Annotated in this window: 57 protein-coding genes (2 of these 57 only partly in view); 36 read left to right on the top strand and 21 right to left on the bottom strand. The window is 70.2% G+C overall.

The features are described from left to right. Together ACWD1Z_RS01905 and ACWD1Z_RS01900 are read left to right on the top strand one after the other, a co-directional pair. A protein-coding gene (locus ACWD1Z_RS01905) for an ATP-binding protein (RefSeq protein WP_451114707.1) crosses the window boundary here: on the top strand, positions 1-398 show its 3' portion. 16 nt of this gene lie to the left of the window's left edge; only the last 398 of its 414 coding nucleotides appear in the window; its start codon lies beyond the left edge, outside the window; its stop codon occupies positions 396-398. A 45-nt stretch (positions 399-443) separates the two neighbouring features. Further along, on the top strand, positions 444-1,763 hold the full coding sequence (locus ACWD1Z_RS01900) for an Nramp family divalent metal transporter (protein WP_451114705.1): 1,320 nt from the start codon (positions 444-446) through the stop codon (positions 1,761-1,763). A gap of 35 nt (positions 1,764-1,798) precedes the next feature. Here the strand turns inward: ACWD1Z_RS01900 and ACWD1Z_RS01895 are convergent, their stop codons facing one another. After that, entirely contained in the window at positions 1,799-3,484 is a 1,686-nt protein-coding gene (locus tag ACWD1Z_RS01895) for a chitinase (RefSeq protein WP_451114704.1), read from the bottom strand. A 222-nt stretch (positions 3,485-3,706) separates the two neighbouring features. Here ACWD1Z_RS01895 and ACWD1Z_RS01890 point away from each other — a divergent pair, with 222 nt between their 5' ends. From ACWD1Z_RS01890 to ACWD1Z_RS01815, 16 genes are all read left to right on the top strand, one after another. Then, positions 3,707-4,564 carry a hypothetical protein gene (locus ACWD1Z_RS01890; protein ID WP_451115432.1) on the top strand — a complete coding sequence of 286 codons (858 nt, stop codon included), beginning with the start codon at positions 3,707-3,709 and terminating at the stop codon, positions 4,562-4,564. A gap of 62 nt (positions 4,565-4,626) precedes the next feature. Then, entirely contained in the window at positions 4,627-5,334 is a 708-nt protein-coding gene (gene cpaB, locus ACWD1Z_RS01885; protein ID WP_451114702.1) for a Flp pilus assembly protein CpaB, read from the top strand. A gap of 9 nt (positions 5,335-5,343) precedes the next feature. Next, a complete protein-coding gene (locus ACWD1Z_RS01880) occupies positions 5,344-6,582 on the top strand; it encodes an AAA family ATPase (protein WP_451114700.1) in 1,239 nt (412 codons plus the stop codon). A gap of 2 nt (positions 6,583-6,584) precedes the next feature. Beyond that, a complete protein-coding gene (locus ACWD1Z_RS01875) occupies positions 6,585-6,971 on the top strand; it encodes a TadE/TadG family type IV pilus assembly protein (RefSeq protein ID WP_451114698.1) in 387 nt (128 codons plus the stop codon). Position 6,972: 1 nt separating this feature from the next. Continuing rightward, on the top strand, positions 6,973-7,383 hold the full coding sequence (locus ACWD1Z_RS01870; protein ID WP_451114696.1) for a TadE/TadG family type IV pilus assembly protein: 411 nt from the start codon (positions 6,973-6,975) through the stop codon (positions 7,381-7,383). A gap of 14 nt (positions 7,384-7,397) precedes the next feature. Continuing rightward, positions 7,398-8,735, top strand: coding sequence for a CpaF family protein (locus tag ACWD1Z_RS01865; protein WP_451114694.1), 1,338 nt, complete (start codon positions 7,398-7,400; stop codon positions 8,733-8,735). A gap of 15 nt (positions 8,736-8,750) precedes the next feature. Beyond that, entirely contained in the window at positions 8,751-9,695 is a 945-nt protein-coding gene (locus ACWD1Z_RS01860) for a type II secretion system F family protein (RefSeq protein ID WP_389415175.1), read from the top strand. A gap of 15 nt (positions 9,696-9,710) precedes the next feature. After that, positions 9,711-10,601, top strand: a complete 891-nt coding sequence (locus ACWD1Z_RS01855) for a DUF5936 domain-containing protein (protein ID WP_451114692.1) — start codon at positions 9,711-9,713, stop codon at positions 10,599-10,601. A 249-nt stretch (positions 10,602-10,850) separates the two neighbouring features. Then, positions 10,851-12,026 carry a sensor histidine kinase gene (locus ACWD1Z_RS01850; protein ID WP_451115430.1) on the top strand — a complete coding sequence of 392 codons (1,176 nt, stop codon included), beginning with the start codon at positions 10,851-10,853 and terminating at the stop codon, positions 12,024-12,026. Between the two features lie 4 nt (positions 12,027-12,030). Further along, entirely contained in the window at positions 12,031-12,774 is a 744-nt protein-coding gene (locus tag ACWD1Z_RS01845) for a response regulator (RefSeq protein WP_451114690.1), read from the top strand. A gap of 104 nt (positions 12,775-12,878) precedes the next feature. Continuing rightward, positions 12,879-13,040 (top strand): Flp family type IVb pilin, encoded by a 162-nt coding sequence (locus tag ACWD1Z_RS01840; RefSeq protein ID WP_250077404.1) that lies wholly within the window; start codon positions 12,879-12,881, stop codon positions 13,038-13,040. After that, positions 13,037-13,636 carry a pilus assembly protein TadG-related protein gene (locus tag ACWD1Z_RS01835; protein WP_451114688.1) on the top strand — a complete coding sequence of 200 codons (600 nt, stop codon included), beginning with the start codon at positions 13,037-13,039 and terminating at the stop codon, positions 13,634-13,636. The genes ACWD1Z_RS01840 and ACWD1Z_RS01835 overlap by 4 nt, the downstream gene beginning before the upstream one ends. A gap of 34 nt (positions 13,637-13,670) precedes the next feature. After that, the gene (locus ACWD1Z_RS01830; RefSeq protein ID WP_451114687.1) at positions 13,671-14,249 is read left to right on the top strand and encodes a hypothetical protein; all 579 of its coding nucleotides are present in this window, start codon (positions 13,671-13,673) and stop codon (positions 14,247-14,249) included. A 9-nt stretch (positions 14,250-14,258) separates the two neighbouring features. After that, on the top strand, positions 14,259-14,885 hold the full coding sequence (locus ACWD1Z_RS01825; protein ID WP_451114685.1) for an OmpA family protein: 627 nt from the start codon (positions 14,259-14,261) through the stop codon (positions 14,883-14,885). 27 nt (positions 14,886-14,912) lie between these two features. Next, positions 14,913-17,003 (top strand): CdiA C-terminal domain-containing protein, encoded by a 2,091-nt coding sequence (locus tag ACWD1Z_RS01820; RefSeq protein ID WP_451114683.1) that lies wholly within the window; start codon positions 14,913-14,915, stop codon positions 17,001-17,003. Positions 17,004-17,021: 18 nt separating this feature from the next. Continuing rightward, the gene (locus ACWD1Z_RS01815) at positions 17,022-17,396 is read left to right on the top strand and encodes a hypothetical protein (RefSeq protein WP_451114681.1); all 375 of its coding nucleotides are present in this window, start codon (positions 17,022-17,024) and stop codon (positions 17,394-17,396) included. Positions 17,397-17,452: 56 nt separating this feature from the next. Here the strand turns inward: ACWD1Z_RS01815 and ACWD1Z_RS01810 are convergent, their stop codons facing one another. Then, positions 17,453-17,851 carry a DUF192 domain-containing protein gene (locus ACWD1Z_RS01810; RefSeq protein WP_451115428.1) on the bottom strand — a complete coding sequence of 133 codons (399 nt, stop codon included), beginning with the start codon at positions 17,849-17,851 and terminating at the stop codon, positions 17,453-17,455. A gap of 41 nt (positions 17,852-17,892) precedes the next feature. After that, a complete protein-coding gene (locus ACWD1Z_RS01805) occupies positions 17,893-19,014 on the bottom strand; it encodes an amidinotransferase (protein ID WP_451114680.1) in 1,122 nt (373 codons plus the stop codon). 312 nt (positions 19,015-19,326) lie between these two features. Between ACWD1Z_RS01805 and ACWD1Z_RS01800 the strand changes: the two genes are divergently transcribed. From ACWD1Z_RS01800 to ACWD1Z_RS01770, 7 genes are all read left to right on the top strand, one after another. Beyond that, positions 19,327-19,986, top strand: a complete 660-nt coding sequence (locus ACWD1Z_RS01800; RefSeq protein WP_451114678.1) for a hypothetical protein — start codon at positions 19,327-19,329, stop codon at positions 19,984-19,986. Beyond that, positions 19,974-20,996 carry a hypothetical protein gene (locus ACWD1Z_RS01795; protein WP_451114677.1) on the top strand — a complete coding sequence of 341 codons (1,023 nt, stop codon included), beginning with the start codon at positions 19,974-19,976 and terminating at the stop codon, positions 20,994-20,996. Before ACWD1Z_RS01800 ends, ACWD1Z_RS01795 begins: the two co-directional genes overlap by 13 nt. A 132-nt stretch (positions 20,997-21,128) precedes the next feature. Further along, on the top strand, positions 21,129-21,440 hold the full coding sequence (locus tag ACWD1Z_RS01790) for a hypothetical protein (RefSeq protein WP_451114676.1): 312 nt from the start codon (positions 21,129-21,131) through the stop codon (positions 21,438-21,440). After that, positions 21,437-22,672 carry a hypothetical protein gene (locus tag ACWD1Z_RS01785; RefSeq protein WP_451114674.1) on the top strand — a complete coding sequence of 412 codons (1,236 nt, stop codon included), beginning with the start codon at positions 21,437-21,439 and terminating at the stop codon, positions 22,670-22,672. The genes ACWD1Z_RS01790 and ACWD1Z_RS01785 overlap by 4 nt, the downstream gene beginning before the upstream one ends. Before the next feature lie 91 nt (positions 22,673-22,763). After that, positions 22,764-23,402 carry a hypothetical protein gene (locus ACWD1Z_RS01780; RefSeq protein WP_451114672.1) on the top strand — a complete coding sequence of 213 codons (639 nt, stop codon included), beginning with the start codon at positions 22,764-22,766 and terminating at the stop codon, positions 23,400-23,402. Continuing rightward, positions 23,399-24,091: a hypothetical protein gene (locus tag ACWD1Z_RS01775; RefSeq protein ID WP_451114671.1), complete on the top strand. Its 693-nt coding sequence runs from the start codon at positions 23,399-23,401 to the stop codon at positions 24,089-24,091. The genes ACWD1Z_RS01780 and ACWD1Z_RS01775 overlap by 4 nt, the downstream gene beginning before the upstream one ends. Continuing rightward, entirely contained in the window at positions 24,088-24,960 is an 873-nt protein-coding gene (locus tag ACWD1Z_RS01770; RefSeq protein WP_451114669.1) for an LLM class flavin-dependent oxidoreductase, read from the top strand. The genes ACWD1Z_RS01775 and ACWD1Z_RS01770 overlap by 4 nt, the downstream gene beginning before the upstream one ends. Before the next feature lie 4 nt (positions 24,961-24,964). Here ACWD1Z_RS01770 and ACWD1Z_RS01765 read toward each other — a convergent pair whose 3' ends face one another. Further along, positions 24,965-25,492, bottom strand: a complete 528-nt coding sequence (locus ACWD1Z_RS01765; protein WP_451114667.1) for a DinB family protein — start codon at positions 25,490-25,492, stop codon at positions 24,965-24,967. Positions 25,493-25,543: 51 nt separating this feature from the next. Between ACWD1Z_RS01765 and ACWD1Z_RS01760 the strand changes: the two genes are divergently transcribed. Then, a complete protein-coding gene (locus ACWD1Z_RS01760; protein ID WP_451114665.1) occupies positions 25,544-26,359 on the top strand; it encodes a methyltransferase domain-containing protein in 816 nt (271 codons plus the stop codon). Between the two features lies 1 nt (position 26,360). Here ACWD1Z_RS01760 and ACWD1Z_RS01755 read toward each other — a convergent pair whose 3' ends face one another. Both ACWD1Z_RS01755 and ACWD1Z_RS01750 read right to left on the bottom strand, forming a co-directional pair. Further along, complete coding sequence (locus ACWD1Z_RS01755) at positions 26,361-27,320, bottom strand: DNA glycosylase AlkZ-like family protein (protein WP_451114664.1); 960 nt, start codon at positions 27,318-27,320, stop codon at positions 26,361-26,363. Next, positions 27,317-27,541 (bottom strand): hypothetical protein, encoded by a 225-nt coding sequence (locus tag ACWD1Z_RS01750; protein ID WP_451114662.1) that lies wholly within the window; start codon positions 27,539-27,541, stop codon positions 27,317-27,319. The genes ACWD1Z_RS01755 and ACWD1Z_RS01750 overlap by 4 nt, the downstream gene beginning before the upstream one ends. A gap of 775 nt (positions 27,542-28,316) precedes the next feature. Between ACWD1Z_RS01750 and ACWD1Z_RS01745 the strand changes: the two genes are divergently transcribed. The 4 genes from ACWD1Z_RS01745 to ACWD1Z_RS01730 all read left to right on the top strand — a co-directional run bounded on the left by ACWD1Z_RS01745 (position 28,317) and on the right by ACWD1Z_RS01730 (position 33,285). Then, positions 28,317-29,090 (top strand): isoprenyl transferase, encoded by a 774-nt coding sequence (locus tag ACWD1Z_RS01745; protein ID WP_451114660.1) that lies wholly within the window; start codon positions 28,317-28,319, stop codon positions 29,088-29,090. 312 nt (positions 29,091-29,402) lie between these two features. Then, a complete protein-coding gene (locus ACWD1Z_RS01740) occupies positions 29,403-30,728 on the top strand; it encodes a PhoH family protein (protein WP_451114659.1) in 1,326 nt (441 codons plus the stop codon). A gap of 429 nt (positions 30,729-31,157) precedes the next feature. After that, positions 31,158-31,859 carry an aggregation-promoting factor C-terminal-like domain-containing protein gene (locus ACWD1Z_RS01735; RefSeq protein WP_451114657.1) on the top strand — a complete coding sequence of 234 codons (702 nt, stop codon included), beginning with the start codon at positions 31,158-31,160 and terminating at the stop codon, positions 31,857-31,859. Positions 31,860-31,983: 124 nt separating this feature from the next. Further along, on the top strand, positions 31,984-33,285 hold the full coding sequence (locus ACWD1Z_RS01730; protein WP_451114655.1) for an AI-2E family transporter: 1,302 nt from the start codon (positions 31,984-31,986) through the stop codon (positions 33,283-33,285). 6 nt (positions 33,286-33,291) lie between these two features. On the opposite strand, the gene ACWD1Z_RS01725 is transcribed toward ACWD1Z_RS01730, so the two are convergent. After that, a complete protein-coding gene (locus tag ACWD1Z_RS01725) occupies positions 33,292-33,825 on the bottom strand; it encodes an alkyl hydroperoxide reductase (protein WP_451114653.1) in 534 nt (177 codons plus the stop codon). A 6-nt stretch (positions 33,826-33,831) separates the two neighbouring features. Next, the gene (locus ACWD1Z_RS01720) at positions 33,832-34,386 is read right to left on the bottom strand and encodes a peroxiredoxin (RefSeq protein WP_451114651.1); all 555 of its coding nucleotides are present in this window, start codon (positions 34,384-34,386) and stop codon (positions 33,832-33,834) included. A gap of 133 nt (positions 34,387-34,519) precedes the next feature. On the opposite strand from ACWD1Z_RS01720, the gene ACWD1Z_RS01715 reads away from it, so the two are divergent. After that, positions 34,520-35,482, top strand: a complete 963-nt coding sequence (locus tag ACWD1Z_RS01715) for a hydrogen peroxide-inducible genes activator (RefSeq protein WP_451114650.1) — start codon at positions 34,520-34,522, stop codon at positions 35,480-35,482. Between the two features lie 511 nt (positions 35,483-35,993). Here the strand turns inward: ACWD1Z_RS01715 and ACWD1Z_RS01710 are convergent. The 5 genes from ACWD1Z_RS01710 to ACWD1Z_RS01690 all read right to left on the bottom strand — a co-directional run bounded on the left by ACWD1Z_RS01710 (position 35,994) and on the right by ACWD1Z_RS01690 (position 40,796). Beyond that, on the bottom strand, positions 35,994-38,324 hold the full coding sequence (locus ACWD1Z_RS01710; RefSeq protein WP_451114648.1) for an ABC transporter permease: 2,331 nt from the start codon (positions 38,322-38,324) through the stop codon (positions 35,994-35,996). Next, positions 38,321-39,010 carry an ABC transporter ATP-binding protein gene (locus ACWD1Z_RS01705; protein ID WP_451114646.1) on the bottom strand — a complete coding sequence of 230 codons (690 nt, stop codon included), beginning with the start codon at positions 39,008-39,010 and terminating at the stop codon, positions 38,321-38,323. Before ACWD1Z_RS01705 ends, ACWD1Z_RS01710 begins: the two co-directional genes overlap by 4 nt. Beyond that, positions 39,007-39,531 (bottom strand): PadR family transcriptional regulator, encoded by a 525-nt coding sequence (locus ACWD1Z_RS01700; RefSeq protein WP_250077429.1) that lies wholly within the window; start codon positions 39,529-39,531, stop codon positions 39,007-39,009. The genes ACWD1Z_RS01705 and ACWD1Z_RS01700 overlap by 4 nt, the downstream gene beginning before the upstream one ends. A gap of 105 nt (positions 39,532-39,636) precedes the next feature. Continuing rightward, entirely contained in the window at positions 39,637-39,864 is a 228-nt protein-coding gene (locus ACWD1Z_RS01695) for a hypothetical protein (RefSeq protein ID WP_451114644.1), read from the bottom strand. Continuing rightward, positions 39,861-40,796, bottom strand: coding sequence for an SPFH domain-containing protein (locus tag ACWD1Z_RS01690; RefSeq protein WP_451114642.1), 936 nt, complete (start codon positions 40,794-40,796; stop codon positions 39,861-39,863). Before ACWD1Z_RS01690 ends, ACWD1Z_RS01695 begins: the two co-directional genes overlap by 4 nt. Positions 40,797-41,057: 261 nt before the next feature. Here ACWD1Z_RS01690 and ACWD1Z_RS01685 point away from each other — a divergent pair, with 261 nt between their 5' ends. Then, positions 41,058-43,355 carry a transglycosylase domain-containing protein gene (locus tag ACWD1Z_RS01685; RefSeq protein WP_451114640.1) on the top strand — a complete coding sequence of 766 codons (2,298 nt, stop codon included), beginning with the start codon at positions 41,058-41,060 and terminating at the stop codon, positions 43,353-43,355. 97 nt (positions 43,356-43,452) lie between these two features. Here the strand turns inward: ACWD1Z_RS01685 and ACWD1Z_RS01680 are convergent, their stop codons facing one another. The 3 genes from ACWD1Z_RS01680 to ACWD1Z_RS01670 form a co-directional block, all read right to left on the bottom strand. Next, positions 43,453-45,522 carry a SpoIIE family protein phosphatase gene (locus ACWD1Z_RS01680; RefSeq protein WP_451114639.1) on the bottom strand — a complete coding sequence of 690 codons (2,070 nt, stop codon included), beginning with the start codon at positions 45,520-45,522 and terminating at the stop codon, positions 43,453-43,455. A 283-nt stretch (positions 45,523-45,805) separates the two neighbouring features. Continuing rightward, on the bottom strand, positions 45,806-46,570 hold the full coding sequence (gene fomD, locus ACWD1Z_RS01675; RefSeq protein ID WP_451114637.1) for a cytidylyl-2-hydroxypropylphosphonate hydrolase: 765 nt from the start codon (positions 46,568-46,570) through the stop codon (positions 45,806-45,808). 72 nt (positions 46,571-46,642) lie between these two features. After that, the gene (locus tag ACWD1Z_RS01670) at positions 46,643-48,040 is read right to left on the bottom strand and encodes a class II fumarate hydratase (protein WP_451114635.1); all 1,398 of its coding nucleotides are present in this window, start codon (positions 48,038-48,040) and stop codon (positions 46,643-46,645) included. 155 nt (positions 48,041-48,195) lie between these two features. Here ACWD1Z_RS01670 and ACWD1Z_RS01665 point away from each other — a divergent pair, with 155 nt between their 5' ends. Beyond that, positions 48,196-48,669 (top strand): allene oxide cyclase barrel-like domain-containing protein, encoded by a 474-nt coding sequence (locus ACWD1Z_RS01665; RefSeq protein ID WP_451114633.1) that lies wholly within the window; start codon positions 48,196-48,198, stop codon positions 48,667-48,669. Positions 48,670-48,744: 75 nt separating this feature from the next. Here ACWD1Z_RS01665 and ACWD1Z_RS01660 read toward each other — a convergent pair whose 3' ends face one another. Further along, positions 48,745-50,412, bottom strand: coding sequence for a fumarate hydratase (locus tag ACWD1Z_RS01660; protein WP_351979888.1), 1,668 nt, complete (start codon positions 50,410-50,412; stop codon positions 48,745-48,747). A 157-nt stretch (positions 50,413-50,569) separates the two neighbouring features. On the opposite strand from ACWD1Z_RS01660, the gene ACWD1Z_RS01655 reads away from it, so the two are divergent. Both ACWD1Z_RS01655 and ACWD1Z_RS01650 read left to right on the top strand, forming a co-directional pair. After that, positions 50,570-51,247 (top strand): DUF1707 SHOCT-like domain-containing protein, encoded by a 678-nt coding sequence (locus ACWD1Z_RS01655; protein ID WP_451114631.1) that lies wholly within the window; start codon positions 50,570-50,572, stop codon positions 51,245-51,247. Between the two features lie 163 nt (positions 51,248-51,410). Beyond that, positions 51,411-51,788, top strand: coding sequence for a WhiB family transcriptional regulator (locus ACWD1Z_RS01650; RefSeq protein WP_451114629.1), 378 nt, complete (start codon positions 51,411-51,413; stop codon positions 51,786-51,788). A 104-nt stretch (positions 51,789-51,892) separates the two neighbouring features. On the opposite strand, the gene glpX is transcribed toward ACWD1Z_RS01650, so the two are convergent. After that, positions 51,893-52,927: a class II fructose-bisphosphatase gene (gene glpX, locus ACWD1Z_RS01645; RefSeq protein WP_250077439.1), complete on the bottom strand. Its 1,035-nt coding sequence runs from the start codon at positions 52,925-52,927 to the stop codon at positions 51,893-51,895. Positions 52,928-53,053: 126 nt separating this feature from the next. Between glpX and ACWD1Z_RS01640 the strand changes: the two genes are divergently transcribed. Further along, positions 53,054-53,578, top strand: a complete 525-nt coding sequence (locus tag ACWD1Z_RS01640) for a DUF4245 domain-containing protein (RefSeq protein ID WP_451114627.1) — start codon at positions 53,054-53,056, stop codon at positions 53,576-53,578. Between the two features lie 80 nt (positions 53,579-53,658). On the opposite strand, the gene ACWD1Z_RS01635 is transcribed toward ACWD1Z_RS01640, so the two are convergent. The 3 genes from ACWD1Z_RS01635 to xseA form a co-directional block, all read right to left on the bottom strand. Then, on the bottom strand, positions 53,659-54,249 hold the full coding sequence (locus ACWD1Z_RS01635; RefSeq protein ID WP_451114625.1) for a malonic semialdehyde reductase: 591 nt from the start codon (positions 54,247-54,249) through the stop codon (positions 53,659-53,661). A gap of 186 nt (positions 54,250-54,435) precedes the next feature. Beyond that, a complete protein-coding gene (locus ACWD1Z_RS01630; RefSeq protein ID WP_389415136.1) occupies positions 54,436-54,660 on the bottom strand; it encodes an exodeoxyribonuclease VII small subunit in 225 nt (74 codons plus the stop codon). Positions 54,661-54,669: 9 nt separating this feature from the next. Next, on the bottom strand, positions 54,670-55,620 hold the 3' portion of the coding sequence (gene xseA / locus ACWD1Z_RS01625) for an exodeoxyribonuclease VII large subunit (RefSeq protein WP_451114624.1). 258 nt of this gene lie beyond the right edge of the window; the window shows 951 of its 1,209 coding nt (coding positions 259-1,209); the start codon falls outside the window, past its right edge — the gene reads right to left on this strand; the stop codon is at positions 54,670-54,672.

The raw sequence follows: 55,620 nt of genomic DNA, 5'->3' as shown, positions 1-55,620 counted from the left end.
ACGGCTCCCACCGTCGACCGCCCGTCGGAGCCGGTCATCTCACCATGGAGTACGACCCCCGCCCCGCCGCGGTCCGCGAGGCCCGCAAGGAGGTGCGCAGGCAGCTGGAGACCTGGGGGCTCGCGGGCCAGGACGAGGTGCTGGACACCGCGGAACTGCTGGTCAGCGAGTTGGCGACCAATGCGCTGCTGCACTCGGCGAGCCGCTTTCGGGTGACGCTGTCCGCCGCGCAGGGCGTGCTGCGCTGCGAGGTGCAGGACGCCGGCCGGCGCACCCCGCAGGTGCTGGAGGCGGGCAGTTCGGAGAGCGGGCGGGGGATGTTCCTGGTGGACGCGCTGGCCCGCAGATGGGGCTGTCATCAGGACGGGCAGCGCAAGACGGTGTGGTTCGAACTCTGACGCGCCCTCTTGTCGGCCCGGCCCCACTGCGGTTTCTTGATCTGCATGGCGGACAGCTCGGGAAACTCTCAGGCACCACAGGCCCACGCAATCGACTCCTCTCCCCGCAAGTCCAGTTGGAAATACATCGGCCCCGGCATCGTCGTCGCCGCGACCGGGGTGGGCGCCGGCGACCTGGTGGCCACGCTGATCGCCGGCAGCAGCTTCGGGTACACGCTGCTGTGGGCCGCGATCATCGGCTGCCTGGTGAAGATCTCCCTCGCCGAGGCGGCGGGCCGCTGGCATCTGTCCACCGGACGCACCCTCTTCGACGGCTGGGCGAGCCTCGGCCGCTGGACGACCTGGTTCTTCGTCGGCTACGTCGTGATCTGGGGCTTCGTCTACGGCGCCGCGGCGATGTCGTCGAGCGCCCTGCCCCTGCAGGCCCTCTTCCCCGACGTGATGGACCTGGAGTGGTGGGGGATCGCCTGCGGCCTGGTGGGCCTGGTCTTCGTCTGGTTCAACAAGTACGCCGTCTTCGAGAAGGTCATGACGGTCCTGGTGGGCGTCATGTTCGTGGTGACGGTCTACCTGGCGATCCGGGTCACCCCGAACCTCGGCGACGCCTTCGCGGGCCTGCTGCCGGTGCTGCCCGACGCGGACGACTCCGTCCTGAACACCCTCGGCCTGATCGGCGGGGTCGGCGGCACCATCACGCTGGCCGCGTACGGCTACTGGGTCAACGCCAAGGGCTGGACCAACACCGGCTGGATGAAGGTGATGCGCCTGGACAACCGGGTCGCCTACGCCACCACCGGCATCTTCGTCGTCGCGATGCTCTTCGTCGGGGCGGAGCTGCTGCACTCGGCGAACATCGCGCTCGCGAGCGGGGACAAGGGGCTGCTCCAGCTGAGCGACATCCTGGAGGAGGAGTACGGCACGGCGACCGCCAAGTTCTTCCTGATCGGCTTCTTCGCCACCTCGTTCACCTCGCTGATCGGCGTCTGGCACGGCGTGAGCCTGATGTTCGCGGACTTCGTCGAGCGCTACCGCAGGGGTGACGCGACCCGCGGCGAGGACATCGCCACCGGCCGCCGCGAACGCAGCCTGCCCTTCCGCCTCTACCTGCTGTGGCTGACCTTCCCGCCGATGGTCCTGCTCTTCCAGGGCCAGCCCTTCCGCCTGATCATCATCTACGGCGTCCTGGGCGCGGCGTTCCTGCCGTTCCTGGCCGGCACCCTGCTCTGGCTCCTCAACTCCTCCCGCACACCGCGGGAATGGCGCAACGGCGCACTGAGCAACTCCATGCTGGCCATCGCGGGCCTGCTGTTCCTGGTGCTGTGCGTGAAGCAGATCTGGGACCAGCCGTGGTCGGAGTTCTTCTGACGGACTCCGGCCACGGCCGGCGGGGGTGGCGGTGCCTACGGCAGCGCGTGCACGTGCGGGCCCACCGCGTTGGACCACGCGTTGCCCGCCGTGGCGTCCCAGTTGGTCGACCAGGTCATCGCGCCGCGCAGGTCGGGATAGGTCCTGGACGGCTTGAAGGAACCGCAGTTGGTGCCCTTCGCCAGACAGTCGAGCGCGTTGTTCACCACGGCCGGTGACACATACCCGCTGCCCGCGCCCCGGGTCGAGGCCGGCAGGCCCAGGCCCACCTGGGACGGGGCGAGGCCGCCCTCCAGCTGGATGCAGGCGAGGGCGGTCAGGAAGTCGACCGAGCCCTGGCCGTAGACCTTGCCGTCGCAGCCGAGCATGGAACCGCTGTTGTAGTACTGCATGTTGACGACCGTGAGGATGTCCTTCACGTTCAGGGCCGTCTGGAAGTAGGAGTTCGACGTCGACTGCATGTCGATGGTCTGCGGAGCCACGGTGAGGATCATCGACGGTCCCGCCTTGGCCGACAGCGCCCTGAGCGCCTGGGTCATGTAGGTCGCGTTGAGCCCGTTCTCCAGGTCGATGTCGACGCCGTCGAAGCCGTACTCCTGCATCAGCGCGTACACCGAGTTGGCGAAGTTCGTCGCGGACGCGGAGTCGTTGACCGACACCGTGCCCCGCTCGCCGCCGACCGAGATGATGACCTTCTTCCCGGCCGCCTGCTTCGCCCGGACGTCCGCCTTGAACTGGTCGACGGTGTACCCGCCGAGCCCGGCCGAGTCGAGGGTGAAGGTCACCGCGCCCGGTGTCCCGGTGGCGTCGGCGAAGGCGACCGCGATGATGTCGTACTGCGCCTGGACGTCCGACAGCTTCTGCACGGCCGCGCCGTTGTTGAAATTCTGCCAGTACCCGGTCACCGCGTGCTTGGGCAGCGCGGGATTCGCCGGTGTCGCCGTGGTCGTCCCCGTCACCGTCGCCGACTTCGGCGACTCACCGGCCGAGTTCACCGCCGTGACCTGGAAGGAGTACGAGGTGGAGGCCGCGAGCCCGGTCACCGTGGCCGATGTGCCGCTGACCGCCGTGACCTTGGTGCCGCCCCGGTAGACGTGGTAGCCGGTCGCGCCCGGCACCGTGTTCCAGGCCAGGGAGATCGACGACGAGCTGCGTCCGGACACCGTCACCCCGCCCGGCGCGCCCGGGACCGTCGGCTCCGGGTCCCCGCCTCCGCCCCCGTCGGGCCCGAACACCGACAGGTCGTCGGCGTAGTAGGCGGCCTGGCCGTACCAGCCGTGCGTGTACACCGTCACCGACCGGGTCGCGGAGCCGGTGGTGAAGGTGGTGGTCAGCTGCTTCCAGCCGGCGGAGTCCGGCGTCCACGTCGACACGTCCGTGGTGCCGGTGCCGGTGACGCCCAGATAGGCGTACCCGCCCCGCACCCACGCGCTGAGCGTGTACGTCGCGTTCGGCTGGACCGCCACGGCCTGGGTGCAGCGGGCGTTGTCCTGCCCGGCCGGGGTCGCCTTCAGCGCGGCCGAGCCGCCGTGCACCGGGGAGGAGACGGCCGTACCGCTGCCCGCGGAGCAGGTCCAGTTGGTCAGGCCGGACTCGAAGCCGGCGTTCCTGGCGTTGTTGACATCGGCGGCGGAGGCCTGGCCGGTGCCCGCGAGGGAGAGGGCGAGCGCCAGGGTGACGGCACCCGTCCAGAGACGTGTCGATCGTCTGCGTATGGACATGTCAAAACACGTTGGTCCAGACCAATCCTCTTGTCAAGAGCAGGCGCCGAGATGCTCAACGTGCCCCGGTTTGGCGCAACTTGTGAAACGCCAGTTCCTTCATAGCTACAGAAACGCTGTTCTCCGGTCATGAACCCGTGGATACAGTGCTCACGTAGTCACGCAGTGAAGTCGGCTGTGTGTCCTGGGTGTACCGGAGTGACGCCGGTCGGGCCGGCGGGCATGGGGAGTGGGGAGCTGCGCGTGCCAACTGCCATCGCCGTGACCAGTGCCGACCTGGCGCTGCCGCCACAGGACGAACGGACCGTCCCCGCCGTCGTGCTCCAGGGCCTGGACCGGCAGCCGCTCGACCGCTCCCTGACCGCCCTGCAAGCGGTCGTCGAGCAGCACGGCCACCTCATCGTCGTCTGCTCCGAGGCCCTCGACCCCGCCGTGGAACGCCGGCTGCGCACCCTGCGCGCCCTCATGGAGAGCGACCGGATCGCCCTCTTCCGCCCCGAACTGCCGCCGCTCGGACTCGCCGTCCTGGTCCGCCAGTTGCGTCAGCTCGCCTCCTGCGACCTCAGCCCCGGCGTCCTTGCCTCGGCGGGCCGTCTGCTCACCCACTACATCCACGCCGGGGCGCTCCTCGGCTCCGTCGCCAGGCTCGACCGCGTCCCCGTCGGGCTCAAGTCCCACACCAGGTCATGGGTCCCGGGCAGCCAGTTCGGCGTCCTCGCCCACCCCGAACCGCAGCTGGTCCGGATCGGCCCCGAAGCCGCGCTGACCGGGCCGGAGTTCGGCACCCGGATGCTGGTCGCCAAGGGCCAGCTCCAGTCCGACTGGGTCACCGACACCCTGGCCAGGTCCTGGAGCGTCCAGGGCCTGCGCGAGGTGCCGCTGCCCGCCGAGTCGGAGCGGTGGTGGGGGACCGGACGGCTGATCGAGTTCTGCGCCTACCTCTCCGACCTGTCCGTGCTGTACCAGCTGGTCACCTCGGTGCGCCGGAGCGCCTGCCACTGGTGCGGCATCGACGTCATCGGCGACCGCTGTGTGTTCTGCTCCGCCACCCCGCCCGTACCCGAGACCCGCGCAGGCTGACCGAACCCGGAAGCCGCAGCAGACCGATCCCGACCGATTCCCCCAATGAGGTTGCACGGTTCATGAACTCCCGTCAGCGCCGCGGCGTGATACTCCTGATCCTGTCGGTCGTCTGCGCCCTCGGCGCCTTCGCCGGCGTGCTGTCCGTCATCGACGACGCCGAGTCCAAGGTCGGCCCCGAGGTCACCGCCTACCGGCTCAAGGCGGACGTCGAACCGTACAAGCCCCTCGACGCGGCCCAGTTCGAGAAGATCTCGATGCCCGAGCGGTGGCTGTCCGACAACGCGGTCACCGATCTCCGCGAGATCGAGGGCAGGATCGCGGTCACCACCCTCAAGCAGGGCTCCCTGCTCCAGAGCGACATGATCGTCGCCCAGCCGGCCCTGAAACCCGGGCAGCAGGAGGTCGCCATCATGATCGACGCGGCGACCGGGGTGGCCGGCAAGATCACCCCGAACTCCACCGTGAACGTCTACGCCACCTTCGAGGGCGAGCGGGAGGGTGCCCCCGCCCAGTCCAAGATCATCGTGACCAACGCCAAGGTCCTAGACGTGGGCGACCTGACCCCGCTGAAACCCGACGCCGACGACCGCGACCGGCAGCCCACCGACGCCGTCCCGATCACCTTCGCGCTGTCCACCCTCGACGCCCAGCGCCTCACGTACGCCGAGTCGTTCGCCCAGCGGGTCCGCCTCGCGCTGGTGGCGCCCGGAGGCGGCGGCACGGTCCCCGAGTCGGACCGGACGTACGAACTCGCGAAGGACAAGTGAGAGGCCCGCATGCCCACGAGGATCCTCCCGGCGGTCGGTGACGCGGACGCGGTCCGGTCGGTCACGACCCTGCTCAGCCAGCTCCCGGACGCCGAGCCGGTCGCCCCGGTGGTCGACTCCACCCAGCTCATCGACACCCTCGCCCGGCTGGCCGCCGAGTCCGTCGACGAACTGCCCGAGGTCGTGGTCGTCCATGAGCGCATCGGCCCGGTCCCCGCCCTGGAGCTGATCCGCGAAGTCGCCCTGCGCTTCCCGGCGGTCGGCGTCATCCTCGTCACCTCGGACGCGAGCCCCGGCCTGTTCCAGGCGGCGATGGACTACGGCGCCCGCGGCCTCGTCGCCCTGCCCCTGCACTACGAGGAACTCGCCACCCGGGTCCAGGCCGTCGCCCAGTGGTCGGCGGGCGTACGGCGCCATCTGGGCGGCGCCATCGAGGTGTTCACCGGCGTCGGCGGCACCGTCGTCACCGTGAGCGGCGCCAAGGGCGGGGTCGGCACCACCCTCGTCGCCATCCAGCTCGCCCTCGCCGCCCAGGCCTCCGGCCGCCCCACCGCCGTGCTCGACATGGACCTCCAGACCGGTGACCTCGCCTCCTACCTGGACGTCCAGTTCCGCCGCTCGGTCGTCGACCTCGCCGGCATCTCCGACATCTCCCCGCGCGTCCTGGCCGACGCCGTCTTCCGCCACGACAGCGGGCTCGCCCTGCTGCTCGCGCCCGGCGAGGGCGAACGCGGCGAGGAGGTCACCGACCGCGCAGCCCGGCAGATCGTCAGCGCCCTGCGCGCCCGCTACGAGGTCGTGATCGTCGACTGCGGCGCCCAGCTCAGCGGCGCCGGAGCGGCCATCGTGGAGATGGCCGACACCTCCCTGCTGGTCACCACCCCGGACGTGATCGCCGTCCGCGGCGCCAAACGCGCCGTCCGCATGTGGGACCGCCTGCAGATCCGCAAGGCGGAGGAGACCATGGTCGTCGTCAACCGCCACACCCGCGGCACCGAGATCCAGCCCTCCCTGATCCGGCAGATCACCGGCACCGCGCTCGCCGCCACCACGATCCCCGCCCACTTCAAGGAGCTGCAGAGCGTGGTGGACGCCGGCCGCCTGCACGAACTCGACGCCAAGAGCACCGTCAAGCAGGCCCTGTGGACCCTCGCGGGCGAACTCGGCCTGGTCAAGGCCGCGGCGGTCGACCGCCGCGGCGGACGGGGCTCGGTGAGCTTCCGCCGCCGCAAGGAGACTGGAGGGTAGTCATGCGCGCACTCCGCCGCGGAGACGACCGGGGCCAGGTCACCATCGAGTTCCTCGGCATGACCCCGCTGATCATCCTGACGCTCGTGCTGATGTGGCAGTGCGCGCTGCTCGGCTACACCTTCACGCTCGCCGGCAACGCCGCCGACGAGGCCGTACGGGCCGGCACGGCCGCCGACCCCGGCGCCAGACAGGGCGCCTGCCAGGCGGCGGGCCTCGACAAGCTGCCCGGCGCGTGGGAGGGCGGCGCGCAGGTGAGCTGCGCGACCGGCGGGGGGTTTGTGACCGCCGAGGTCCGGCTGGAGGTCCCGGTGCTGTTCCCCGGGTCGATCGGCTTCCCGTTCACGGTGGAGGGGCAGGCGGGGGCGGTAGAGGAGGCGACGGACTGAGATGCCGTACGAACGCATTCGCCGTGACCGTGGCCGTCTGCGGGCGCGTGCTCGTGACCGGCTGCGTGCGCGCGCCCGTGACCGTGGCCAGGTGGCCCTGGAGTACCTGGGCTTCATCCCCGTACTGATCCTGATCGCCATGGCGGCCATTCAGATCGGGCTCATCGCCTACACCGCCCAGCAGGCGGGCACCGCCGCCCGGGCCGGGGCGCGCAGTGCCTCGCTGGAGGGGCCCTTCGCGCAGGACTGCCAGGCCGCGGTGAGCGGCTGGCTGGCCGACGGGACCGCGTGCGCGAGCGCCGGGCTCGGCGACGAGGTACGGGTCACCGCGACCGTCGACATCCCGTCCATCGTGCCCGGCTGGGACTTCGGCGCCGCCACCAAGTCCGCCACCATGCCGCTCGACCACTGAGGAGCACGAGAGCCATGAGCCTGCGGGCCCGCATCAACACCCCCGAGGAGAACGGCAGCAAGGGCGAGGACGGCCATCTGGTCGCCTCCTACCGGGCCAAGCTGCTGGAGGAGATCGACCTCGCGGAGATGAGTTCGCTGGCCGCGGCCGAACGCCGGGCCCGGCTGGAACGCGTCCTCGGCCACATCATCAGCCGCGACGGCCCCGTGCTGTCCACGGTCGAGCGCTCGCAGCTGATCCGCAGGGTGGTCGACGAGGCGCTGGGCCTGGGCATCCTGGAGCCGCTGCTGGAGGACGCGTCGATCACCGAGATCATGGTGAACGGCCCCGACGCGATCTTCGTCGAACGAGCGGGCCGGGTGGAGCAACTGCCCCTGCGCTTCCCCTCCCACGACCAGCTGATGCAGACCATCGAGCGGATCGTCTCCACGGTGAACCGGCGCGTCGACGAGTCGAACCCGATGGTGGACGCGCGACTGCCCTCGGGCGAGCGGGTGAACGTGATCATCCCGCCGCTCTCCCTGACCGGCGCGACCCTCACCATCCGCCGCTTCCCGCGCTCCTTCACCCTGCACGAGATGGTGGGCCTGGGCTCGCTGGACGAGCAGATGGTGTATCTGCTCGCGGGCCTGGTGCAGGCGAAGTTCAACATCATCGTCTCGGGCGCGACGGGCACCGGGAAGACGACGCTGCTCAACGCCCTGTCCGGGCTGATCCCCGAGGTCGAGCGCATCATCACGATCGAGGACTCGGCGGAGCTGCAACTCCAGCAGGGCCATGTGATCCGCCTGGAGTCCCGCCCGCCGAACGTGGAGGGCCAGGGCCGGGTCACCATCCGCGACCTGGTCCGCAACTCCCTGCGGATGCGCCCCGACCGCATCGTCGTCGGCGAGGTCCGCGGCGGCGAGTCCCTGGACATGCTCCAGGCGATGTCCACCGGTCACGACGGCTCCCTCGCCACCGTGCACGCCAACAGCACGGAGGACGCGTTGATGCGGCTGAAGACGCTGGCCTCCATGTCCGACGTGGAGGTCCCCTTCGAGGCGCTGCACGACCAGATCAACAGCGCCGTCGACGTCATCATCCAGCTGACCCGGTTCGCCGACGGCGCCCGCCGCATCACCGAGATCGCCGTCCTCGACAGCCACGGCGGCGAACCGTACCGACTGGCCACGGTCGCCCGCTTCAACGCCCAGCCGATGGCGGCGGACGGCCGGGTCTACGGCGTCTTCGAGTACTACCCGCTCCCGCGCCGCACCGCGGACCGCCTCTACATGGCGAACCAGCCGGTGCCGCAGGCGTTCGGGGTGGCACGGACCGTGGAGCAGTTGGCCATCCGAGCGGCCAGGTAGGGAGGAGAGGAACCGATGGAATTCCAGACGCTGATCACGCTGACCACCGGCATCACCCTGCTGACCTGCGCCCTGGCGGTGGCGGGCCTGCACGCCTGGGCGGCCGGCCGGGCCCAGCGCCAGGCACTGGTGGAGCGCCTCTCGGCGACCGGCCAGATCACGGCCGGGGGCCGCCGGCGCCGCTTCGGCGACCTGGACCGCAGACTGCGCCGTACGAAACCGGGCCGGAAGCTGGAACTGCGGCTGGCGGCGACGGGCCTCGACGTGACGCCGGGCGAGTTCTTCGTCTACATGCTGGCCGCGGTGGCGGGCCTGTGGCTGGTCGGCCAGGCGACGCTGGCGCCGTTCTTCGGCCCGATAGCGGGGCTGCTGGGGGTGTGGGCGGCCGTCCAGTTCCTGAACTGGCAACGGCAGAAGCGCATCGAGAAGTTCATCAACCAACTCCCCGAGCTGGCCCGCATCCTGGCCAACGCCACCCAGGCCGGCCTCGCGCTGCGCACGGCGATCGGCATGGCGGCGGACGAGCTGGAGGCCCCGGCGGGCGAGGAACTGTCCAAGGTGGCCAACCAGTTGGCGATCGGCGCCTCGATGGACGACGCGCTGGGCGAGCTGGCGGACCGGCTGCCCTCGCGGGAGCTGGTGGTGCTGGTGACCACGCTCGTCCTGTCGAACCGGGCGGGCGGCCAGGTGGTCAGCGCCCTGCGCAACCTGACGGAGACGCTGGAGGAGCGGAAGGAGACCCGCCGGGAGATCCGCACCCAGCTCTCCCAGGTGAGCATGACCTCGTACGCCGTCCCGGCGCTCGGCATCGGCTCCCTGTTCCTGATGAACGGCGTCAAGGACGGCGCGCTGGACCGTATGACCGGCTCACCGGCCGGCCAGGTGGCGGTGATCGTGGCGTTCGGGCTGTACGTCATCGGCTTCGTGATGATCCGCCGTCTGTCGCGGATCGACGTCTAGGGGGGAGGGCGGACCATGACGGCTTTGCTGCTCGCCCTGCTGATGGGACTGAGCGTATGGGGTGCCTTCGCCGGCATCCGCATGTACCGGGCGGACGCGAAGCTCCCCGGTGACCTGCAGCTGGCGCTGGAGGTGGGCGCCACGCGCACCGGCGCCGTGGACTCCGTGATCGACCGCATGGGCATGCGGTACGCGCCGGCGGTCCTGCGCCTGATGGGCCCGAAGCAGGTGGCCAGGTACCGCCGCAAGATCGACCTGGCGGGCAATCCGGGCGGCCTCACGATCGACCGCTACGCGGCCCGGCGGGCGGTGTACGGCTTCCTGGGCGCGGTGGGCGGACTGGTGTTCCTGATGCGGGGCCAGTACCTGGTGACCCTGCTGCTCTTCGCCTTCGGCGCCTTCTGGACCGAGGTCGGCATCTGGTCGGCGATCCGGATCCGCAAGGACGTGATCGAACGGACCCTGCCGGACTTCCTCGACGTACTCGCGGTGGTGGTGAGCGCGGGCCTGGGCTTCCGGCAGGCACTGGACCGCGTGGCGTCCCGCTACGAGGGGCCCTGGGCGGACGAACTCCGCATCACGCTCCGCCAGATGGACCTGGGCATGAGCCGCCGCCAGGCGTTCGCGGAACTCCGCCGCCGGAACGACTCGGAACAGGTCGCGATGTTCGTGACCGCCCTCCAGCAGGGCGAGGAACTGGGGGCGCCGATCGTGGACACGCTGGTGGCGCTGGCGAAGGACATGCGCAGGACGGACGCGCAGAACGCCCGGCGGAAGGCGGCGAGGGCCGTGCCCAAGGCCACGATGATGATCACGACGTTCATGGTTCCGGCCACGATGATCCTGCTGGGAGCGGGGCTGCTGCTGGGCTCGGGGACGGACTTCGGCTCCATCACGGGGGAGTAGGTGACGGTCATGGGGTTGAGAGTGTCCCTGACGACACCGCGGGGGCTGAACGAACCGCAGGGGTTGTACGGGGGGGTGGTGGGGGGAGGCGGGGCTGGTGCCGTGGGCGCGGTGGACGCTGTGGGCGGCGGTGCCGTAGGGGACGGGGAGGCCGTCGTCGCTGAACCGGCGCAGGAGTCACCCACCCCCACGCGCCCCCAGGACCCCACCATCGCCCTCCAGATAAACGCCCTCCAGGCAACCACCCGTATGGTCTTCGGCTTCCGTCTGGCCATGCTCGCCCTCTCCGCCCCCGCGGCCCTGCTGAACGCCGCCCCCGGACTCGGCACCCGCCTGGTGGGCGCGGCCGTGGTGGTCACCTTCATCACCAGCTACGCCCTCTTCAGGGACTGGGAACGCTTCGGCCCCCTGCTCCTGCGCCACCCGACCCTGCTGGCCCTGGACACCCTCTTCGGCGCCCTGCTCCTGGTCTCGGCGGGCCCGGACACCCCCCTGGCCTACGTCAGCGTCTGCACCCCCCTCCTCGCCGGCATCGCCTACGGCTACCGAGCCGCGGCCGTCTTCGCCAGCCTCCAGTCGCTGATCCTCCTGCTCGTCTACGCCACCACGGCGGAAGCCGACACAAGCCTCGCGGAGAAGCTGCTCCTGCCCGGGTTCTGTGTGATCACCGGCGCGGGCGGCTCCGCCCTGCGCAACCTCGTCCTCCGCTTCGGCGCGGCGACCCAGGCCCTGGCCGAAACCCGGGCCCGCCTGGCGGCCACCGAGGCCGTGGCCGCCGAACGGGCGCGTCTGGCACGGGAGATGCACGACTCGGTGGCCAAGACCCTGCACGGCGTGGCCCTGGCGGCCGACGGTCTGGCAGCGACAGCGGCCACCACCCCGCAGAACCCCGCCCTGATCACCCAACAGGCGGAACTGGTAGCCCGAGCCAGCCGCAGAGCGGCCACGGAATCCCGAGAACTCCTGGTGGACCTGCGCCGCCACGAGCCCTTGACAACGACGGACGTCCTCGCGGAACTGGCAGCACGGACGGCCGACTTCACCACCCGTACCGGCGTCCCCACCACCTACCACCCCACCAGCCCCGCCACTCCCACCCCGCCCCTGCCCCCCGCGGTGACCCGCCAACTCCTCTCCATCGCCGCGGAGGCCATGGAGAACGCCCACCGCCACGCGACCCCGACCAGCGTGGACGTACGGGCGGGCGTGCAGGGCGATCTGCTGCGCATCAGCGTGTACGACGACGGCCGCGGCCTCCCGCCGGGAACCACCCTCGAACAACTGCGCAGAGCGGGCCACTTCGGCCTGATCGGCATGGTGGAACGGGCCGCGTCCGTGGGCGCCCGGATCCGGATGGGCCGCGGCGACCACCCGAAAGGCACGGAAGTCCTCCTGGAACTCCCCCTGGCGCCACGAAGGACATGACGGCATGACACACCCCCACTTCCCCCGACCCGCCCCGGCGCGCCCGCTCCGCGTAGTGGTGGCCGACGACAACCCGGTGGTCCGGGCCGGCCTGACGGCCCTGCTGACGGGCCGCAGCGACATCACGGTCGTAGCCGAAGCGGCGGACGGCCAGGAGGCGTACGAAGCGGCCCTCCAGCACCGCCCCGACGTCGTCCTCCTGGACGTCCAGATGCCCGGGGTCGACGGCCTCGCGGCACTCCCGTACCTGGTGGCCATCGCACCGGTGATGATGCTGACCTACAGCAGGGAGTCGGAGACGGTGGAGGAGGCGCTGCGCAGGGGCGCGAACGGCTATCTGGTCCATGGCGAGTTCACGGCTGCGCAGCTGGTGGACGCGGTGCGGGACGTCAGACAGGGCAAACCCCACTTCACGCCGACGGCGGCGGACGCACTCCTGAGCCAGCTCCGTAGGGGTGCGGATTCGCAGCCGCATACGGAATCCAACGCTCCACCGACCGAATTCCGCGAACCTCTTTCGCAAGTGCAACCGAATGTGGGAGAGTCTTCGGGCAGGGCGAGGTTCCAACTCAGCGCGAGGGAGGCGGAGATCATGAACCTGATCGCCACGGGCATGACGAACCAGCAGATCGCCGCCACCTGCTTCATCAGCGAGAAGACGGTCAAGAACCACATCAACCGCATCTTCGCCAAGCTCCACAGCACCACCCGGGCACAGGCCGCCGCCAAGTGGCTGGGGGTGAACTGAGATGCCCCGCATCTGGGCCCACCTTTGGGCCCACGGACCCTCGTCACCCCACCCCCGGCCGCCCTACGGTTCCGGCACCACAGCCGCAACCGAAGGGACACCCCATGAACAACCGCTTCAACATGAACGACAAGGGCCAGACGGCGGTGGAGTACCTGGGGATCATTGCGGTAGTCGTTGCAATCGTGTTGGCGATCACGGGGACGGACATCGGTCAGACGATTTACGACGCCATCGTGGACAAGGTCGACGAGGTAACCGGTTGATCAAAGTTCGCAGGTACGGCGATTCAGGGCAGGCGTTCCCCATCTACATCACCGTGGTGGGGGCCCTGCTCTTTCTCGCGTTCGCATACCTCGCGGTCGGCCAGGCCGCAGCGAACCGGAACGGTGCCCAGACGGCAGCCGATGCGGCTGCGCTCGCGGCAGCGCAGGACACCCGGGACCAGCTTGCGGGCAAGTGGGTGGAGGACGTACTCGACCCGACCCAGTGGCAGGACATCTTTGACGGCCTTGTGCCTGGACTTGAGCCGTCGTGCTGGCGGGCGGACGAACTCGCCGCGCAGAACGACGCCCATGTCGAGGCGTGTGATCACACCGGTCCACTGGAGTACACGGTCGAGGTCCAGACGGACAAGTCCGTCGGTGACTCCATCGTCCCGGGCACTGAGGGCAAGTACTCGCGGGCGTCAGCCAAGGCGGTGATCGAGTCCCGTTGTGGATTCGATCTCCCGGGCGAGGGCGCCGGGGACGAAGAGCTGCCCGTACTCACCTGTGAGGACGAGGACTGGGAGCTGGATCCAGAGGACCTCGCCGATCTCCCGGGCCCGGAAGACCTCTTCGACGTCCACCTGGCTGACTGACAACCGAACGACGAGGGATGAAGGAAACAGAGGCATGAGCATTCGGTTCACTACGAAGGCCCGCAGGGGGATGGTCGCATTGACCGTTGCGGCCGGTCTGGCCGTCGGTGTGGCCGGCTGCGGAGGTGGGGGTGACGACGACAAGAAACCGGAGTCGTCGGCATCAGCCTCAAAGGACAGTGGATCCGCCCCGGACGCTCAAGAGGGAACGGACGAACCACTGGCCGAACTGAGGGGGGAGGAAGGACTTGTCCTCAGGCTCACTTCTGCCCAAAGGGACTCAGGGGGATTCGTCACGGTCAGCGGAGAACTGAAGAACGACGGCGATGAGCCCGCTCGCGTGTCGGTCAGAACCTCGGGTGACGAGACCGAGATCCTCAGGCACGGATCGTCGCTGGGCGGAGCAACGCTGGTCGACTCTGCGAGCAAGAAGCGCTACTACGTGCTGCGTGACACTGACGGCCGACCGCTGACGACGACCGACATGCCCAGGATCAAAGCAGGAGACTCCATCCCCGTCTTCATGCAGTTCCCGGCGCCCCCCACAGACACCACCGAAGTCAGCTTCCAACTCCCCACATTCGCCGCGGCCACCATCCAGATCTCCGGCTGAGGCACCGCTATGACGACCAAGAACCTCACCTCAGCCATGGCCGCAGCCACCGTCATGCTCGCCACGACCCTCTACGGCGTCACGACGGCCCACGCCGACGACAACCCCAGCGTCCCCCCAGGCACCGAAGCAACAGCGACCGCCCCCGTCGAAGTCGACCCCAACGACCCGGACCTGAAGCTCCCCGAGGGCGCGACGCTCGCCGAAGCGAAGGTGCTGGACATCAAGCAGGTCGTCGAGGACCAGAGCGGAGACGAACGCCGCGAGGACACCAACGCCGACGTGAAGTTCGCGCTCCAGGCGGAAGTCCTGTTCCCGAAGGACAGCGCGAAACTGAACGGCGAGGCGAAGGCCCGCATCGCAGCGATCGCGGAAGAGATCAAAACCCAGCAGGCAACAAAGATCCGAGTCTTCGGCTTCACGGACAACCTCGGCTCCTCGGCCCACGGCGACGTCCTCTCCAAGCAACGCGCCAACGCCGTGGAGGACATCCTGAAGGGCGAACTGAACAACCCGAACATCACCTACGAGGTCCGCGGCTACGGCGAGCAATACCCCATCGCATCCAACGACTCGGAATCCAGCCGCAAGAAAAACCGAAGGGTAGAGGTCTCCTTCCCCCGCACGGACAACTGACGCGACGCCACCACGGGGGCAACGGACATGGCCGTACTCATGGTGGCCGCGGCACTGTACGGAGTCGTCCAGCTCTGCGCACTCTCCTGGCCGACACGTTCCGTACGCCTCTCCACCGTGCTGCTGGCCGTTCTCGCAGGCGTCTACGCCTGCGGAACAGCGGCCGCGGTCTTGGAATTCACGTACACACGGCTGGTCGCCGCCCACACGGACCAGTCCCTGAGCGAGGTGGTGAACACCACCGCCTACACCACGGCCCCGTGGACGGAGGAGGTGCTGAAGGCCGCGCCCCTCCTCCTGGCAGGCATGTATCCAAAGGTCCGCCGCCAGTGGGGCCTGGCCGACTTCACGGTCCTGGGCGCGGCCCTGGGCGCAGGTTTCGGCCTTCTGGAAGCACTGCTGCGCTACTCCCTGGACGCCGACCGAGCGCTGTCCCGACACGGCGGCTGGATCGTCCCGGACAGTCTGTCGGCGCCGTACATCCCGGGTCCCGGGGAGGTGTTCACGTCCTGGCTCCCCGCCCCGGCCGCCGCCCTGCATCTGGGTCGTACGGGCGAGGTCCTGGTTCCCACGTTCGCGCATCTCGCGTGGACGGCGCTGGCAGGGCTGGCAGTCGGCATCCTGTGGCGCGCACCGAGCCGGCTCAAGCCCCTCGCACTGATCCCTTTCAGCGCGGCGGTGACACACCACACCCTGAACAACTACGTGTCCGGGCGCCCAGCCGGTGACGCCCGCGACTGGCTGGAACACCTGGACGCCAAGCTGTGGGCCGCGCCGCTGCTGGCCCTGCTCCTGGCAACGGCGGCGGACATGGCCTGTCTGCACCGAGGCAAGCGGCACCTCCCCGGCATACTGCTGGCCCCGGAACGAGCGGACGGCGACACCGCAGCCGCACTGATCCGGTACGCCTTCCGGCGATTCCCGTGGACCCCGCTGATAGCCCTGCGGTTCGTTCTCCTGCGGCGAGCGCTCTGCTACTGCCTGGGGGCTCCCGCGGCTACACCGGAAACTCTCGAGTCCTTACGCCGCTCTGTCGCGGACATCGCCACCCGAATCGATGCAACCGACAACGCCTGGGCCTGGCGGGACGCGTCTGCGATCCGACGCCACATGCGGGCAAGCCTGAACGCCCAGGCTTCCGGGTCCCGTCGCAGGTGGCTCCTTACGCTGGTCCCCTGCATTCTCGCTCTCCCGGCGGTCATCTTCCTCGGTGTGGGTTCGTTCAAGTCGACGGCCGAATTGCAGGATCACTTCAGGACAGGCGTCGGCCCCAAAATACTTCTGGCCTTCGCTGTGGCGGCGCTGGCATGGATCGGCTGGCAGTTGGTCACCCTGATCCGCACCTGGCAGGCGGCGACCGCCCACCCGTTGGCCGAGCAACTCGCCCGCCACCGCTTCCGCATCGGAACGGCATCGGGCTCCGCCGCGGCCGGAGGCATTCTCCTCTGGCGGGGCCTGGGCGAGGCGGGGGCCGACGGAACAGCGATACCGGCTGCCCATCTCCTCGAAGCACTCGATCGATTCCTCGTCTACCTCGGCTTCGCCCTGCTGCTCCTCTCCCTCTTGGCACTCTTTCCGCCAGGCGCGGCCTTCGCGTTCGCCGGTGCCACGGTAACGAGTGAGGCCGCGGTGGCGGCTGCCCTTGCGGCACGTCTGGGCTTGGCGGGTGTCGCCTTGATGGCAGTCGGCGCGGAGGGCGGAAGAGGCGGATCGGGGGAGAGCGGTGGCGCGAACCCGGGAAAGGGCTCCATTGATGAGTCGGAAAAGTCGTTCAGCCCCAAGGAACGCCGGATCGCCGAGACATTGCAGACCGAGGGCAGGAGCGTACGAGCGCTCAAGGAGTCCCAGGTTGATGGCAGAAGAACTCCCGATGCCACCGTGAACGGCGTCCCGACCGAGTTCAAGACTCTGGACCCCGGAGCGGCTTCCAACTCCGTCAAGAACACCCTGAACACGGCCAAGAAGCAGGCGCGGGACGCTGTGGTGGACGCACGAGGGAGCGGCCTCGGTGAGGCACAGGCGCGAGAGGGCCTGGAGAAGTTCCTGCGGAACAATCCACCGGGTCGAATGAACTCGATTCGAATAATTGGTGATGACTACAATGTTCTGTGGCCTTGACGATCTCCGAGGTGTTGCGTGAGCGAGTATCACCATGTCTTCATTCATCCTGGGTCTCCCCGCCCGCAGCTCGTTCATGACATCGCGGCAGCATGCGACCTCGATCTGAAGCCGACGGATGCCGAGTTCATCGATTACTCGGCCGACCTCGGGCACACCGCGGTCGAGCTGGAATTCACCCACGACTACGAGAACGACCATGGCATTCCGTTCGAGCGGTACGACTCGTTGATCACAGTCCGGGACTTCGACTCGGACTTGCAACGCCAAGAGGAGACCGCGCGGCGACTCTTCGAGCAACTGACCAGTCTCGGCCGCTACGACCTGATGCTCGTTCGGGACATGCAAGCGTTGTTGGCCCAGTCGGGGCCGCCAGCCCCTCCTCGGCGCTGATCCCCGACACCCTCACCTCAAGTCCTGGGCCCGAGCCCCGCTGCCCCCTCGGCCTCTCACCCGCCCAGGCCCCCCACGGCTTCCGCCTCCACCTCCACCCGTGCCCCCACTTTCAGCCCCCACCCGGCCATGGCCCCGGCCTCCGTCTCCAGGACGTGTCGGGCTCGGGGGCGGGGGCGGCCGAGGCGGCCCGGTTTCATGGTGCGTACGGCGATGACGCGGAGTCGGCGATCGAGGTACGCGACGTCGATGGGCATCCGCATGCCGATCGTGTGCACGCTGTTGGCGGGGGAGAGCAGGAGGGCGCCCTCGACCGAGTCCCGGCCCAGGAGCCCGCGCGTACGGGCGCGGTAGGACGCGGCGATTTGCAGAGGCAGCTCGCGACCACGCGTGGGCGGCGACGACTGGTCCAGGACAATCAACTTCCCGCGCCCGTCAACCCATTGCCGCCACATGGCTGGGTACATTCCCGCCCCTGAGGCAACCTAGTCGGCTACTAGACGTACGTCTGGAGCGTTCCGCGTCGCCGTACATCCAGCGTCGCGCAGTGGAACGAGCCGCCGAACGGGGCGTAGTGCAGCAGGTCGCACGGCACCGGCTCGAACCCCCATGATTCGAGCGCGCGCAGCATCGACGTGTGGTGCCGTTCCGCGATCACTCGCTTCTCGTCGAGCATGAGGACGTTCATGCTGAGCCACTTCCCGCACATCGAAGTGATCTTCAGCAGCGGCTCGTCCAGTGGCTCGGGCGGGGGAGCGACCAGTACCTCCCACGAGCGCAGGACGTCGGGCAGGCGGTCGGCATCGACGTACTCGGGGTTGATCAGGACCTTGCCGGGGCCGAGCGGCACGAACGTCGTGTCGATGTGCATGGGGGCACGGCAGCGGCTCTCGATCTCATGAATGCGATAGTCCGGCCCGAGATGGCGGCGCAGCCATTCGATCCCCATCCGGTTGGTGACATTGCTTCGCGTGACGAAAAGATCACGCCCCGCGCGCACGAAATCGGCAGCGTCGAATACCGGCTCGAATTCGGTGAGGATGTACCGCATGGGCTCGCCGTCCGCCGGGACCCGGAAATCGGGGTCGAACAGTTCGTCGGTGAGCTGGGGTTTCGGTGCCGACGTCCACCGGGCGCCGCGTCGGAAGTAGTCCTTGAGGATCGGGCGGTAGGAATGCGTCTCGAAATACCGGCACGGCCATGCCATCGGGGTCTCGATGATCTCGTCGCCGATGACGAGCATGCTGTCGCGAGGGCAGGTGTTGCAGAATCCGCGGGACGACCAGTCGGGGGTGTGGAAACGCCGGTGGTGATCGACCGCCTCCGGACGCCGGACCGTGACGCCCAGGGACTCCAGTAGCCCGACGAACTGCTCGATCTCCTCCTGCGCCCGCTCGATCAGCATGCGCGGGTACCGCGCGCCGGCGGCCAGGCCCTGCAACCGCGCCGCCCACCTCGGAATATTGCAGGTCACGACGGGGTGACTGGACGGGATGGTCGCCCCGTCGAGCCGTCCGACGATGATTTCCTCCAGTGGGTCCCACTCATTGTGGGAGCTGACCGGAGAGGCGAGAGGCTCGGCGGGGGCCACGGCCGAGGCGGGCGATGACTGCAACATCACATGGAGTCCACTCTCGATGGCGGAAGTCGAACTCTTTGCATCTATCGAGTCACCCGGAGCCCGTTTTCAAAACAGTGCGCGTTCTCGCACGTTCTCCTTTGCTCGTTCATAAGCGGAACGAAGTGTTCGCTGGCGTACCGGGCGATCGGACCGGTGCGTTATGCAACCGTTATGGCGCGCTCAAGGGCAGGGACGGGAGGTTTGCGTGCATCTGCCCCGTCGGTTGACAGGCGCCGCCCTGGTGTCGTCTCACCCCGATCGATAGCGTTGCTTCGCTCAAGAGAAGCCTCGCCTCACCGGGAGCCGACCGTGAACCGCCGCCCCACCCTCCTCGCAGCGATCACGCTGACCGCCGCAGCGGCCCTGACGCTGTCCGCGTGCGGGAGCGACGACAGCTCCAAGGACAAGGACAACGACAAGATCGCGGGAGCCGAGACGGGGGGTGAGAAGTCCTCGTCCCCGACGGCCGACGCCCCCGACTCGGGTGACCGACCGAAGATCACCTTCCCGTCCGACGCCAAGAACGTCTTCGAGGACCAGAAGACAGGCGACGCGACCAAGGACGCCGTGCTCGCGGACAGCGCCCTGGCCGTGAACTCCGTGGACGAAGCGATCTTCGAGGGGGACACGGGCACGAAGGCGCTCGGCTTCTACAACACGGGCAAGGCGCTCGAATCGTCGATCACCTTCGTGCAGCAGTACATCGACGGTGGTGACACATGGGTCGGCGTCACCCGGTACTTCGACTACAAGGTGACCCTGTCCGGATCCGACAAGGCCTACGTCACCTACTGCTCCGACGAGAGCAAGTCCTACATCAAGGACCGGAAGACCGGGAAGGTCGACAAGTCGCCTGCCACCGCGGACTCCTACGTGCTGTACAACACCAGCCTCACCAAAAACGACCAGGGAGTCTGGCAGACCACCAACATCGCCTCGAACGGGGGAGACAAGGCGTGCCAACCGTAAGGAACTCGGCGAGGACCGCAACGGTCCTGACGCTCGTATGCGCGTCCATCTTCGCCGCTCAGACAGCCTTCGCCCGAGGGGGTTACGACAACAACGGTGACACGGGACAGAGTGCCGACGTCAACGGCGACACCGTCTCCGTCACCGCCGGAGGCGTCGTCTTCGATCACTCCAAGAACGGCAGCGGCAACTCCACCGGCACCCTGACCTCCAGCACCAACTGGAGCCCCCCGCCCTGCTGGTACGCCCCCAAGTACACCCCCGAGCAGCTCCAGAAGTACCTGGAGCCGATCTGGGAGGCGGAGTCGACGGGCTATCAGTGGGACGCCGAGCAGCGCGAGAAGTACAACGCCAAGGACCCGGAGAAGGGCTTCAACAAGGACAAGACCGGCAAGGGCTACTGGTGGGGCTCGTACGTCGACGAGAGCTACCCCCCTGGCTGGGACTCCTGCGAGGCGGACTACTTCTGGGTGGACGCCGGCGACCCCCCGCCCCCCGGCATCGAGAACGCCGTAACCCCGGAGATCCTCGCCGAACTCGCCTACGCCGAGATCCGCGTCCCCGGCACCGAGGTCACCCTCGCCCCCGCCGACGCCACCAAGGTCAACCTCCCGACCTGGAGCTGGCTGGACGCCGCCGAGTTCAAGCCGGTCTCGGTCACCGCGTCCGTACCGGTGCTGCAGCTCCAGGCGACCGCGACGGCGGTACCCGTCTCGCTGCGGATCGAGCCCGGTACGGCCGACGCCGTCACCTACCCCGCGTCCGGCGTCTGCGAGATCAACAACGGCCGCATCGGTGAGCCGTACGCCAAGGGCAAGGCCGACCGCACCCCGCCCTGCGGAGTGAAATACCTCCGCTCGTCCGGCGACGGCACGTTCCCCCTCCAGGCCACGATCACATGGGAGATCGACTGGACCGGCACCGGCGGAGCAGGCGGCGACCTCCCCGACGGCACCTTCGGCGCCACCCAGAACGTCGTCGTACAAGAGATCCAGGCCATCAACCGCTGACCATCTCCAACTCCTGCTCCCTGTCCGGGAAGTGCTCCTCCTAAAGGGGGGAGCACTTCCCCGTACGCCACGAATGTGCGTCCGTGTCGTTCCTCTCTGCGGTGGGTGATCCGCGGGCAGAGAGGACAGGGCATGGCTGAGCGGTTGACCGTCGACGGCGACGAGCTCACGCGCTTCATGAACGCGCTCCGGAAGTCGACCACTTCACTCGCCGGAGTCCGCAAGGCCCTGCTCGATTCGACGGTCTCAGGTCTCGGCACCGACGATCTCGACCGCGCCTGCGAGGACTTCCAGGAGGACTGGAAGTACGGCGCCGAGGAGATCGGCAAGCAGACGGAGGACCTCGCCGAGATCATCGGCAAGAGCCGGGACAGCTATCTGGAGGTCGACAAGGCCCTTGAGGACGCCCTGAAGAAGGCCGGGTCGGGCGGTGTCCGCAAGTGACGCTCGCCTCCGGCGCCGAACGCACCGGCGCCGCCGCCCTCGACCCGTCGATTCCCCACGCCCACTACCCCCACCTGGGCTTCGACCCCGTACCGGGCAGCACCGAGACCGTCCGCGACCTGCACCGCAAACTCGCCGCATGCGCGACGGTCCTGGAGGACGCCCACGGCCTCGTCACCAAACTCCTGGACGGCAGCTACTGGAAGGGCGACGCCGCCGTCGCCTTCCGCGAGCAGCTCGACGGCGGGCCGCTGCCGCGGAATCTGAGGAACGCCGCGCGTTCGCTCCGCAAGGCAGTCGCTCAGCTCACCCGCTGGGAGACCGAACTGGACGACTTCCAGCGGCGGGCCAAGCGGCTGGAGGACGACGCCCAGGATGCGCGGGCCGCGGTGAAGCGGGCGGAAGAGCGGGCGGATGCGGATACCGGCGCTGCCCGGTCCGAGCTCGACAAGGTGCTCGGCCGGGCGCGGCGGCTCGCGGAGGAGCACGAGGCCAGGGCCAAGCACCGGGCGGAGAAGATCCGGGGTGCGACGAAGGAGCTGGCGCCCCATGAGCCGGGCTGGCTCGACGAGGCGCTCGACTGGCTGGGCGAGAACCTGCCGGACGTACTGAGCTTTCTGGCGGGCACGATCGCCGTGGCGGTGCTTCTCCTCTCCGGGCCGCTGGGGTGGAGCCTCGCGACCGCGGGCCTGCTGATGCTCGGATCCTCGGCGGTCAGTCTTACGGCGTTGTCCCTTCGCCTTTCGGACGAAGAGACGTGGGCGTCGTTGCAGGACGGTTTCACCAAGGGTGAGCTCGATGCCGACTTCTGGAGCAATTTGGTGTCGACGGGAGCCGATGCAGCGGGGGCGTTGCCCGGCGTAGGAGCTGTCGGAAAGGGCGCCTACACGGGCTTCAGGGCGGCCCTCCGCAGCACCGAAGCCGTCAGCCTGCGGGAGAAGGTGGTCCTCTATGGCACCAAGACGATGGATGAGGTGAAGGCCGTGGCCGAGCTGGACAACCCGCTGGTACTCCGTGCGGTGCGCGGTCTCAGTGATCCACAGAGGGCTGCCAAGGTCGTGCAGGGCGCATCGGGCCTGGCCGGCGTGGGGACCGGCGGATTCGGCCTCCACAACAAGCTGGTGGACGCCGAGGACGTCGGGGTCAAGGACGGTGCCGTTGCCGGGATCGACGGGGCGCGCCTGGTGCTTGATTCCGGCGGCATCTACCGCCTTGCTCGTCACGTCTTCTGACAAACCGGAAGGAGAGAGTAATCCCATGAACCCCCCTGATTACCGCACAGCGTGGGATCACCCACCGACTCGCCGGTCCTGGTGGGGACACATGGCTATGCATGTCGTCGGTCTCGTCGGCTGGCCTGCGGTCTGGATCGGTCTGCTTTATGTGCTCGCCGTATTCCTGTCCCCTGGGTTCGCCTTTCTCTTCGCCCTGCCCCTCTGCTACGCGATGTACCGAGCCGTGATCCAACTCCGCTGCGTCCCCACCGCCCTCCACATCCTCCGAGTCCTCCAGCACTACCCCTGGCAACTCCTCACCCACACCCCCCGCGGTCTCGACGAGCACCCGGACGCCGAGGACGGTGGGATCTGGATCGAGTTCCCGGACCCCGCTCACCCGGAGGGCAGGCGCATTCCGCTCACCTTCGTGAAGCATCACCGTTCGTACTGGTGGCTGCGCCACATCGGCGGTCCCCGGACCGAGCCCGCCCTCAAGTCGCGGCTGGAGCCGCTGTGGTTCGCCGGGGATCCGCGGTTCCTGGGCGTCGTGGCGGTCAGCGGCCGGCGCGGCGCTGCTCCACGCCGGTTGCACTTCCTGTACCGGCCGTCCGCCTTCGAGCAGCGCGCCGTACGCAGGCGGTGGGACGACGCCACCCCGGAAGACCTCGAACGCGCACGCCGGGCAGGAGCCCGGTACCTCGTACCGGCCCCGGCCACCGCCACCGCCGCCGGGCAGGAGCCATGAGCGCTCCCACGATCGTGGTCGACGACTCCGCCGTAGATCCGCACGCGGAACTGTGGTTCGCCGAGCCGCCCGGATTCATGCCGCTGCCCTTGGACGCCCTGCTCCCCGAGCCCGACTCCCGAGCGGCGCACGCCCTGCGTGCCGCGGCCGCGCCCTTCCTCGACTCGGCCCCGGACGACACGGTCCGCCTCCGGTTCGTCTCGCACGTCGCAGCGGGCCAGCAACTGCTCGCCGCCCTGCGCGAGGCAGGGACCGTGCACTGCGCGCTCGGTCTGCACCGGGACGATGTCGGGGCCGTGAGCGACGGGTTGCCGCTGGTCTCCTGGTTCACCGTGTCCTGGCGTGCCACGGCTGTCGCCTCCCGTGCCGCGACGGCGGCCCGGGCAGTCGCCTCGGCCTCGGGCTTCGATCACGTCGAGTACCGGGAACTGCCCTGTGGCCCCGCGGCGTTCAGCGAAGCGACCTTCACGCCGCCTGCCGGCACCGCACTGCCGCAGCGGCCGTTGCTGCAGCTCCGGGCCCACCTGCCCCACCCCGACTGCAAGCGGCTGGCCGTGCTCGCGCTCTGTACCACCGCTCTGGCCCGCCGCTCCGAGTACCGGGTGATCCTGCGGCGGATCGTGGAGACGGTCTGTTTCCGTAATCCCCTGGAAGCAGTGCCCCTGGACGGGGTAGGAACACCCCCATGACTCAACTCGGTGCGATCTTCCGCCCCCAGCTGCCCCCCGAGAACCTCCGCTCCATCGCCCGCCTGGCCGACGAAACCGGTCTGGAGGAGCTGTGGCTCTGGGAGGACTGTTTCCGGGAGGGCGGGGTTTCCGCGGCGGCCGCCGCGCTCGCGTGGACCGAGCGGGTGCGGGTCGGGATCGGGCTGCTGCCCGTGCCGTTGCGGAATGTCGCGGTCACCGCGATGGAGGCCGCCACGCTGGAGCGGATGTTCCCGGGGCGTGCCGTGCTGGCCGTGGGGCACGGGGTGCAGGACTGGATGGGGCAGGTGGGGGCCCGGGTCGAGTCCCCGGTCACCCTCCTGCGCGAGCACCTCCTCGCGCTGCGGGCGCTGCTGCGCGGGGAGCGGCTCACCACCGAGGGGCGGTACGTCCGCCTCGATGACGTCGCACTCGACTGGCCGCCCGCCCGGCCCGTCCCCGTGCTCGCCGGTGTCACCGGGCCCCGCTCCCTCCGCCTCTCCGGTGAGGCCGCCGACGGAACGCTGCTCACCGCGTCCAATCCGCCGGACGGCGTACGCCGGGCCCGGCAACTCATCGACGAGGGGCGGAAGTCCGCCGGGCGCACCGATCCGCATCCGGTGGTCGTCTACCTCCTGGCCGCCACCGGTGCCGGCGCCGCCGACCGGCTGCGCAAGGAGCTCACCGACGAGGGCCTCGCCGACGTCCCCGATCTCGGTGTCGCCGGGGACGCCGCTGCCGTCGCCGAGGCCGTCCAGCGCCTCGCGGAGGCCGGCGCCGACACCGTCGTACTCCAGCCGACGGCCGACGAGCCCGACCCCGAGGGCTTCGTACGCTTCACCGCCGAGCAGGTACGACCGCTGGTTTCCTAGGCCCTCACCCCGTCGGCCGATCCCCCGTCGGCCGATCCCCCGTCGCCCCGTCGATCAGCTCCCGCACGATGTCCATGTGGCCCGCGTGCCGGGCTGTTTCCTCGATCATGTGGACCAGGACCCACCGCAGGGACACGGCCTCGCCGCGCCAGTCCGGGCGGCCCAGGTCGTCCAGGGTGCGTTCGTGGATCGTGCGGTCGGCCGCGGCGCGGGCGCGGCCGTAGAAGTCGATGATCTGCCGGGTGGTCTCGCCCTGGTCCGCGCGCATGTCCTCGTCGGTGTACGGGTCGAACCACAGCGGCTCGACCTCGCCGCCGAAGGCGGACACGAACCAGCCGTACTCCACGGAGCCCAGATGCTTCACCAGGCCCAGCAGGCTCGTGCCCGACGGGGTCAGCGGGCGGCGGAGGTCCGCGTCGTCCAGCCCCTCCAGTTTCCACAGCACCGCGTCCCGCATCCGGTCGAGGCTCGCGTGGAGCGTTTCCTTGTCGCCGGCGGTGTACGGCGTGCTGGTCGCGTCAGGGGTCGTCATACCGCCGAAAATTAGCAGCGGCCACTGACAGCGGGCTGCGATCATCGCGGCATGGACCAGCAGAGAAGCCGCAGCCGCAGCCGGAGCCACGGCCGCAGCCGTACCTTCGAGGATCTCGTCGCCGAGGGCGCCGCCGTCCCCACCGACGGCTGGGACTTCTCCTGGTTCGAGGGGCGGGCCACCGAGGCGCGGCCGAGCTGGGGGTACGCCGTCTCCCTCGCCGAGCGGCTGGCCCGCGCCGACGCCGCCCTCGACCTGCAGACCGGGGGAGGGGAAGTGCTCGACTTCGCCCTCGGGCGCGCGCCCAAGGCCCCCGTCCTGACCGTGGCCACCGAGGGCTGGCCCCCGAACGTCGCCAAGGCCACCGCCCTCCTCGCCCCGCGCGGCGTCGCGGTCGTCGCCTCGCCCGAGCCCGACCCGCTCCCGTTCGCCGACGGCGCCTTCGACCTGGTCTCCAGCCGGCACCCCGTGCGGGCCCCCTGGCCGGAGATCGCCCGCGTGCTGGCGCCCGGCGGCACCTACTTCGCCCAGCACGTCGGACCGCACAGCGCCTTCGAGCTCGTCGAGTACTTCCTCGGGCCGCAGCCCGACGAGGTCCGAGGCGGGCGGGACCCGCGGAAGGAGCGCGCCGACGCGGAAGCGGCCGGTCTCCAGGTCGTCGGTCTGCGGGCCGAGGAACTCCGCATGGAGTTCCACGACATCGCCGCCGTCGTCCACTTCCTGCGCAAGGTGATCTGGATGGTCCCCGGCTTCACCGTCGTGGCGTACGAGACGCACCTGCGGTCCCTGCACGAGCGCATCCAGGACGAGGGACCCTTCGTCGCGCACAGCACCCGCCACCTCTTCGACATCCGCAAGCCCGGCTGAGTCAGGCGTGCGGGCCCACCGTCACCTCCCCCAGCACCAACTCGGGCGCCGCCTCCAGCACTTCGCCCACCCGCCCCACCTGCTCGTCCAGCTCCCGCCGCTGCCGCGCCGTCAGGCCGCCCAGCGTCTCCACGGTCACCGTCGTACGCCGGCCCTGCCGCCGCTGGTGCCACACCCCGGCCACCACCCCGTCCACCAGCAGCACCGGATGGTTCCCCGCCTGCCCGCCCGCCAGCGCCCTGCGGTACGCCTCCCCGGGGAACAGCGACTCCCGGGGCCGCGCGGCGATGACGTACGCGTCGAAGTACGGCAGCAGCCGTACGCCCCGCCACTCCGGTGACGGGAAGGACGTGTCGCCCGCCGCCACCCACGCCGGTGCTCCCTGGAGGACGACCTCCTCGATCGCCGATTCCGTCACCAGCTGCTGGAACAGCCCGCCGGCCCAACCGGCCGGCGCGGCGAGCCACTTGGCGAAGTGTGCCGGGGTGGCCGGCCGTAGGCGCGCAGATAGCGCAGTACGAGGGTGCGCAGGGCGTCCTGCGCGGGCAGGGGGTCGAAGCGCGGTGGGCGGGTGTACGTCACCTTGCGGCCGCGGTTGGGGCCGAAGCAGAGCGCGCCCGCCTGGCCCGCCGTGGGGGTCCCCCCATGCCTTTGGGCTATGGGGGAGCATGACCTGCCGCCAGCGCGGCCACATGCCCTGGAAGGCGGGCATGACCAGGTCGCCCGCCCAGGGGCCGGTGCGGGCCACGACCTGCTCACTCAGCTCGTCGATCGTCAGGCACGCCCCGTCCAGCGCGTCCTCGATCGCCGTCAGGATCTCCCGCGTCTGTTCCTCGGTGAGGCGGGCGTCGGCGGCGAACGGGTTCGGCCCGGACGGGATCGCGGTCAGGGCGGCGGTCCACAGGGGGAGCTCCTGGGCGGGGAGCAGATGGACCGTGCCGCGCGGGCCGTGGGTCTTCACGAGGGAGCGTCGTCCCAGAGCGCGGTGCGTACGTCCGCCCGCGTCAGTCCGGTGCACCGGACGCCGATCGACAGCTCGGCCGCGGAGAGCACCTGGGCGTGCGCGCCGAGCATCGCGGACACGATGCCGGGGGTCGAAGCGCCCTCCGATGCCGGATTGGCCAGGAACTGTCGTTCGAGCCGCCGCGCGCTCGCCGCTTGCCAGGAGATCGTCACCGTCATGGGACGTCGGTAGGGGTGAAGTAGGTCAGGTTCCGTCCTCTTGGGGGGCCGGGTGAGGCGGTAGCAAATCGGGCCAATCAGGCATGCGGTGCAGTTCCGCCCTCGATATCCAAGGATTCACACCTTTTCCACATTGTTATCGCTTGCAACTCGCGTCTCATTCGCATCTCGCGTAAATTCGGACCGAGGGAATTCGCGTGAGCAAAGCTGCGCGGGCGGCACCGCGCAGTGGAGGGGGCTGCGCGGTGCCGTGCCCACCTGCGGCGGACGGAGCGCCGTACGGCCGCGGGCCGGCGTCAAGCCGACGTTCGCTGCCCGGGTCACCCGGGTGGGGGACAACCCGGAAACACGCCGCGTGCGGGACAAGGACCGGCACACCCGGGCGCCCCACGCGTATCCCGCCGAAAGCCCTGGATATCCGCTGTGTTCCGGCCATGAACCATCCCTGAAACCCCCCTCTCACGCCCACCGCCGCGTTGCCGTCCGATTTCGGAGAGTAGTTGTGGCACGCCGATGCACGCAGCATCACTTACGAAGGGTTATGGTGGAAACCCCCCCTCGGGCCGGTCCGTCTCCCCCCCCCACGGACCGGCCCGTTTTCTTTTGCCGCGGACGCCTGGTTCCACCGGCCCCGCACACCCTGACACCCGCCCGCCGTGCCCTCCGCGGGGCGCAGGTAGGCTTCGGCGGCGGGGACCGCCACCGGGCTGGGACCGCCCTCGGGAGCCGGCCGGGGCCGCGGCCGCCCGATCCGTACGGAGGGGCTATCAATCACGTGAACCTGCGCGACAAGCTGCGTGGCCTGCTGGTCAGGCTGTACGCGCGCCGGGTGGAAGGTCACCTGGACCACGCTCAGGTGCCCAAGCACATCGGCGTGATCATGGACGGCAACCGCCGGTGGGCGAAGGCCGCGGGTTCCAGCACCGTGCACGGTCACCGGGCCGGCGCCGAGAAGATCGAGGAGTTCCTCGGCTGGTGCTCCGAGACCGACGTCGAGGTCGTCACCCTCTGGCTGCTGTCGACGGACAACTTCGACCGCCCGAAGGACGAACTGGTCCCGCTGCTCGGGATCATCGAGGACGTCGTACGCACCCTCGCCGCCGACGGCCGCTGGCGCGTCCACCACGTCGGCACCCGCGAACTGCTGCCGCCGCGGATGCAGCACAGCCTCAAGGACGCCGAGGAGGCCACCGCGCACATCGACGGAATACTCGTCAATGTCGCCATCGGCTACGGCGGACGCCAGGAGATCGCCGACGCGGTGCGCTCGATGCTGCTCGACGCGGCGGACCGGGGCACCTCGCTGGAGAAGCTCGCCGACTCCGTCGACATCGAGATGATCGGCCGCCACCTCTACACCGGCGACCAGCCCGACCCGGATCTGGTCATCCGCACCAGCGGTGAGCAGCGCTTGTCCGGGTTCATGCTGTGGCAGACGGCCCACTCCGAGTACTACTTCTGTGATGTGTTCTGGCCGGCCTTCCGCAAGGTCGACTTCCTGCGCGCGATGCGTGACTACGCCGCCCGCCACCGCCGTTACGGCGGCTGAGCCACAGGTCACCGCCACCCCCTTGGGGCGGAAGTAACAAGGAGTTCACCAGCGCGCCGTTCCCCGCCGTGGCATGGCGGCGCTTGTTCGAGGGCATAAGCCAAGCAGGTCGACACCCGAACCACGGGTGTCGGATCTCAGCGGACGGCACGGGGCCGTCCGCCCGGGAGGCCCTTTGCACCAGCCCGATCGTGCGGTCACCGTACGGACGAAGCAGGTAAGGGCCGGTTCTCGGCCCGTGCAGCGGCGCCGTCGACCGGTCCAGCTCCTCTCCGTCGCTCCCCGACCTCTTCCGAGGGGGTACGTCCTTCCGTGGTGACCAGCGCAAAGCGCCCCAAGCCAGACCGGCGCACCTACGTAATCGACACCAGCGTCCTGCTGGCCGACCCGCACGCCCTGAACCGCTTCGACGAGCACGAGGTCGTGCTGCCCATCGTCGTGGTCACGGAGCTGGAGGCCAAGCGGCACCATCCCGAACTCGGCTACTTCGCCCGGCAGGCGCTGCGTCTGCTCGACGAGTTCCGGGTCCGGTTCGGCCGTCTCGACGCCCCGATCCCGATCGGGGAACTGGGCGGGACGGTGCGTGTCGAGCTCAACCACTCGGACCCCAGCGTTCTGCCGTCCGGCTACCGCCTGGGGGACAACGACTCCCGCATCCTCGCGGTCGCCCGCAATCTGCAGGCCGAGGGGTTCGACGTCACCGTCGTGTCGAAGGACCTGCCGCTCAGGATCAAGGCCTCGTCCGTCGGGCTCCTCGCCGAGGAGTACCGCGCCGAACTCGCCATCACGGACTCCTCCGGCTGGACCGGAATGTCCGAACTGACGCTCTCCGGCGAGCAGGTGGACGTCCTCTTCGAGGCGGGGCACGCCTATGTGCCCGAGGCGGCGGACCTGCCGGTGCACACCGGGCTCACCATCCAGTCCGAGCGCGGCAAGGCGCTGGGCCGGGTGACGGCCGACGGCAACGTCCGGCTGGTGCGCGGCGACCGGGAGGCGTTCGGCATCAAGGGCCGCAGCGCCGAGCAGCGCATCGCACTCGATCTGCTGCTCGACCCGGACGTCGGGATCGTGTCGATGGGCGGCCGGGCCGGCACCGGCAAGTCGGCGCTGGCGCTGTGCGCGGGCCTGGAGGCCGTGCTGGAGCGCCGTCAGCACCAGAAGGTGATGGTCTTCCGGCCGCTGTACGCCGTGGGCGGGCAGGAGCTCGGCTATCTGCCGGGCAGCGAGGCCGAGAAGATGAGCCCCTGGGCGCAGGCGGTGTTCGACACGCTGTCCGCGGTCACCAGCCGGGAGGTCATCGAGGAGGTCACCGCGCGCGGGATGCTGGAGGTCCTCCCGCTCACCCACATCCGCGGCCGCTCGCTGCACGACGCGTTCGTGATCGTGGACGAGGCGCAGTCACTGGAGCGGAATGTCCTGCTGACCGTTCTGTCCAGAATCGGCGCCAATTCGAGGGTGGTGCTGACCCATGACGTGGCCCAGCGGGACAATCTCCGGGTCGGGCGCTACGACGGAGTCGTCGCCGTGGTGGAGAAACTGAAGGGGCATCCGCTTTTCGCCCATGTCACGCTGAACCGGTCCGAGAGGTCCCAGATCGCCGCCCTTGTGACCGAAATGCTGGAGGATGGGCATATCTGACCCGAGACTGCCCCGAGTGCTCAACTTGAGGTAGCTACTCGCCAGTTGGCGCCGTCCGACAAAGGCCCAGAGCCTAGTCGGGCGGCGCCTTGGCGTGTTGCCGTTTCGTGGAACTCCCTGGACCAAACGGGATGTGAGCTTTCACACGCAACACAGAATTGCCTCACGGCGTCCGGGTACGGCAGAGTCTCATTCCTGTCAGGCCCCGCATACGGCACATCTGTACCCTCAGAGGTACGGCACCCCGTGAGGAACACCGCCAACTCCATAGCGTCGCCGTATGCCGCCCGCGCACCACGCGGCGCTCCCCGCAGGGGAGTTGCCCACCGGGCCCGTGCCTCCCGTGACCCCGCAGTTGGGAGGCCAGCGCCAGGGGCACGATTGCGTCCGCCAGGGTCACCGAAGCGGGCGATGCTGGAAGGAAACCGTGTGAGCCGGATCTCGGTCCGGGGATTCGCAGTGGTCTCGGCCACCGCGGTCACCGCCGTCGGAAGCGTTGTCGGCGTTGCCTCGGGCAGCACCGCGCAGAACAACGACGCCGAAGCGACGGCAGCCGACGCCACGCTCCTCGCGGACATACCCACGGGCCAGCAGGCCCAGGTACAGACCGCTTCCCTGACGCAGCAGGCGACCGTCCAGGCGATCGCCGCCGACGCGAGCGCCAAGAAGGACGCGGAGGAAGCGGCCCGCAGGGCCGCCGCCCAGACCGCGATCGAGAAGAAGGAAGCCGCGGAGAAGGCGGCGAAGGCAGCGAAGGCGGCCGAGGAAGCCAAGGAGCGCGAAGAGGCCGAGGCGAAGGCCTCCCGGTCCTCCTCCAGCTTCCCTGTGCAGAACTCGTACACCATCGCGCAGATCCAGGCGATGGCGCAGTCGATGGTGCCGTCCGGCCAGTACCAGTGCTTCAGCAACATCGTGGACCACGAGTCCGACTGGAACTACAAGGCCGTGAACCCCTCCTCCGGCGCCTACGGTCTCTTCCAGGCCCTGCCGGCGGGCAAGTACGCCTCCGCCGGCGCCGACTGGCAGACCAACCCGGCCACCCAGATCAAGTGGGGCCTCAACTACATGAACGAGCGGTACGGCAGCCCGTGCGACGCCTGGTCGTTCTGGCAGGCCAACCACTGGTACTAGGCATTTCCCCGCTCAACCTCGCACAGCCCCTCACCGTCCTACGGTGAGGGGCTGTCGCCATGTACGGTCGGACCGGACGACTCCGGGGGGAGTGGTGGGGAAAGACGGGGGAAGAGGACGGAACATGTCTCGAGTGCCAGGGTGGCTCGGCCGGCTCGGCGCCGGACTGACCCGGATGGGAGACCGGTTGGACGAGCGCCGCGCTGAGGTGCAGCGCGAGAGCGCCGACCCGCCGGCCGCCTCCGCGCCCACTCCTCCCCCCGCCGACAAGGCGCAGCCGTCCCTTGAGCGTGTGCTCGTGGCTCCGGCGCGTCCGGATCCCGCGCTGGCCGTGCCGTGGGGCGTGCGGGTCGCCGCCGAGGCCGGCTGGCGGCTGCTGGTGCTGGCCGGCACCGTATGGGTGCTGATGCGGGTCATCAGCGCCGTACAGCTGGTCGTGCTGGCGTTCGTGGCCGCGCTGCTGATGACGGCGCTGCTCCAGCCCACGGTGGCCCGGCTGCGCCGGATCGGTGTCCCGCAGGGCCTCGCGACCGCGCTCACGGCGATCCTGGGCTTCGTGGTGATGGGCCTGATCGGCTGGTTCGTCACCTGGCAGGTCATGGAGAACCTCGACAACCTCTCCGACCAGATCCAGGACGGCATCGACGAGCTGCGCGACTGGCTGCTGAACAGCCCCTTCCACGTCACCGACAAGCAGATCAACGACATCGCCGAGAACCTGCGCGACGCGGTCGGCGCCAACACCGACGAGATCACCTCGGCGGGCCTGGAGGGCGTCACGGTCATCGTCGAGGCGCTGGGCGGCATACTGCTGGCGGCCTTCTCGACGCTGTTCCTGCTCTACGACGGCAAGCGGATCTGGGAGTGGTCGCTGCGGCTGGTGCCCGCGGCGGCCCGGCCGGGCGTGGCGGGCGCGGGCCCGGCCGCGTGGCGGACGCTCACCGCGTATGTGCGCGGCACGGTGATAGTGGCCCTGATCGATGCCGTCTTCATCGGCATCGGGATCTACTTCCTGGATGTGCCGATGGCCGTCCCGCTGGCCGTCTTCATCTTCCTGTTCTCCTTCATCCCGCTCGTCGGCGCGGTGGCCTCCGGCGCGCTGGCGGTCGTGGTGGCGCTGGTGACGCAGGGCGTGTTCACGGCGGTGATGGTGCTGGCGGTCGTGCTCGCGGTGCAGCAGATCGAGGGGCACATCCTGCAGCCGTTCATCCTCGGCCGCGCGGTCCGGGTCCACCCCCTCGCGGTGGTCCTGTCGGTCGCGGCGGGCGGTCTGGTCGCCGGCATCGGCGGCGCGGTGGTGGCGGTGCCGCTGGTGGCGGTGACCAACACGGTGGTGGGCTATCTGCGGGCGTACTCGCAGGAGAGCCCGCGGGTGGTCGCGGACGCCGAAGGCCCCGTCCACGACAGTGAACGGGGCCCGGAGTGACCTGGCTTACGCGGAGAGGACCGCTTCGGCGTCGAGGGTGACGGCGACCGCCTGGATCACCGAGGCGATCTTGAACGCCTCCTGGACGACCTCGCGTTCCAGGCCGGCCTTGCGCAGTACCTGCTCGTGCGAGTCGAGGCACATGCCGCAGCCGTTGATCGCGGAGACCGCGAAGGACCACAGCTCGAAGTCGACCTTGTCGACACCGGGGTTGCCGATGACGTTCATCCGCAGGCCCGCGCGCAGGGTGCCGTACTCGTGGTCCGACAGCAGGTGGCGGGTGCGGTAGAAGACGTTGTTCATCGCCATGACGGCGGCGGCCGCCTTGGCGGCGGTGTACGCCTCCGGCGTCAGGTTCGCCTTCGCCTCCGGCTCCAGCTCGCGCAGCACGATCGGGGAGCGCGAGGCGATGGCGGTCGCCAGCACGGTGCCCCACAGCTGCTGCGCCGGGAGGTCGGAGTTGCCGATGACCGAACCCAGGTTGAGCTTCAGGTCCTTGGCGTAGTCCGGGACGGCGGACTTGAGGGAGTCGAGGGACATCTCAGGTCACTCCCCGGCCAGCAGCTTGACCGCGTCCAGCGTCTCGTCGCCCTTGGTCCAGTTGCACGGGCACAGCTCGTCGGTCTGCAGCGCGTCGAGGACCCGCAGGACCTCCTTGGGGTTACGGCCGACGGAGCCGGCGGTGACCATGGTGAACTGGATCTCGCGGTTCGGGTCCACGATGAAGACCGCGCGCTGGGCGAAGCCGTCCTCGCCCTCGATGCCGAGGTCGCGCATCAGCTCGTGCTTGGAGTCGGCCAGCATCGGGAAGGGCAGGTCGGTCAGGTCCGGGTGGTCCTTGCGCCAGGCGTGGTGGACGAACTCGGAGTCACCGGAGAAGCCGAGGATCTGCGCGTCGCGGTCGGCGAACTCGTCGTTCAGCTTGCCGAACGCGGCGATCTCGGTCGGGCACACGAAGGTGAAGTCCTTCGGCCACGCGAAGACCACGAGCCACTTGCCCTCGTAGGACTTGTGGTGGATCTGCTCGAACTCCTCGCCCTTCTCCAGGGAGACACAGGCGGTCAGTTCGAACTCGGGGAACTTGTCACCAACAGTGAGCACAGGCTCTCCTTGCAGCGAAGAAGCGTCCGGATCGCGGACGCTTCTCATGGGTTGGACGAGGTCGATGCTGGCACACGGTGCATTGATTAGAGAAATTGCTACACTCGGTCATGGTGATCGGAGGCGGTTATCAGTGACCGTGAGTAATGGTGGAGCCAAGAGGCGGCTGCCGAGTCTGGCCCAGCTGCGGGCGTTCGCGGCCGTGGCGGAGCATCTGCACTTCCGGGACGCGGCCGCCGCCATCGGCATGAGCCAGCCCGCCCTGTCGGGTGCCGTGGCCGCGCTGGAGGAGACCCTCGGCGTCACGCTGCTGGAGCGGACCACCCGCAAGGTGCTGCTCTCGCCGGCCGGTGAGCGGCTCGCGGTGCGCGCGAAGGCCGTACTGGACGAGGTGGGCGCGCTGTTGGCGGAGGCCGAGGCGGTACGGGCCCCGTTCACCGGGGTGTTGCGGCTCGGGGTCATCCCGACCGTGGCGCCGTACCTGCTGCCGACGGTTCTGCGGCTGGTCCACGACCGCTACCCGGACCTCGACCTCCAGGTCCACGAGGAGCAGACCGCCAGCCTCGTCGACGGCCTGAACACCGGCCGCCTCGACCTGCTGCTGCTCGCCGTCCCGCTCGGGGTGCCGGGTGTGGTCGAACTCCCCCTCTTCGACGAGGACTTCGTGCTGGTCACGCCGTTGGATCACCGGCTGGGCGGCCGTACGGGAATCGGGCGCGAGGCGCTCAAGGAGCTCAACCTGCTCCTGCTGGACGAGGGGCACTGTCTGCGCGACCAGGCACTGGACATCTGCCGGGAGGCGGGCCGGGAGGACGCGCCGGTCACCACCACGGCCGCCGGTCTGTCCACCCTGGTCCAGCTCGTCGCGGGCGGTCTCGGGGTCACGCTGCTGCCGCGCACGGCCGTCAAGGTCGAGACGACCCGCAGCGACGAGTTGCTGACCGGTTACTTCTCCGACCCGGCCCCGACCCGCCGCATCGCCCTCGCCATGCGCACGAACGCCGCCCGCAGCGCGGAGTACCAGGAACTGGCCACGTCCCTGCGCGACGCCCTGCGCCCGCTACCGGTACGGGTACTGGAGGCCGACGCGGGCTGAGGGCCCGAGCCCGTCCCCGGCCCACCTGCACGACGCGGGTCGCCCCCATCGACCCGCTGCCCGGCGGGGCGGGCGGGCCCATCGGGGTCGTGGTTGGTGGGCGGGTTGTTCTGGCCTTTCGGCGGATGGTCTCGGCCTGGTGTGGGGTGCCGCTGTGGGGCTCGGTATCGGGGGTGTTGGCGAAGCCCTGCGGGTCGTTGTCGGGGGCCGGGCGCTTCGGCTTGTGCGGTCCGGTGCACTCCGCGGGGCCGCAGCGCACGGGCTGGTCGGCCTTGGGGCTCCGGGGGAGTGTTCCCGACTGTGCAGGGGCGCCGGGGTGGGGCCTGCGCGGCCCGGTGCCGGTGGAGGTGGCAGCGTCTCCGAGGGGCACATCCGGAGTTTTCAGTGGCCCGCTCCCGCTCCCGCCTCCGCTTCCGCTTCCGCTCTCGCTCTGCACACGAGTGCGGCCCGCAGGGCCGGGGGGCGCTGCGGGCCGTTTGGGTGGGGGAAGTTCGGCCGGGTCCGGTTCGTTCTACTCGGTGCGCAGGCCGTCCGGGCGCATCAGTCTCAGGAGGGGAGGCAGGCTGAGCAGGGTCACCGCGAGGACCACTCCCGCCGCGGCGCCGGTCATGGACAGCAGGCTTCCCCAGTCCACCCGTACCGCCGTGTCCGTCATCCGCAGCAGGACCGCGCCGAGGGTCAGGCCCACCGCCGATGCCAGCAGCAGGCCCAGCGTGATCGGGATGGCCGTCTGCCACAGCACCGACAGGCTCAGCGTGCGCCGCCGGGTGCCGAAGGCGACCAGCGCCGACAGCAGCTTCTTGCGCTCGCGCAACTGCTCCAGCTGCGACACCAGCAGACTCGCCCCGATCAGCATCAGCACGCACACGGCACCGACGAACAGTCCGGTGCGGATGGAGGCGAACCGGTTGGACTCCTCCGTCGCCGACCAGTCCTCGGCGCGCACCAGCGGACCCAGCGCCGCCGCGGTGTTGCGTACCCGCTCGCGCGCGTCGGAGACGGACGGGTCGAGCGCGATGTACGCCCGCCCGGTCATGGCCTGCGCGGCACCTTCCGGCAGCGCCTTCGGAGTGATCAGGAAGCCGCCCCGTTCCATACCGCTCAGATCCCGGCGCGCGTCCACCTTCCGCAGATCCGCCGGCACCTTCCAGGCGACCTCCCGGCCCGGGGTGGAGCCCGCGTAGCTCGGATCCAGGTACAACGTCCGCCCCGGCTCGGCCAGTCGCGCGGTGTCCGTGTCGTACTCCACGCCGGGGACGGCGAAGACGTCACCGTCCCGGCACGAGGTCAGCCTGGCCTGCTCCCGCAGGGCCGCGCAGTCCCCGACGGTCACCGAGGCGCCCTTCTCGGGGTCCAGGCGCCGGTCCCCGAGCCAGCCCTCGGAGTGGGCGACGATCCGCCGCACGCCCTCGGTCCCGCGCAACCGCTCGGCGGCATCCTCGATACCGACGCCGCCGCCCGTCGTCACCTGCATCTGCGCCTTGGAGACGTCGTAGCCGGTGCTCTTGGTGTAGTCGCTGTCCACCCCGGCGAACAGCATCTGCAGCGCGATGGCCCCGGCCACCGCCACCGCGACGCCGTTGACCAGCCGGGCGGCCGTACCGCTGCTCAACTGAAGCCGCCGTACCGCCAGTTGCCAGGCGATCCCGCCGCCGCCGAGCCGGCCGACGACCGTCTCCACGATCCACGGCAGCAGCGCGGTCACACCGATCAGCAGCAGCATCACACCGCCGACGACGAGGTACTGGTTGAAGTCGCCGTCCTCGTTGCCCTGCCCGACCATCGGGTAGAGCAGCGCGAGTCCGCCGAGCGGCAGCAGCAGCCGCCACCACAGCCTGCGCCGCGCCGGCTTGGCCGTACGCACCACACCGAGCGGCTCGATGACCACCCCGCGCAGCGCCAGCAGCGTCACCAGCACCGCGGCCGCCGGCACCGCCACGGCCACCAGCAGGGCCAGCGCGGGGGAGGGGTTCAGATCGTCCGGGAAGACGCTGAACCGGAACACCTCGACCGAACCCGCGATCTGACGTCCGATCAGGAAGAAGACCGCGCCGAGGACCAGTCCGAGCAGCGCGCCCGCCAGCGCCTCACCGGCCGCGATACGGCGGGTCATCCGGCCGTCGGAGCCCACCAGGCGCAGCGCCGCCAGCCGCCGGTCCCGGCGCTCGCCGCCGAACCGCACGGCCGCCGCGATGAACACCGCGACCGGCATCAGCAGCGCGACGAGGACGACCAGGATCAGGAGGATCAGCACCGGGTCGGACTTCTCGCGGGACGGGTTCGGGTCGCCGTAGCGGTCGATGCGGACCACCTGGCCCCCGTCGACGTACGGTTCGAGCCCTTCGCCGCCCCGGTAGAAGGTCAGATCGGCCGAGCCGACCAGGCCGCTCTGCCCGACGGTCCCGACGATCCGCTCCGGCAGCCGCTCCCGCAGCAGCGCGCCCTCGCCGGACTCCAGCACCCGCTTCAGCGCCGGTGAGACCACCATCTCGCCCGCCGCCGGGAACCTGTCCACCCCGGGCGGCAGCGGCGCGCGCGGCCCCTCGGGCTCCAGGGTCCGCCCCCGTACGTCCGTGCCGCGGAACACCGTGCTCGCCTCGGCGACCAGCAGGGTGTCGTCGGCCGCCTTGGCCGGCACCTCGGAGCTGAAGGTGATGTCGGTGCGCGCGGCGCCCCGGTCGTCCCGGGCGGCCAGCGCGTTCGGGATCGCCGTGGTCAGCAGCAGCAGCGCCACGCCCAGGCCGACCCCGACGGCCGTCAGCACGGCCCGGGTCCAGCCCTCGCGTCCGCCCGCGAAGGCGAATCGGAACCCCAGGGCGAGGTCCCTCCCCCACTGGTTCATACGATCCGCTCCATGTCCCGGGACCGGCCGTCCCGTACGACGATCTCGCGGTCGGAGTAGGCGGCCACCCGTGCCTCGTGCGTGACCAGCACGACGGCGGCGTTGGTGGACCGCGCGGCCTCCGTGAGCAGTTCCATCACGCGCTCGCCGTTGAGGGAGTCCAGCGCGCCGGTCGGCTCGTCGGCGAACAGCACCCGGGGGCCGGTGACCAGCGCACGGGCCACGGCGACCCGCTGCCCCTGGCCGCCGGAGACCTCACCGGGCCGCTTCTTGCGCAGGTCGTCGACCTCCAGCCGTTCCATCCAGGACAGCGCGGTGCGCTCGGCCTCCTTGCGGGCGGTGCCGTTCAGCCGGAGCGGCAGGGCGACGTTCTCGACGCAGGTCAGTTCGGGCACCAACTGGCCGAACTGGAAGACGAAGCCGAACTCCGAGCGCCTGAGCCGGCTGCGCTCGGCGTCGCCCATGGTGGCGAGTTCGCGTCCGGCGTAGGTGATCGACCCGGAGTCGGGCGGCACGATCCCGGCGAGGCAGTGCAGCAGCGTCGACTTCCCGGAGCCGGAGGGGCCCATCACGGCGACGACCTCTCCGGGATGCACGGAGAACTCGGCGCCGTCGAGGGCGACGGTCGGACCGTAGGCCTTGCGCAGCTCCTGGGCCGCGAGCAGGGCACCGGCGGGCGGCGTCACTTGACCACCACCTCGGCCAGCTTGTCGAGCCGCGCGGCGGTCAGTTCCAGCCAGCGCAGATCGGCCTCCAGATGGAACAGGGCGTGGTCGCAGATCAGCTGGTCCGCGAGATCGCCCTTGCGCTTGCGGTCGGTGAGGATCCGCATCATCCGCAGATGCTCGGCGCGCTGGGTGTCGAGGATGTCGGCGGCGTCGCGCCGGGTGAGCAGTGCGAGGACGACCTTGGTGTAGAGCGTGGACTGCAGGTACGGCTCGGGCTTCTCGGGCGTCGCCAGCCACCGCTGTACGTCGGTGACCCCGGCGTCGGTGATGGCGTACCGCTTGCGCTCGGGGCCGCCGCCGGGTTCGATGCCGTCGACCTCGACGAGACCGTGCTTCAGCAGCCGGGACATCGTCGAGTAGACCTGGCCGTAGTGCAGCGGCCGGTCGTGACCGAACTTCTCGTCGAAGGCCCGCTTCAGGTCGTAGCCATGACGCGGGCCTGATTCCAGGAGCCCCAGGAGGGTGTGACCGATGGACATGGCCCGGACTCTACACGCGGTGTATACGCCGCATGTATACGCGCGGTGTGCAGTCGCTGGCGGGGCGTACGGCCGCCCAGGTGGGGGCCTATTGTCACGGTTGTGTCACTGGGGCTCGGGCGGGCCCGCGGGCGGGCGTCCGCGGCGCGGGATCGGCCCCGTCTCCTTCGGCAGGCGCCCCGCCTCGGCGAGCGCCTTGCGCAGCAGGAACTCGATCTGCGCGTTGGCCGAGCGCAGGTCGTCCCCGGCCCAGCGGGCCAGCGCCTCGTAGACGGCCGGGTCCAGCCGCAGCAGCACCTGCTTGCGCTGCGGCCGGCCCTGGGAGGCGGTCACTGGTAGAGCGTCCCCGTGTTGAGCACCGGCTGCGGCGCCCGGTCACCGCACAGCACCACCATCAGGTTCGACACCATCGCCGCCTTGCGCTCCTCGTCCAGTTCCACGATGTCCCGCTCGCCGATCCGCGCGAGCGCCGCCTCGACCATGCCGACGGCTCCGTCCACGATCTGCCGCCGGGCCGCGACGACCGCCCCGGCCTGCTGCCGCTGGAGCATCGCCGAGGCGATCTCGGGGGCGTACGCGAGATGCGTGAAGCGCGACTCGATGATCTGCACCCCGGCCGCCTCCACGCGCGCGTGCAGTTCGGTGGCGAGCTTCTCGGTGATCTCCTCGGCGTTGCCGCGCAGCGAGAGGCCGTCCTCGTCATGGGCGTCGTAGGGGTACTCGATGGCGATGTGCCGGACGGCCGCCTCGGTCTGGGTGGAGACGAACTCCAGGAAGTCGTCCACCTCGAAGCTGGCCTGCGCGGTGTCCTCGACCCTCCAGACGACGACCGCGGCGAGTTCGATCGGGTTGCCGTAGGCGTCGTTGACCTTGAGGACCGCCGTCTCGTGATTGCGGACCCGGGTCGAGATCTTGACCCGGGAGGTGAGCGGGTTCACCCAGCGCAGCCCGTCCTGCCGGATCGTCCCGCGGTACCGCCCGAAGAGCTGGACCACCCGGGCCTCGCCCGGCGCGACCATGTTCAGCCCGCACATCGCGAGGAACGCGGCGAGGGCGATCAGGATGCCGCCGGCGATCAGCGCGGCCTTGGCGCCGGTCCCGTCCACCGTGGTGGCGCCGGCGACGCAGCCCGCGCCGAGGGCGAGCCCGAGCAGGCCGAGCAGCAGCGCGAGTCCGCCGCCGATGCTGTGCGCGGCGAACTCGCGCACCCGCGGCGCGGGCATGTCGGGTACGTCGGGTGCGGTGGTGGTGTGGCTGTTGGACATGGGTCCCCCGGATCTTCCTTCTGGTCTTCCTGCTGGCATAGCTTCCATCTAGCTAAGTGATAACACATTAGCGCAGTCAGGCAACCTTGCGCACCTGTCAGCCGTCGGTTCCAGAGGGACGGGTGCTGATTCTCACGTCCGTAAAAGACCGGATCGGCGGCCCTTTGTCACATCTGACGGTGTTAGCTTTCTGAGCTGACCTGAGCGGCGAACCTGTGTGGCATCGGTGCACACGAGAGCGAAGCGGAGCGGATCGGACTCATGGGACGAGCGGAAGAGAGACGAGCACGGCAGCGCGGTGGCCGCCGCGCGGCGCCCAAGCGTCGCCGCTCGTCCGGCCCGGCCGGCGCCGGCGGCATACGCCGGTTCTTCACCTGGAAGAAGATCCTCGGCACCTTCCTGGGCCTGTTCCTGCTCGGCATCGGCGGCTTCATCGTGCTGTACCTGATGGTGGAGGTGCCCCAGGGCAACGCCGCCGCCCGGCTGCAGAGCAACGTCTACAAGTACAGCGACGGCACGGTCCTCGCCCGCGACGGCAAGGTGAACCGCGAGATCGTGGACCTGTCCAAGGTGCCCGAGGAGATCCGCAACGCCTTCGTCGCCGCCGAGAACAAGTCCTTCTACAAGGACTCCGGCGTCGACTTCAAGGGCACCGCCCGCGGACTGCTCAACACGGTCAGCGGCAAGGGCGCGCAGGGCGGCTCGACGATCACCCAGCAGTACGTCAAGAACTACTACCTCACCCAGGAGCAGACCGTCACCCGCAAGCTGCGGGAACTGGTCATCTCCCTGAAGGTGGACCGCCAGATGTCGAAGGACGAGATCCTCGCGGGCTACCTCAACACCAGCTACTTCGGCCGCAACGCCTACGGCATCCAGGCCGCCGCGCAGGCCTACTACCGGGTCGACGCCGAGAAGCTCAGCGTCGAGCAGGGCGCGTATCTCGCGGCCCTGCTCCAGGCGCCGAGCCAGTACGACTGGGCGGTCGCCTCGGAGACCGGCAAGGAGCTCGTCAGGGCCCGCTGGAACTACGTCCTCGACAACATGGTCGAGGAGGGCTGGCTGAACTCCTCCGACCGGCAGTCGATGGAGTTCCCGGTGCCCAAGGAGCCCAAGGCCGTCGCGGGCCTGGAGGGCCAGAAGGGCTACCTCGTCGAGCTCGCCAACAACCAGCTCGAAGAGCAGCTGATGAAGCAGGAGGGCATCTCCCGCTCCGAGGCCGAGACGCAGGTCAAGAGCCAGGGCTGGACCATCACCCTGAACATCGACCGCAAGCGGCAGGCGCAGCTGGAGAAGGCGGTCGAGACCGAGCTGACCAGCAAGCTGGACCCGAAGGAGCGCCCCGTCGACGCGGACATCCAGGCGGGCGCCGTCTCCGTCGACCCCAAGACGGGGAAGATCGTCGCCCTGTACGGCGGCGAGGACTACTTCAAGCACTACCGCTCCAACGCCACCCGGACCGACTACCAGCCGGCGTCGACGTTCAAGCCGGTCATCCTCGCCGCGGCCCTGGAGAACGGGGCCGAGACCCAGGACGGCGAGACCATCGGCGCGAGCACGGTCTACGACGGCACCAGCAAGCGGCCGGTGGTGGACGCGAACGGCAAGAAGGTCGGCTTCGCCCCGCCGAACGAGGACGACGTCGACTACGGCGACGTCACCGTCCAGACCGCCATGAACAAGTCCGTCAACTCGGTGTTCGCGCAGATGGGCGTGGACGTCGGCATGGACGAGGTGATGGACACCGCCGCCGAGCTGGGCATGGACGACGGCCTCGAGGCGGTGCCCGCGCAGACGCTCGGCACCATGGGCGCCAGCCCGCTCCAGATGGCCGGGGTCTACGCCACCCTCGACAACCACGGCAAGCAGGTCACCCCGACCCTGATCAAGTCCGCCGAGCAGCACAACCGCACGGTCGAGATGCCCGACGCGATCGGCGAGCAGGTCATCAGCCGCGAGGCCGCCGACACCGTGACCTCGGTGCTCACCGGCGTGGTCGACGACGGTACGGCCCGGCGCTCGGTGCGCGACAACCCGGCCCGGGACGGCCAGCAGGTCGCCGGCAAGACGGGTACCTCCGACTTCGGCAGGTCGGCCTGGTTCACCGGATACACGCCGGACCTGGTGACCGCGGTGGGCATGTTCGGCGAGGACGCCAAGTCGGGCGACCAGGTCGACATGAAGGGCGCGACGGGCACCCTGCCCGGCACCGGCCGGGTCAACGGCGGCGGCCTGCCGGCGTCGATCTGGGCGGCGTACACCTTCGGCGTGACGGACACGGACGCCGCGTTCGACCTCGACACCGACCAGGGCGCGGCGGTGGAGCCGACCTGGACGCCGACGCCGACCCAGGAGCCGAGCCGCACCCCCACGCAGGAGCCCACCACCCAGGCCCCGACGACCCAGGCCCCCTCGAAGACCCCGACGCAGACGCCGACCGGCACCCCGACGACCGAAGAGCCGACGGACGAGCCCACGACGGACGCGCCGACCACGACACCGCCGACGGACGAGATCCCCGAGGACCCGGCGGAACCGGGCGAGGACGAGGACGAGTAGCGCGTACGGGCGACACGCATACGGCCGACCACGGCACGAACGGCGAAGGGGCGCCCGGTCCGCACCGGGCGCCCCTTCGTCGTACCGTCCGCGGCGCTCAGCCGCGGTTGAGCTCGAACCACACCACCTTGCCGGTGCTGAGCCGGGTGGCCCCCCACCGCCGGGCCAGCTTGTTGACGAGATACAGCCCCCGGCCGCCCTCGTCCGTCGCGCGGGCCTGCCGGAGCCGGGGCAGCTGCGGCACGTCGTCGCCCACCTCGCACCGCAGCACATCCGTGCGCAGCAGCCGCAGCGTGACCGGCCGGGACGTGTACCGCACCGCGTTGGTGACGACCTCGCTCACCAGCAGCTCGACCGAGTCGGACATGTCCTCCATCCCCCACCGGGACAGTGCGCGCCGGGCCAGCCGCCGTGCCCGCCCGGGCGCCGCGTCCTCCGGCTCCAGGTACCAGTACGCCACGTCGCTCGGCGCGATCCCGTCGAAGCGGGCGGCGAGCAGCGCGATGTCGTCGTCCCGGTCACCGGGGCCGAGCATGTCCAGCACCTCGTCGCACAGCGCCTCCAGCGGCGGCGGATGATCCGGCCCGGTCAGCTGGGCGGTCGCGGCGAGCTTCTCGCGCAGTTGCTCTATCCCGGTCCACACGTCCCGCAGCCGCGACTCCACCAGACCGTCGGTGTACAACAGCAGGGTGGCGCCGGCCGGCGCGTCCAGCTCCACCGCCTCGAAGTCGACCCCGCCGACCCCGATCGGCGCGCCCGGCGGCACCCGCAGCACCTCGGCCCGGCCGCCCAAGTGCAGCAGGACCGGCGGCGGATGACCGGCGTTGGCGATCGTGATGCGATGCGCGACCGGGTCGTACACGGCGTACAGACAGGTCGCCATGCGGTCCGTGCCGAGCCGCTGGGCCTGCTCGTCGAGGTGGTGCAGCACCTCCTGCGGCGGCAGGTCCAGGCCCGCGAGCGTCTGGGCCGTGGTCCGCAACTGCCCCATGATCGCGGCGGAGGTCATGGAGTGGCCCATGACATCGCCCACCACCAGCGCCACCCGGCTGCCCGGCAGCGGGATCGCGTCGTACCAGTCGCCGCCCACCCGCGCGGTCTCGGCGGCCGGCAGATAGCGGGACGCGAGCCGTACGCCGGTCGGCCGGGGGAGGGTCTCGGGCAGCATCGTGCGCTGCAGCTCGTCCGCGATGTACGCCTCACGGCCGTACAGCACCGCCTTGTCGATGCCGAGCGCGCTGTGCGTGGCGAGCTGGGCGGCGACCAGGAGGTCGTCCGCCTCGAACGCGACGCGCTCGGGGCGGCGCAGGAAGATCGCGGCGCCGATCACCCGGCGCCGGCCGCGCAGCGGCGCGAGGATCGCGCGCTGGCCGGTGGGGACCACCAGATCCCCGTCGTCACCGAGGAGTTCGGGCAGCGCGGCGCTGGCCGCGGGCGCGTCGGCGAACACCGGACGGACCCCGCGCAGTACTTCGGCGAGCGCGCCGCCGGGCCGCACCTCGCACAACTCGGAGGTCGCGGCGGACAGTTCGGCCAGCTCGGTCGGCTCCGGCACGCCCTGCGCGGGCAGGAAACCGCCGTCGGTGTCCCGCTCCTCCGGTATCCGGTCGGTGCGGCGCAGCCGCAGCACGACGGGCCCGGTGGGCCGCTCGTCGCCGACCGGCAGCGGGTCGCGGAGGTAGACGAGGATCGCGTCCGAGAAGGTCGGCACCGTCGCCCGGCACAGCCCCATCACGATCTCGTCGAGGTCGATGCCGCGGGCGATCCGCCGGGTCGCGGCGCCCACGAAACGCAGCCGGTCCCCGTCCCGCCGCATCGGCGTGGGACGGCCCGGCGGCACTCCTTGCCCGCTGCGGCGCTCCTCCGGGGCCGGCGTGCTACCCGGCTGCGCCGGGATGCCCTCCGGGACCGGCCGGGGGCGGTGGGTGTCGGCCTCCGCGGCGGCGGAGGGCTGCGCATGCTCGGGACCGTTGCTCACGGGGGCCTTGTCGTTGCCGGACGGGGCGGTGGTGCCCGGGGTGGAGGGCGGTTCGCCGGTGCGCGCCTGCGCCGGTAACGCGCCGGCGCCGGGCGCGTGGGACGGGGTCGGGGTACGCAGGAGCGCCCCGCGGGGATCCGCGGGGTCGGCGCCCGGGGGGCGCTCGAACGAGGTCGGCTGCTCCGTCACGCGTGTCGCATCCATCCGTCCGGGGCGTGTTGTTCGTCCCGCCGAAGTCCCGATACCCGCAATACCTGCCCCAGGAACGGAATTCCCGCGTGGCCAGGGGCAGTTCCTGTGTCACCGGCGGGCTGTGCGCCGCTCGGCCCGGTGTTGCCCTCGTACCCCTCGCTCACGTCCAGCCGCCCCTCGGTGACGATCGGTCAAGCCCAGTGCACGCTCCGCTAGTTGCCACCGCGCGCCCTTGCGGAGGACGATCCTACGTTTCATGCCCGGGGGCGCATCAAGGGTCTCATGAGGACATGTGCGCGGGCGTACGTCCTGCGTCCTCCGGCAGTGCTCGCGGCGGTTCTTCCGGCAGCGTCTCCGGCAACTCCTCCGGCATTTCCTCCGGCATTTCCTCCGGCAGTGACGGTACAGCCCAGGACGGGTTCGGGCGCCAGTGTTGCCAGCCGTCCGAGAACGGTGACCCCCAGGCGCGGATCACCTCCACCGCGGAACGCCCGGCCTCCCGGACCCGTTCGGCGGTGCGGGCGTCCATCAGGCCGTCCTGCTGGGCCTGCGCGAACTCGTCCTCGTCGCGCCAGCCCCAAGTCCGGTCAGGGTACACACAGATGTCCAGGAAGTGGTCCTCGGAATCCACCCCGCCCGGCCGGCGGACCAGCGGCTCCTCCAGGTTCACGTACCAGTTCTTGAACCGCCAGCCCGCATCCCAGAACAGCCACACCGACCACGGCTGCCCGGGTCTGGCCAGTTTCAGCACCCCGGTGCCGAGCCAGCGGCCCCGCTGCACCGTACGCGGCTTGGTGTAGCGCGACCGCAAGGGCTCCGCGTGCACGGGGGTGCCGTCCGCCAGCGCGGGCTTGAGACACGCGGTCCCGGGCGCCAGCCATACGGCGAGCAGCTCCGGATCGTCCCGGACGACGGTCACCGGACGCACGATGTGGAAGCGTGCGCCGCCGTTCTCCCGGTACCGCCACAGAATGTGACTGCCCGGCGCCCAGTGCGCCGCAGTGCCGCCCGCTTCCACCGTCGTCATCGCTCCACCGTCCGCCATGCACAGATAGTAGGTGTCACCGACCGCCGCCGCTGCGGCGAACGTCACCGTCCGCGGGCCCGGCGCCGATCGTCACGGGCGCGTCATCCGCAGGACATCCAGCGCTTCGTCCAGCTCAGCCAGGGTCAGGTCGCCGCGCTCCACATACCCGCCCTCCAGCACGACTTGACGGATCGTCCGGCGCTGCGCGAGCGCCTTCTTGGCGACCTTGGCGGCCTCCTCGTACCCGATGTACTTGTTCAGCGGCGTGACCACGGACGGTGACGACTCGGCGTACTCGCGGGCCCGTTCACGGTGCGCGACGATGCCGTCGACCGTCCGGTCGGCGAGCAGCCGGGAGACGTTGGCGAGCAGCCGGATCGATTCCAGGACGTTCTTCGCGATGACCGGGAGCATCACATTGAGCTCGAAGTTGCCCGCGGCCCCGGCGGTGGCGACGGTGGCGTCGTTCCCGGTGACCTGGGCGGCGACCATCAGCACCGCCTCCGGGATGACCGGATTGACCTTCCCCGGCATGATCGAGGAGCCGGGCTGGAGGTCCGGCAGCGAGATCTCCGCGAGCCCGGTGCGCGGTCCGGAGGCCATCCACCGCAGATCATTGGCGATCTTCGTCAGCCCGACCGCGATGGTCCGCAGCTGCCCGCTGATCTCCACCACGCCGTCCCGCGCGCCCTGCGCCTCGAAGTGGTCGCGCGCCTCGGTCAGCGGCAGCCCCGTGGCCCGGGCGACCTCCTCGATGACGGCGGCGGAGAAGCCGGGCGGGGTGTTGATGCCGGTGCCGACCGCGGTACCGCCCAGCGGCAGCTCGGCCAGCCGGGGGAGCGAGGCCTCCAGCCGCTCGATCCCGTACCGGACCTGGGCGGCGTACCCGCCGAACTCCTGCCCCATCGTGACCGGCGTGGCATCCATGAGATGGGTGCGCCCGGACTTCACGACGTCCGCGAACTCCTCCGCCTTGCGGGCGAGGGAGTCGCCGAGGTGCCGGAGCGCCGGGATCAGATCGCGGGTGACGGCGGCGGTGGCCGCGATGTGGATGGAGGACGGGAAGACGTCGTTGGACGACTGCGACGCGTTCACATGGTCATTGGGGTGTACGTCCCGGCCGAGCCGTTCGCTGGCGAGCGTGGCGATGACCTCGTTGGCGTTCATGTTGGACGAGGTGCCCGAGCCGGTCTGGAAGACGTCGACGGGGAAGTGCTCGTCCCACGTCCCGTCCGCGACCTCGGCGGCGGCCCGCTGGATCGCCTCGGCCACGTCCTTGTCGACCACGCCCAGCTCGGCGTTCACCTTCGCCGCGGCGCCCTTGATCCGCGCCAGCGCCTCGATGTGCGCCCGCTCGATCCGCTGCCCGGACACCGGGAAGTTCTCCACGGCACGCTGGGTCTGGGCCCGCCACTTGGCGTGGGCGGGCACCCGCACCTCGCCCATGGAGTCGTGCTCGATGCGATAGCTCTGCTCTTCGTCGGCCACTGCCGATCACCTCCACCTGGCACAGCGCCCCGGACATGTCACCTGTTCCCCGTCGGCGCTGATCGTCACGGCGCGCGGCGGGAGGGGCAGGGGCGGACAATGAAGGAACGCAGGGGGGCCGCAGGGGGGGCTCGTCACCCCACGGGAGGCACGACATGCTCCGCAGCATCAGGACGCTCGGCGCGCTCGGCACCGGTCTGGCGGCGGCGACCGCCCTCGTCATGGCGGCTCCCGCGGCGGCGCAGGAGGACGACTTCACCCTCTACGCCCGGGAGGTCGCGGGCGACGAGGAGGAGCAGCAGCAGGCGCCCGAGGTCGGCGACACCTTCTCCTTCGCCGACGACCTCTACCGGGAGAAGGGCGGCGACAAGGTGGGCCGGGACGGCGTCGCCTGCACGGTCGTCCGCACCGGCGACCCCATGGACATCCAGTGCCTCGGCACCTTCGTCCTGTCCGGCGGCCAGATCACCGCACAGGTGCTCATGACGGTCCCGCTGAACGAGTCGGCCGAGCTGCCCGCCTTCGACGCCTCCGTCACCGGCGGAACCGGCGACTACCGCGGCGCGAGCGGCCAGATCAGCTTCACGGACGACGGGGACTACCAGCGACTGGACTTCGACCTGGGCTGAGCGCCGGGTCACCGGGTGCGGAGCCGCTCGTCGGGGCGCGGCGCGGCGGGCCGCTCTCCCGCCGCGCCCAAGGCGCTACGCCAGCCCGGGGCCCCGTACCGGGATCGACGTGAACGTCGGGGCGGGGGCCGGGTCCTGGAAGAAGTCGTTGCCCTTGTCGTCCACGACGATGAACGCCGGGAAGTCCTCGACCTCGATCTTCCAGACCGCCTCCATGCCGAGCTCCTCGTACTCGACGACCTCGACCTTCTTGATGCAGTCCTGGGCGAGGCGCGCGGCCGGGCCGCCGATGGAGCCCAGGTAGAAGCCGCCGTGGGTGCCGCAGGCGTCGGTGACCTGCTTGCTGCGGTTGCCCTTGGCCAGCATCACCTTGGAGCCGCCCGCCGCCTGGAACTGCTCGACGTAGGAGTCCATGCGGCCGGCCGTGGTCGGGCCGAAGGAGCCCGACGCGTAGCCCTCGGGGGTCTTCGCGGGACCGGCGTAGTACACCGGGTGGTCCTTCAGGTACTGCGGCATCTCCTCGCCCGCGTCCAGCCGCTCCTTGATCTTGGCGTGCGCGATGTCACGGGCCACCACCAGCGGGCCGGTGAGCGAGAGCCGGGTCTTCACCGGGTACTTGGTGAGCTCGGCGAGGATCGTCTCCATCGGCTGGTTCAGGTCGATCTTCACGACGTCCGCCGAGTCGTCGAGGTGCTCGTCCGTCGTGTCCGGCAGGAAGCGCGCCGGGTCGGTCTCCAGCTGCTCCAGGAAGACGCCCTCGGCGGTGATCTTCGCGACCGCCTGGCGGTCGGCGGAGCAGGAGACGGCGATGGCGACCGGGCAGGAGGCACCGTGCCGCGGCAGCCGGACCACGCGCACGTCGTGGCAGAAGTACTTGCCGCCGAACTGCGCGCCGATCCCGATCTTCTGCGTCAGCTCGAAGACCTTCTCCTCCAGCTCCTTGTCCCGGAACCCGTGCCCGAGCGGCGAGCCCTCGGCCGGGATCTCGTCCAGGTAGTGCGCGGAGGCGTACTTGGCGGTCTTCAGCGCGTACTCGGCGGAGGTGCCGCCGACGACGATGGCCAGGTGGTACGGCGGGCAGGCGGCCGTACCGAGCGAACGGATCTTCTCCTCCAGGAACTTCATCATGGAGGCCTCGTTCAGGACGGCCTTCGTCTCCTGGTAGAGGAAGGACTTGTTGGCGGAGCCGCCGCCCTTGGCCATGAAGAGGAACTTGTAGGCGCCGCCGTCGGTGGCGTACAGCTCGATCTGCGCGGGGAGGTTGGAGCCGGTGTTCTTCTCCTCCCACATGGTCAGCGGGGCCATCTGCGAGTAGCGGAGGTTGAGGTTCAGGTACGCGTCGTGGATACCGCGCGAGAGGGCCTCCTCGTCCCCGCCCTCGGTCAGCACGTTCTGCCCGCGCTTGCCCATCACGATCGCCGTGCCGGTGTCCTGGCACATCGGCAGGACGCCCGCCGCCGCGATGTTCGCGTTCTTCAGCAGGTCCAGGGCGACGAACTTGTCGTTGCTGGACGCCTCGGGGTCGTCGATGATCCGCCGCAGCTGCGCCAGGTGCGCGGGGCGCAGGTAGTGCTGGATGTCGTGGATGGCCTCGGCGGCGAGCTTGCGCAGCGCCTCCGGCTCGACCTTGAGGAACGTCCGCCCGTCGGCCTCGAAGGTGGAGACACCCTCGGAGGTCACCAGCCGGTACGGGGTGGTGTCCTCTCCCATGGGGAGCAGATCGGTGTACGCGAACTCAGGCATGTCGCCCATTCCTCACTCGACAGATGCGGCGGCTGACCTCCGTCGGTCAGCGCCCACCAGCGTAGGACCTGCCGCCGGAGGCGGGCTTGTGAGGTAAGGCTCAGTTCGACCCGGACGGGGACTGTCGCGATCTATCGTGAGTGGGTACGCTGCTGCCGTGGACCTTCAGAAGCAGACCGCGCCCGCCGCCGAGCTCCGTGCCTCCGACGCCGACCGCGACCGGATCGCGGACATCCTCCGCGAGGCGCTCGCCGAGGGGCGCCTCACCCCCGACGAGCACAGCGAGCGGGTGGAAGGGGTGCTGGCCGCCAAGACGGTGGGCGAGCTGGAGGTCTTCATCAAGGACCTGCCCGCGGCCCACGGTCCCCGGCCGGCGGCCTCGTACGCCCGCATCCCGAGCCGCCCCGCCAACCTCCCCACCGACCCCGACGACACCGCCGTCGCGATCTTCAGCAGCGCCGTCCGCAAGGGCCGTTGGCGCGCCGGCCGCCGGATCCACGCGTACGCGATCTTCGGCAGCGTGGAGATCGACCTCAGTGAGGCGCTCTTCGAGTACCAGCAGGTCGTGGTCAAGGCGGTCTCGGTCTTCGGCAGCGTCGAGATCCGCGTCCCGGAGAACGTGTCGCTGCGCGGCACCGGCGGCGGCGTCCTCGGCAGCTTCGAGGTGGACACGCTGGACGCGGAGGACGCGGCGGCGCCCGTGGTCTACGTCGACGGGTGGGCCGTACTGGGCAGCATCGAGGCCAGGCCCCGGCGCGGCAAGCTGGTCACCGACATCCTCGACCGGGTCCACGCCAAGGTCGGGAAGAGTTTGCGCAAGCATCTGAATCATTGACAGACGCGAATCCGAGGGGAACCGAAAACAACCGGTCCGCTCATCCGGCCGCGCAGGAGCCCCCGGAATCCAGCGCTTCGGAACTGCCTGCATAGGCGCGCGCACAGCGGGTAGACCTTGCTGCATCGTCTCTCGCTCGCGAAGCCGTCGTCAGGAGTAGACCGTGCTGCAACCGCCGCATTCGTCCCTGCATGTCGCTGCCGTTCCGGCCCAGCGGGAGCCAGTGCGAGACAGGGACCAAGACGCGCCCTGGCACACCGAGGCGGTGTGCCGGCGCGACGAGGCCGGCCTGTTCTTCGCCCCTTCCAAGGAGCCCACCGCGGCCCGGCTCTCCCGCGAGGAGGCGGCCAAGCGAGTCTGCGCGCGCTGCCCGGTCATGGTCGAATGCCGCGAACACGCCCTCCTCCAGCCCGAGCCCTACGGGGTGTGGGGCGGCCTCACCGCGGCGGAACGCCGCGTGGTGCTGGCCCGCCGCAGGCGCCGCGACCTCGAACTGAAGAAGGCGGCGAGGACGGCGGGCCGCATAGCCCAGGCCGGCTGAGCCGCACAGGGCAGAGGAAAGGCGCCCCCTCCGCACCGGGGGCGCCCATCGGCCGCTGACCGGCCCCGCTACTTGGCCGTCTGCTTGGCCTGCTGCGTGGCCCGCTACTTGGCCCGGTCGAAGTCGATCGCGCTGTACGCCCGCAGCTTGCTCAGCCGGTGCTCGGAGTCGATCCGCCGCACCGTCCCGGACTTGGACCGCATCACGATCGACTCGGTGACCGCGGAGTCCGCCCGGTACCGCACGCCCCGCAGCAGCTCACCGTCGGTGATGCCGGTGGCGACGAAGAACACGTTCTCACCTTGGACGAGGTCCTCGGTCGTCAGCACCCGGTCGAGATCGTGCCCGGCGTCGATCGCCCGCTGCCGCTCCTCGTCGTCCTTCGGCCACAGCTTGCCCTGGATGGTGCCGCCGAGACACTTCACGGCACAGGCCGAGATGATCCCCTCCGGCGTACCGCCGATGCCGAGGAGCATGTCGACGCCGGTGCCCTCGCGCAGGGCGTAGATCGAAGCCGCGACGTCACCGTCGGAGATCAGCTTGATGCGGGCGCCGGCGTCCCGGATCTCCTTGATGATCCCCTCGTGCCGGGGCCGGTCGAGGATCACCACGGTGACGTCCTCCGGCGTGGACCGCTTCGCCTTGGCGACCCGGCGGATGTTGACCGAGACCGGAGCGTTGATGTCGACGAAGTCGGCGGCCTCGGGCCCGGTGACCAGCTTGTCCATGTAGAAGACGGCCGACGGGTCGAACATCGCCCCGCGCTCGGTGGCCGCGAGGACGGCGATCGCGTTCGGCATGCCCTTGGCGGTCAGCGTGGTGCCGTCGATCGGGTCGACGGCGATGTCCACCTCGGGCCCGGTGCCGTCGCCGACCCGCTCCCCGTTGAAGAGCATCGGCGCCTCGTCCTTCTCGCCCTCACCGATGACGACGACGCCGTTCATCGAGACGGTGGAGACGAGGGTGCGCATCGCGCGCACCGCGGCACCGTCGGCGCCGTTCTTGTCGCCGCGCCCGACCCAGCGGCCCGCGGCCATGGCGGCTGCTTCGGTGACCCGGACGAGTTCCAGGGCGAGGTTGCGGTCGGGGGCCTCGGAGGGGACATCGAGTTCGGACGGCAAGTGATGATGTTCGGTCATCGGAGCGCACCTTTCTGATACGACGACGGCCGGATGAGGGTGATGGCGACGACTCTATCGTCAGGCTTGCAGAATGAGCAGGGGGCCCCACGGATGAGCGGACCGGGCACCTGCGACGATAGGGACGTGGCAGGTACGAACGCTAAGCAGAAGTCGGTCCGCAACATGGTCCTCTCCCTCGCGGTGACCATCTTCGCGGCGGGGGTCGTGTACCTCTTCATCCCGCACGAGGAGTCCGCTCCGGACCTCAAGCGGGTCGACTACCGGGTGGAGCTGCTCACCGCGCGCCGCGCGGGGTCCTACCCCGTGGCCGCACCCGAGGGGCTGGCCGAGGAGTGGAAGGCGACCTCGGTGTGGTTCCGGGGCGACCAGTCCGACGCCTGGCACCTCGGCTTCCACGCCCCGGACGGGGAGTACGTCCAGGTCCGGCAGTCGGCGGCGCGGAAGGTGAAGCCGTTCCTCGACGACGCCACCCAGGGCGGCCACGCGACGAAGGCCACCCAGCAGATCGACGGCGCGACGTGGACCCGCTGGACCGGCGGCCGCTACGACGCGCTGGTGCTGCAGGAGGACGGCTCGACGACCGTCGTGGCGGGCACGGGCTCGTTCGCGCAGCTGGCGGAGATGGCGGGCGCGCTGAAGGCGGAGTAGGCCCGGCCGCACGCGCATGACGAAGGCCCCCGGCGCGCTGCCGGGGGCCTTCCTCACGGGGCCTTCCTCGCGGGGCCTGCTCAGACGGTCGTGATGACCTCGTCGTAGGACAGCCGCGGGGAGCGCGGGAACCAGGCGTCGGGGCCCGGCTTGCCGATGTTGACCACCATCAGCGGGGTGTGGTCGTCGTCCAGGAACTCCTTGCGGACGCCCTCGAAGTCCAGACCGGTCATCGGGCCGGCGGCCAGGCCCGCGGCGCGGACGCCGATGATGAAGTACGCGGCCTGGAGGGCGGCGTTCAGCGCGGCGGAGCCCTCGCGGACCGGACGCTCGGCGAAGAAGGCGTCCTTGGCCTGCGGGAAGTGCGGGAGGAGCCGCGGCAGTTCCTCGTGGAACTCGTTGTCCGCGGCGAGGATCGCGACCAGCGGGGCGACGGCGGTCTTGGCCTGGTTGCCCTCGGCCAGGTGCTGGACCAGACGCTCGCGGGCCTCGGGGGAGCGGACCAGGGTGACGCGCAGCGGCGACTGGTTGAAGGCGGTGGGGCCGTACTTGACCAGGTCGTAGATCGCCTGGACCTGCTCGTCGGTCACCGGCTCGTCGGTGAAGGTGTTCGCGGTGCGGGCCTCGCGGAACAGCAGGTCCTGGGCGGCGGGGTCAAGAACGAGAGACATGGGTGAACCTTCTCGGGGTGTGCGTCGGATCCGTGCGACGGATCAGCTGACACGTCAACCATAAGCGAGTGAAGTTCAACGTTCAACAAAAGGGGGGTGGGGGGTGATCCGCTTCACAGGGAGGGTGGGTATCAGCTGCCGGGGGTGATCCGCTTCCCGGAGGAAGGGGTGATCCGCTTCAGGAGATCACTCTTCCTCCGTCGCCTCCTCCTCGGCCGCCAGCGCCGCGTCGAGCCGGGCCCGCGCCCCGTCCAGCCAGCGCCGGCACACCTTGGCCAGCTCCTCCCCGCGCTCCCACAGCGCCAGGGACTCCTCGAGCGTCGTACCGCCCGCCTCCAGCCGCCGTACGACCTCGATCAGCTCGTCCCGCGCCTGCTCGTACCCGAGCGCCTCATCCACCTTGCTGGTCATGCACTCACCCTAAGCATCGACTCGGACAGTGAACTCACCCGCGGAGACCCGCGCCCGCAGCACCTCGTCGCCGCCGACCTCGTCCGGGTCCCGGACGACATGCCCGTCCGCCTTCTGCAGCACGGCGTACCCCCGCTTCAGGGTCGCCGCCGGGGACAGCGCCACCACGCGCGCGTGCGTGTGCGTCAACTCGGAGTCGGCGCGGTCGAGGAGGTGGCCGAGAGTGCGGCGGCCGCGGTCCAGCAGGGCCGCGACATGATCGGCGCGCTCGTCGATCATCCGGTGCGGGTCCTCCATCGACGGCCGGGCCAGCGCATTGGCCAGCCCGCGCTCCTCCCGGTCGAGGGAGGCCGCGAGACAGCGCCGGGCCCGCCCCTGGAGCATCCGCACCCGCTCGTACTCCTCGCCCACGTCCGGTACGACCTTCTTGGCGGCGTCGGTCGGGGTGGACGCGCGCAGGTCGGCGACGTGGTCGAGGAGGGGGTTGTCGGGCTCGTGGCCGATCGCGGAGACCACCGGCGTACGGCAGGCGGCGACCGTCCGCACCAGCTGCTCGTCGGAGAACGGCAGCAGGTCCTCCACGCTGCCGCCACCGCGCGCCACGATGATCACGTCGACGTCGTCGATCTCGTCGAGCTCCTTGACCGCCTGCACGACCTGCGGAACCGCGTGCACACCCTGCACGGCGACATTGCGCACCTCGAACCGGACGGCGGGCCAGCGGTGCCGGGCGTTCTCCAGGACGTCCCGCTCCGCCGCCGAGGCCCGGCCGCACACCAGCCCGACGAGCTGCGGCAGGAACGGCAACGGCTTCTTGCGCTCCGGCGCGAACAGCCCCTCGGCCGCCAGCGCCTTCTTCAACTGCTCCAGACGCGCGAGCAGCTCACCGACCCCGACCGGCTTTATCTCGGTGGCCCGCAGCGACAACTGCCCGCGCGGGGCGTACCACTCGGGCTTCGC

The organism is Streptomyces sp. NPDC002784, assembly GCF_053592135.1.
This window is presented reverse-complemented; position numbering and strand designations above follow the sequence as displayed.

Excerpts from the sequence above, each read along its gene's own strand:
- ACWD1Z_RS01830 (WP_451114687.1), top strand. The coding sequence starts at position 13,671 with ATGAGCATTCGGTTCACTACGAAGGCCCGCAGGGGGATGGTCGCATTG.
- ACWD1Z_RS01635 (WP_451114625.1), bottom strand. The coding sequence starts at position 54,249 with ATGTCTCTCGTTCTTGACCCCGCCGCCCAGGACCTGCTGTTCCGCGAG.
- ACWD1Z_RS01855 (WP_451114692.1), top strand. The coding sequence starts at position 9,711 with ATGACGGCTTTGCTGCTCGCCCTGCTGATGGGACTGAGCGTATGGGGT.
- ACWD1Z_RS01820 (WP_451114683.1), top strand. The coding sequence starts at position 14,913 with ATGGCCGTACTCATGGTGGCCGCGGCACTGTACGGAGTCGTCCAGCTC.
- ACWD1Z_RS01810 (WP_451115428.1), bottom strand. The coding sequence starts at position 17,851 with ATGTGGCGGCAATGGGTTGACGGGCGCGGGAAGTTGATTGTCCTGGAC.
- ACWD1Z_RS01765 (WP_451114667.1), bottom strand. The coding sequence starts at position 25,492 with ATGACGACCCCTGACGCGACCAGCACGCCGTACACCGCCGGCGACAAG.
- ACWD1Z_RS01860 (WP_389415175.1), top strand. The coding sequence starts at position 8,751 with ATGGAATTCCAGACGCTGATCACGCTGACCACCGGCATCACCCTGCTG.
- ACWD1Z_RS01700 (WP_250077429.1), bottom strand. The coding sequence starts at position 39,531 with ATGTCCATCGGTCACACCCTCCTGGGGCTCCTGGAATCAGGCCCGCGT.
- ACWD1Z_RS01845 (WP_451114690.1), top strand. The coding sequence starts at position 12,031 with ATGACACACCCCCACTTCCCCCGACCCGCCCCGGCGCGCCCGCTCCGC.
- ACWD1Z_RS01725 (WP_451114653.1), bottom strand. The coding sequence starts at position 33,825 with ATGTCCCTCGACTCCCTCAAGTCCGCCGTCCCGGACTACGCCAAGGAC.
- ACWD1Z_RS01895 (WP_451114704.1), bottom strand. The coding sequence starts at position 3,484 with ATGTCCATACGCAGACGATCGACACGTCTCTGGACGGGTGCCGTCACC.
- ACWD1Z_RS01825 (WP_451114685.1), top strand. The coding sequence starts at position 14,259 with ATGACGACCAAGAACCTCACCTCAGCCATGGCCGCAGCCACCGTCATG.
- ACWD1Z_RS01750 (WP_451114662.1), bottom strand. The coding sequence starts at position 27,541 with ATGACGGTGACGATCTCCTGGCAAGCGGCGAGCGCGCGGCGGCTCGAA.
- ACWD1Z_RS01685 (WP_451114640.1), top strand. The coding sequence starts at position 41,058 with ATGGGACGAGCGGAAGAGAGACGAGCACGGCAGCGCGGTGGCCGCCGC.
- ACWD1Z_RS01690 (WP_451114642.1), bottom strand. The coding sequence starts at position 40,796 with ATGTCCAACAGCCACACCACCACCGCACCCGACGTACCCGACATGCCC.
- ACWD1Z_RS01865 (WP_451114694.1), top strand. The coding sequence starts at position 7,398 with ATGAGCCTGCGGGCCCGCATCAACACCCCCGAGGAGAACGGCAGCAAG.
- ACWD1Z_RS01840 (WP_250077404.1), top strand. The coding sequence starts at position 12,879 with ATGAACAACCGCTTCAACATGAACGACAAGGGCCAGACGGCGGTGGAG.
- ACWD1Z_RS01665 (WP_451114633.1), top strand. The coding sequence starts at position 48,196 with ATGCTCCGCAGCATCAGGACGCTCGGCGCGCTCGGCACCGGTCTGGCG.
- ACWD1Z_RS01775 (WP_451114671.1), top strand. The coding sequence starts at position 23,399 with ATGAGCGCTCCCACGATCGTGGTCGACGACTCCGCCGTAGATCCGCAC.
- ACWD1Z_RS01890 (WP_451115432.1), top strand. The coding sequence starts at position 3,707 with ATGGGGAGTGGGGAGCTGCGCGTGCCAACTGCCATCGCCGTGACCAGT.
- glpX (WP_250077439.1), bottom strand. The coding sequence starts at position 52,927 with ATGACCGAACATCATCACTTGCCGTCCGAACTCGATGTCCCCTCCGAG.
- ACWD1Z_RS01630 (WP_389415136.1), bottom strand. The coding sequence starts at position 54,660 with ATGACCAGCAAGGTGGATGAGGCGCTCGGGTACGAGCAGGCGCGGGAC.
- ACWD1Z_RS01900 (WP_451114705.1), top strand. The coding sequence starts at position 444 with ATGGCGGACAGCTCGGGAAACTCTCAGGCACCACAGGCCCACGCAATC.
- ACWD1Z_RS01805 (WP_451114680.1), bottom strand. The coding sequence starts at position 19,014 with ATGTTGCAGTCATCGCCCGCCTCGGCCGTGGCCCCCGCCGAGCCTCTC.
- ACWD1Z_RS01870 (WP_451114696.1), top strand. The coding sequence starts at position 6,973 with ATGCCGTACGAACGCATTCGCCGTGACCGTGGCCGTCTGCGGGCGCGT.
- ACWD1Z_RS01730 (WP_451114655.1), top strand. The coding sequence starts at position 31,984 with ATGTCTCGAGTGCCAGGGTGGCTCGGCCGGCTCGGCGCCGGACTGACC.
- ACWD1Z_RS01660 (WP_351979888.1), bottom strand. The coding sequence starts at position 50,412 with ATGCCTGAGTTCGCGTACACCGATCTGCTCCCCATGGGAGAGGACACC.
- ACWD1Z_RS01760 (WP_451114665.1), top strand. The coding sequence starts at position 25,544 with ATGGACCAGCAGAGAAGCCGCAGCCGCAGCCGGAGCCACGGCCGCAGC.
- cpaB (WP_451114702.1), top strand. The coding sequence starts at position 4,627 with ATGAACTCCCGTCAGCGCCGCGGCGTGATACTCCTGATCCTGTCGGTC.
- ACWD1Z_RS01780 (WP_451114672.1), top strand. The coding sequence starts at position 22,764 with ATGGCTATGCATGTCGTCGGTCTCGTCGGCTGGCCTGCGGTCTGGATC.
- ACWD1Z_RS01790 (WP_451114676.1), top strand. The coding sequence starts at position 21,129 with ATGGCTGAGCGGTTGACCGTCGACGGCGACGAGCTCACGCGCTTCATG.
- fomD (WP_451114637.1), bottom strand. The coding sequence starts at position 46,570 with ATGGCGGACGGTGGAGCGATGACGACGGTGGAAGCGGGCGGCACTGCG.
- ACWD1Z_RS01710 (WP_451114648.1), bottom strand. The coding sequence starts at position 38,324 with ATGAACCAGTGGGGGAGGGACCTCGCCCTGGGGTTCCGATTCGCCTTC.
- ACWD1Z_RS01850 (WP_451115430.1), top strand. The coding sequence starts at position 10,851 with ATGGTCTTCGGCTTCCGTCTGGCCATGCTCGCCCTCTCCGCCCCCGCG.
- ACWD1Z_RS01875 (WP_451114698.1), top strand. The coding sequence starts at position 6,585 with ATGCGCGCACTCCGCCGCGGAGACGACCGGGGCCAGGTCACCATCGAG.
- ACWD1Z_RS01880 (WP_451114700.1), top strand. The coding sequence starts at position 5,344 with ATGCCCACGAGGATCCTCCCGGCGGTCGGTGACGCGGACGCGGTCCGG.
- ACWD1Z_RS01770 (WP_451114669.1), top strand. The coding sequence starts at position 24,088 with ATGACTCAACTCGGTGCGATCTTCCGCCCCCAGCTGCCCCCCGAGAAC.